The organism is Vibrio viridaestus (genome assembly GCF_003856525.1).
In the GTDB taxonomy this organism is placed as follows: Bacteria; Pseudomonadota; Gammaproteobacteria; order Enterobacterales; family Vibrionaceae; genus Vibrio; species Vibrio viridaestus.
The window spans coordinates 807,402-849,228 of sequence record NZ_RJVQ01000001.1 but is presented as its reverse complement, the minus strand read 5'-3'; the positions used below and the strand labels follow the sequence as shown (position 1 = coordinate 849,228).

The 41,827-nt window shown below is 39.7% G+C and carries 34 protein-coding genes (1 of these 34 running past the window's edge); 13 read left to right on the top strand and 21 right to left on the bottom strand.

The window, feature by feature from the left end:
• The coding region (locus EES38_RS22305; protein WP_208020392.1) for a hypothetical protein at positions 1-244 on the top strand (244 nt) is incomplete at its 5' end.
• 115 nt (positions 245-359) lie between these two features.
• Here the strand turns inward: EES38_RS22305 and EES38_RS03750 are convergent.
• From EES38_RS03750 to malE, 7 genes are all read right to left on the bottom strand, one after another.
• Entirely contained in the window at positions 360-1,172 is an 813-nt protein-coding gene (locus EES38_RS03750; protein ID WP_166434202.1) for a MalM family protein, read from the bottom strand.
• A 126-nt stretch (positions 1,173-1,298) separates the two neighbouring features.
• Positions 1,299-2,597 carry a maltoporin gene (locus EES38_RS03745; protein ID WP_124935814.1) on the bottom strand — a complete coding sequence of 433 codons (1,299 nt, stop codon included), beginning with the start codon at positions 2,595-2,597 and terminating at the stop codon, positions 1,299-1,301.
• A gap of 588 nt (positions 2,598-3,185) precedes the next feature.
• Positions 3,186-5,342, bottom strand: coding sequence for a methyl-accepting chemotaxis protein (locus EES38_RS03740; protein WP_124935813.1), 2,157 nt, complete (start codon positions 5,340-5,342; stop codon positions 3,186-3,188).
• Positions 5,343-5,436: 94 nt separating this feature from the next.
• Positions 5,437-7,518: an alpha-amylase gene (locus EES38_RS03735; protein ID WP_124935812.1), complete on the bottom strand. Its 2,082-nt coding sequence runs from the start codon at positions 7,516-7,518 to the stop codon at positions 5,437-5,439.
• A gap of 179 nt (positions 7,519-7,697) precedes the next feature.
• Positions 7,698-8,588 carry a maltose ABC transporter permease MalG gene (malG, locus tag EES38_RS03730; protein ID WP_124935811.1) on the bottom strand — a complete coding sequence of 297 codons (891 nt, stop codon included), beginning with the start codon at positions 8,586-8,588 and terminating at the stop codon, positions 7,698-7,700.
• Positions 8,589-8,599: 11 nt separating this feature from the next.
• The gene (gene malF, locus EES38_RS03725) at positions 8,600-10,150 is read right to left on the bottom strand and encodes a maltose ABC transporter permease MalF (RefSeq protein WP_243694150.1); all 1,551 of its coding nucleotides are present in this window, start codon (positions 10,148-10,150) and stop codon (positions 8,600-8,602) included.
• Between the two features lie 130 nt (positions 10,151-10,280).
• Complete coding sequence (gene malE / locus EES38_RS03720; RefSeq protein ID WP_124935809.1) at positions 10,281-11,477, bottom strand: maltose/maltodextrin ABC transporter substrate-binding protein MalE; 1,197 nt, start codon at positions 11,475-11,477, stop codon at positions 10,281-10,283.
• Between the two features lie 631 nt (positions 11,478-12,108).
• Here malE and malK point away from each other — a divergent pair.
• On the top strand, positions 12,109-13,242 hold the full coding sequence (gene malK, locus EES38_RS03715; RefSeq protein ID WP_124935808.1) for a maltose/maltodextrin ABC transporter ATP-binding protein MalK: 1,134 nt from the start codon (positions 12,109-12,111) through the stop codon (positions 13,240-13,242).
• Positions 13,243-13,531: 289 nt separating this feature from the next.
• Here malK and malQ read toward each other — a convergent pair whose 3' ends face one another.
• Both malQ and EES38_RS03705 read right to left on the bottom strand, forming a co-directional pair.
• Positions 13,532-15,703: a 4-alpha-glucanotransferase gene (malQ, locus tag EES38_RS03710; protein WP_124935807.1), complete on the bottom strand. Its 2,172-nt coding sequence runs from the start codon at positions 15,701-15,703 to the stop codon at positions 13,532-13,534.
• An 85-nt stretch (positions 15,704-15,788) separates the two neighbouring features.
• A complete protein-coding gene (locus EES38_RS03705; RefSeq protein ID WP_124935806.1) occupies positions 15,789-18,242 on the bottom strand; it encodes a glycogen/starch/alpha-glucan phosphorylase in 2,454 nt (817 codons plus the stop codon).
• A 335-nt stretch (positions 18,243-18,577) separates the two neighbouring features.
• On the opposite strand from EES38_RS03705, the gene malT reads away from it, so the two are divergent.
• Complete coding sequence (gene malT / locus EES38_RS03700; protein WP_124935859.1) at positions 18,578-21,292, top strand: HTH-type transcriptional regulator MalT; 2,715 nt, start codon at positions 18,578-18,580, stop codon at positions 21,290-21,292.
• Positions 21,293-21,830: 538 nt separating this feature from the next.
• Positions 21,831-21,989 (top strand): hypothetical protein, encoded by a 159-nt coding sequence (locus EES38_RS23145; protein ID WP_500691469.1) that lies wholly within the window; start codon positions 21,831-21,833, stop codon positions 21,987-21,989.
• A 159-nt stretch (positions 21,990-22,148) separates the two neighbouring features.
• Here the strand turns inward: EES38_RS23145 and EES38_RS22110 are convergent, their stop codons facing one another.
• Positions 22,149-22,325, bottom strand: a complete 177-nt coding sequence (locus EES38_RS22110; RefSeq protein ID WP_166434201.1) for a hypothetical protein — start codon at positions 22,323-22,325, stop codon at positions 22,149-22,151.
• An 80-nt stretch (positions 22,326-22,405) separates the two neighbouring features.
• Complete coding sequence (locus tag EES38_RS03695) at positions 22,406-22,660, bottom strand: hypothetical protein (RefSeq protein ID WP_124935805.1); 255 nt, start codon at positions 22,658-22,660, stop codon at positions 22,406-22,408.
• A 473-nt stretch (positions 22,661-23,133) separates the two neighbouring features.
• Here EES38_RS03695 and EES38_RS03690 point away from each other — a divergent pair, with 473 nt between their 5' ends.
• The 4 genes from EES38_RS03690 to cas6f are packed head-to-tail and all read left to right on the top strand — an operon-like array spanning position 23,134 to position 27,872.
• Positions 23,134-24,312 (top strand): TniQ family protein, encoded by a 1,179-nt coding sequence (locus EES38_RS03690; RefSeq protein WP_124935804.1) that lies wholly within the window; start codon positions 23,134-23,136, stop codon positions 24,310-24,312.
• Position 24,313: 1 nt separating this feature from the next.
• Positions 24,314-26,236, top strand: a complete 1,923-nt coding sequence (locus EES38_RS03685) for a type I-F CRISPR-associated protein Csy2 (RefSeq protein ID WP_124935803.1) — start codon at positions 24,314-24,316, stop codon at positions 26,234-26,236.
• Positions 26,233-27,270, top strand: a complete 1,038-nt coding sequence (csy3, locus tag EES38_RS03680; protein ID WP_124935802.1) for a type I-F CRISPR-associated protein Csy3 — start codon at positions 26,233-26,235, stop codon at positions 27,268-27,270. Before EES38_RS03685 ends, csy3 begins: the two co-directional genes overlap by 4 nt.
• A 2-nt stretch (positions 27,271-27,272) precedes the next feature.
• A complete protein-coding gene (cas6f, locus tag EES38_RS03675; protein WP_124935801.1) occupies positions 27,273-27,872 on the top strand; it encodes a type I-F CRISPR-associated endoribonuclease Cas6/Csy4 in 600 nt (199 codons plus the stop codon).
• Between the two features lie 442 nt (positions 27,873-28,314).
• Here cas6f and EES38_RS03670 read toward each other — a convergent pair whose 3' ends face one another.
• Positions 28,315-28,521: a helix-turn-helix domain-containing protein gene (locus tag EES38_RS03670; RefSeq protein ID WP_124935800.1), complete on the bottom strand. Its 207-nt coding sequence runs from the start codon at positions 28,519-28,521 to the stop codon at positions 28,315-28,317.
• Positions 28,522-28,630: 109 nt separating this feature from the next.
• On the opposite strand from EES38_RS03670, the gene EES38_RS03665 reads away from it, so the two are divergent.
• Complete coding sequence (locus EES38_RS03665; RefSeq protein WP_243694142.1) at positions 28,631-29,176, top strand: VspR family transcription factor; 546 nt, start codon at positions 28,631-28,633, stop codon at positions 29,174-29,176.
• The gene (locus tag EES38_RS03660; RefSeq protein WP_124935857.1) at positions 29,176-30,546 is read left to right on the top strand and encodes a DEAD/DEAH box helicase; all 1,371 of its coding nucleotides are present in this window, start codon (positions 29,176-29,178) and stop codon (positions 30,544-30,546) included. The genes EES38_RS03665 and EES38_RS03660 overlap by 1 nt, the downstream gene beginning before the upstream one ends.
• A gap of 48 nt (positions 30,547-30,594) precedes the next feature.
• On the opposite strand, the gene EES38_RS03655 is transcribed toward EES38_RS03660, so the two are convergent.
• The 4 genes from EES38_RS03655 to EES38_RS03640 form a co-directional block, all read right to left on the bottom strand.
• The gene (locus EES38_RS03655; RefSeq protein ID WP_124935799.1) at positions 30,595-31,584 is read right to left on the bottom strand and encodes a TniB family NTP-binding protein; all 990 of its coding nucleotides are present in this window, start codon (positions 31,582-31,584) and stop codon (positions 30,595-30,597) included.
• 11 nt (positions 31,585-31,595) lie between these two features.
• Positions 31,596-33,419, bottom strand: coding sequence for an integrase catalytic domain-containing protein (locus tag EES38_RS03650; protein WP_124935798.1), 1,824 nt, complete (start codon positions 33,417-33,419; stop codon positions 31,596-31,598).
• On the bottom strand, positions 33,412-34,104 hold the full coding sequence (locus EES38_RS03645) for a TnsA endonuclease N-terminal domain-containing protein (RefSeq protein WP_124935797.1): 693 nt from the start codon (positions 34,102-34,104) through the stop codon (positions 33,412-33,414). The genes EES38_RS03650 and EES38_RS03645 overlap by 8 nt, the downstream gene beginning before the upstream one ends.
• 147 nt (positions 34,105-34,251) lie before the next feature.
• The gene (locus EES38_RS03640; RefSeq protein WP_124935796.1) at positions 34,252-35,298 is read right to left on the bottom strand and encodes a GMP reductase; all 1,047 of its coding nucleotides are present in this window, start codon (positions 35,296-35,298) and stop codon (positions 34,252-34,254) included.
• Positions 35,299-35,676: 378 nt separating this feature from the next.
• On the opposite strand from EES38_RS03640, the gene EES38_RS03635 reads away from it, so the two are divergent.
• Both EES38_RS03635 and EES38_RS03630 read left to right on the top strand, forming a co-directional pair.
• Positions 35,677-36,216, top strand: coding sequence for a hypothetical protein (locus EES38_RS03635; RefSeq protein WP_124935795.1), 540 nt, complete (start codon positions 35,677-35,679; stop codon positions 36,214-36,216).
• 148 nt (positions 36,217-36,364) lie between these two features.
• Positions 36,365-37,360, top strand: a complete 996-nt coding sequence (locus EES38_RS03630) for a 2-hydroxyacid dehydrogenase (protein WP_124935794.1) — start codon at positions 36,365-36,367, stop codon at positions 37,358-37,360.
• On the opposite strand, the gene EES38_RS03625 is transcribed toward EES38_RS03630, so the two are convergent.
• From EES38_RS03625 to EES38_RS03610, 4 genes are all read right to left on the bottom strand, one after another.
• On the bottom strand, positions 37,349-38,821 hold the full coding sequence (locus EES38_RS03625) for an NAD(P)H-hydrate dehydratase (protein ID WP_124935793.1): 1,473 nt from the start codon (positions 38,819-38,821) through the stop codon (positions 37,349-37,351). The two genes, EES38_RS03630 and EES38_RS03625, sit on opposite strands and share 12 nt — an antisense overlap.
• Positions 38,822-38,887: 66 nt before the next feature.
• A complete protein-coding gene (locus EES38_RS03620; protein WP_124935792.1) occupies positions 38,888-39,322 on the bottom strand; it encodes a PAS domain-containing protein in 435 nt (144 codons plus the stop codon).
• A gap of 2 nt (positions 39,323-39,324) precedes the next feature.
• Positions 39,325-40,329: a response regulator gene (locus EES38_RS03615; protein WP_124935791.1), complete on the bottom strand. Its 1,005-nt coding sequence runs from the start codon at positions 40,327-40,329 to the stop codon at positions 39,325-39,327.
• 91 nt (positions 40,330-40,420) lie between these two features.
• Entirely contained in the window at positions 40,421-40,660 is a 240-nt protein-coding gene (locus EES38_RS03610; RefSeq protein WP_124935790.1) for a hypothetical protein, read from the bottom strand.
• A 442-nt stretch (positions 40,661-41,102) separates the two neighbouring features.
• Here EES38_RS03610 and EES38_RS03605 point away from each other — a divergent pair, with 442 nt between their 5' ends.
• Positions 41,103-41,312: a cold-shock protein gene (locus EES38_RS03605; RefSeq protein WP_124935789.1), complete on the top strand. Its 210-nt coding sequence runs from the start codon at positions 41,103-41,105 to the stop codon at positions 41,310-41,312.
• 56 nt (positions 41,313-41,368) lie between these two features.
• Here the strand turns inward: EES38_RS03605 and EES38_RS03600 are convergent, their stop codons facing one another.
• Positions 41,369-41,827, bottom strand: the 3' portion of a protein-coding gene (locus EES38_RS03600) for a mechanosensitive ion channel family protein (RefSeq protein WP_124935788.1). The gene runs 381 nt beyond the window's last position; the window shows 459 of its 840 coding nt (coding positions 382-840); the start codon falls outside the window, past its right edge; it ends in the stop codon at positions 41,369-41,371.

Below are 41,827 nucleotides of genomic sequence, written 5' to 3'. Positions count from 1 at the left end.
TAAGCATAACAATATCGTGTTTTCAGACCCGTATGTGAGAAGCTTAAGTATTAATGACCATGGAATCGTAACGTGCAGTTCTGTTTCAGGTAACACCCCCATCGTCGTGCCAAACTGGCAAAGTGAACACCACAGTATCCGATTTTTTACGCTCAATCTACGCCTTTTAAAAACAAATTGCTGTATCCGCAAGAAGGTACTCTTATTATCAAACTGTCTTACCTACCGCAGCACTACAACGTGAACATTGCGCTGTATCCCGAACTCTTCAACCAATTACTCAGGGCGGAATTGATCCGCCCTATTAGTTTTGGACACTGAGTTAAATCAAGTAGGCTGCTACCGCCCTCCTATACAAATTACCTACTATTGTTTACCGATTCAATAAAGGTTTCCTTAGCCCCTTCCACATTGAATTTTTTGGCTTCCTCTAACAATGAAAGTGCTTTAGCAATATTACCCGCCTCAACGGCTTTGCGAATTTCTTTTTTATAGAAACTACCAAGATTCGCACCGGACGGCACGTTATCGGTACTCTGCATCACACGGTCAGTTGCTACTTTGTTGGTATTCACCGCCAGCCGGAAATACCCGTAAGGGGCATGTTTTGCTAAGGGGTCATCAATATCCGGTTCAACCGTATGCCTTGCTCTGGCAAAAGCTTTCGCCGGATGGAGGATAGGCGTCTGCCCTTTCAGATCTTCGGAAGATGTAAAAATTAATAACCTGAGCTTTTGTCTGTTACTATCAGGTATAACAGTGAATGTCAGGATAAATTTATCGTCATCAAAAAATTTCGCCGGAACATATTTAAAATCCTTAAAAGATTTACTGATAACAATATGATTTTGTGCATTTAGCACAAAAACCTCAGGGGCATAGAACGTCATTTCTTTACTGACAAACGTTTCTAAACGAACATCAAGACTCCCTTTATCTCCGGGAAGAACAAAACCGGCGACGGGCCCCGAACTTTGGTCATTTAAAAGTAACTGACTGGATTGATCAATATTAAACTGTACCTGTCCGGGGATATCAAGTTTCGTCCAAGACAGGTCGGCAACATTCGCTGTTGCCTGGTCACTTTGTTCTGAAGCTAGCGATAAAGTTTTCGTTTCGGTACATCCGGCTATCAGCAAGGGAATCAATACCGCGGTAATCCACTTATTCATTGTCATTATTCCTATGGTGGTATTACATTAAACAATGACACCCAGATAACATGAAGGGGGTGATTCACAGGCTAACCGGGTGTCACATAGCCAGACATGCTGGCGATGCTGATACGATGAAAATACTTAGAACCAGGCTTCCACCTGAACCCCAAATTGCATGGTATCGTCGTCTTTTCCACTGTCAAAAGGCGTACTGTTACTGTCATCATCATATTTAAAGTATGTCGCATACAAACGAATCTCAGGACGGGCCCAGAAACTGGATCCTGCACACCATGCCTGAGCAACCGTTACCTTACCCAGTTTTGTTTTCGCGCCATCGTTGTCATCCACAGAGTACCCCAACTCCAGGATACTTTTGTGGTTTTCATCCCATTTATATACCGGTCTGATAACAGCAGACATGGTTTTCCAACGATCCATGGTGCCCCACATTTCTTTACCAACACCATAAACAAGCTGGTGACCGACTTCAACACTGTCACTGAAACCGGCAACACCCCAGTTAATTAAACGGTAACCGTAAGCATCGTCTTTCGCCTCTGCCCCATACCAGCTTCCATCACCATAAAACGCAAAGTTCTTTGAATACCCTTCAGTACCATACTGAAGAACTGTTTTGTTAAACCCATTATCCAAACCCTGAGTCAGCTCTGCGGTGAACATCACCCCATTTTCGGCATCTTTTGCTGCATCAGACGCAGAATCAGTAGGATTAACATAGGCATAATCAATGCCAACTTCCAGGTTCGCTTTTGACCAAAGAGGAATGCCAGCATAGCGTGCATCAAAAGTATTAACATTCAGCATTCCATCATTACCGGTATCTGGCGTATCACCGGAGCCGGAACCATTATTGAAATTGTCATTACGGTCGTTTCGTACCCAGGCCAGTGATAATTTACCTGGACCGGTTTCGATACCCTCAATACCGGCTCCGGCACCTGAAATATTCCAGTAATACATATCACTAATATGTATATCATGACGTTGATAATAACGTTTACCGGCCCACAACGTCGCTTCCGGTGCAAAATTCAGCAAACCTTTCGCTTTCACATTGTATTGACGGAAGGCAAATTCCGCATCCGAAACACACTCGTTACCGGCAGCAACACCACAATTCGTGCCGGTTCCTTCCCAGTCATTAGATCCATTTGAGCTCATTGCAAACATAGTATCGACATAAAACGTTTTCCCGCTTTCATTATAAACTTCCTTGCCGAGTTCTACTTCACCATAAGCATCACCTTCGTTGCCCAGACGACCGATTTTGTTTTTGTTATAAGTAATCTGACCCCCGCCATCAGGACTCATACCAACACCTGCACGCATGTATCCATGAAAATCGACATCAGCAAAAGCAGATGCAGAAATCAAAGCAGAAGAAACTGCCACAGCAATTACGCTTAGTTTATTCATATCGTTACTCCTAAACGATTCATTATTATTTTTCACTTCTTAGCTTTAAAATTACCGAAAAAAGTAACAATAAGCCGAGTGAGGTAAGCCAGGGAATAACCCCTGTTTTATTTTGTTTCACCGATAAATAGCTTAAGAAAAATGATTAATAATGACTTCATCCACAGAAGATTAATTAAGGGGTGAGAGATAAGGAGGAGATAATCGAACTAAAAATAATTTTGTTATCTTTGTCACTAAATTAAGGATGAGAATAAGATATCCGGACAAACTAAAAATAAAAACTGTTATTCACCTCATATTTTAATAAATTAATTTTGGTCCCAATAAAAAATTTTAAATACAGTTTCATCGAGGTTACTTTCAATAATGCATTGAACTATTTAAATATAACCAAAAAAAATTTCCCCACAATAAGGATAATACCCAAATTACTTTACGAAATCTGAGTATAATATTTAATTGTACGGTACTGAAATTAATGAATTTTTAGCTAACTAAACGTTTATACCCAAGCGACCTGAAGATGCGATATTCAGTGAGATTTGTCTGCGCTTGAAACAAGGCTCTAATTTGAAAGCAAATGTATTATAACCGGAATTTTTTCACTAAACCGGCCAGTTCAGAAGATTCCTTCGTCAATAATTCTGCGGCACTGGCACATAACTCCGAATTACTCCTGTTACCATGAGTCACACTGTCAATCTGGTTAATACCTTGGGATACCAGCTCCGCACCAACCGACTGCTCCGTTGACGCCTGTGCAATTTTTTCCATCAATGTCGAAACTGAACTAACGTTATTAACGATATCTTGTAGTGATTGTGTTGCTTTGTCTGTCAGCTCAATGCCCCGTTTTGTTCTTGTGGCAGAGTTTTTAATTAGTGTCGATGTTTCCTGAACAGCATTAGCACATCGTACCGCAAGATTTCGTACTTCTTCAGCGACAACGGTAAATCCCCGGCCAGCTTCACCGGCCCGGGCGGCTTCTATGGCAGCGTTCAATGCCAGCAAATTCGTCTGCTCTGCAATACCTTCGATTGAACTAATAATCGTATTAATATCATTACCTGAAGACTCAATTTCCACCATAGCACCGCTTAGTTCATTCATAATCTCGCTTGCGGTAACAGCATAAGTATTACTTACGCCAGAAAGATGACTGACATGACGGGCATCTTCAGAACTGCTTCGGATTTGTTGAGCAATATGACTGATCGTTGAATTTATTTCAGTTACAGACGAAGCCGACGTTGTCGCGCCACTGGCCAGAGTCTGGCTTAAACCTGATATTTGGGCAGCATTTTCTGCAATCACTCCTGACCGGGTTGAAATATGCTGTATCAATTCACTGAGCTTCTCTACCATTTTCTTCAGTGCAAGTCCCAGTTGATCTTGTTCGGATGCCAGCTCAATATCAATCGTCAAATCACCCTGAGCTACCGTTTCGGCTGCTTTAACCTGTTTTTGAAGTGAAATAGCCATCTCATCCAACGCTTCAGATAGTTGCCCTATTTCGTCCGATGACACGTGGCCCAACCTTGAGTCAAACCGGCCTTTGGAAACCATTTGCGCCATTTTGACAGAAGACAATATCGGCCGGGACAATTTATCCGAGAAATAGAGGATACCCAGTAAGGCAACGATGGTCATCGATACGCCAATCGCTATCTGGTTCAGAATATGCTTAACGGCCTGCCCGGCCAATTCTTCATTTAACTGGTATAAGTTATTCAGAACCAACGCTTTACTGACTTCCAGCGTAATGAACCAGCGAACGCCGGAATCACCAAATGAAATAGGCACTAATACCCGGTAAAAATGAGAATTTTCATCATCTATACGTGCGTCATTACTCAGCCATGAGTAAAGGTTTTGAAACGTTTTGTCATTGTATATCTGTCTGACTGATTGCCCGATATTTTTCGCATTTTGGCTATCAGCAACCACCAAACCTTTATCGGTCGAGATAACCACATGACTTTTCCCGTTATAAATGCCCTGAGAAGCTTTTACTGCCAGATTTTGAACGTAATCTAAGTTAAAATCCGTACCGGCAACACCAACGAATTTTCCTTTTACAAAAATAGGCACAGACATACTGGCAAGCCATAACCGTTTACCCTGAAACTGATAAGGTATCGGGGCAGTAACCACTTCTTTACCGGTTTTTTGAGGAATCTGATACCAGGCATTTTTCATCAGCCCATTGACATATTTTCCAGAAGAGTCATATCCGTTCAGTGGATGTATAATAGGGTGTCCCTTCTGGTTTCTGGTTATATATGGAACATAACGACCACTTTTATCGCTATCGTTCCGACCAGATTCGATATCCGCATCATTACCGTCAAATGCATTGGGCTCCCAACCACTATAAGTACCATGAAGGTGTGAGTTATTATTTAGGACTGCTTCCAGGAGATTATTAATTACCTTCCGGTTTAAAACATGAAAAAAGTCATTAGCATAATATGATTTTATCGCTGAAATAGACGTTGAGACCGACTTCGCTGATTCTAACCCTTTTTCAATCTGGAGGTTAATCGACTTTGCTGACTCGATTGCTTTATATTGTAATTTGTCTAGGACTTCTCTCTTAATTATTTCAGACGAACGCTTTGATACTGTTTTCTGAGAAATGTTGGATGAATATACATTATATCCAACCAAAACGATTGAAGTAATAATTAAACAAAAACCTGCGGTAAGTGCTATTTTAGTTCTTATTGATTTTATTTTCATGGCAAGATTACTCTTTTTAAACCAGACCTGACATTAATTTCCGAATCGTCTGTCAACAACTCAGAGAATTAATGAAAATAAAATATAAAATGGATTATTTTTGATAATGGCCAAAGTAAGCTACAACGACTTTGTCTTTTCCTGATGTTCTTGAAAACACATAAGCGCCTTTGTTGGGTAAATTCAGATGAATACCGCTCCCGACGGAAGGGTGGCGATGTCTGAACTGGCCTAATGTGCGCCAAAAGTGTAAAAGAGACTGTCTTTTTTCGTCCAGATTCCAAACCATATCTGACCGGGTTCCCTGTTGGAAATCATCTTTAGGATAAGGTCCGATATCTCGTGCCACTTCATCACCATAAAACACCTGAACGGCACCCGGACTCAGCAGAAGCGCTGCTGCTACTCCTTTCTGCATATCAAAATTCAGATACCGGCTGAAGAACAACTCAGTGTCATGAGAAGAAATGTAACTCACCGGATTCAGCTTGTTTTTCTCATGAAGCGAATCTGAATAAAACCGATAAATATCGTCCATATAACTCAGACAAGCCGCGCCTTTCGCAACACTGTGCTGAAAATCAAAATTAAGCAACGCATCGAAGCCATTGTTATAATCCGGACTTTTTGACGGTCCCATCCCCCAGACTTCGCCCATCATCCAAAAAGGACGGGTTACGTTATCATGACGGGCCTGATGAAATTGCCGTAATTTAACGGTTGCTGCAGATTTCAGCCGTTTCCAGACATCGCCATTGACATGTTTAACCGTATCGACCCTAAATCCATCTATACCGAACCTCTTAACCCAGTCACTCTGCCACTCAATTAAATAATCGGACACGGTATACCCTTTTTTAGTCACAACCCTGGTTCCGGGATTATGTAAAAGCCACTCAGGTGGCGTAACGTGTTTTTCCGATTCAGTGAGAAAATCCGGCAGGCCGGATAAAGAAAGAGTTTGAGCCGTTGACCCCGACTGAGGATAGCCTGGCAAACTAGCTCTGACCCAGTCTCCGCCCCACCACTGTGACCAGTTCTTACTTTTATAATCAATCAGTTGATTGAAAGTGTGCCAATTCTCTCCGTTTTTTGGTTGCCAGTCTCCCCACCGCTCAGGTAACAGGGAGGTATCCGGAACGACTCTGACTTTTTCTTCCTGTAAATCCGATAATGTGGCATAGCCCGCGTGGTTCAGAACTACATCCAACAACACTTTTATTCCCCGTTTATGGACTTCATCAACCATTGTTTTTAATGTTGTTTCCGTTCCTAAATTCGCATCAATTTTAGTAAAGTCCCTGGCCCAGTAACCGTGGTAGCCATAAAACGGAAATGAACCTCGTTTCCCTCCTCCGACAAAGCCGTGGATTTGTTCAACGATGGATGATAACCATATCGCATCCGTCCCCAGACTTTTAATATAATCAAGGTGGTTAATGACGCCCTGAAGATCTCCGCCATGAAATGTTCCTATTTCGTCTTTCCCATCAGAATGTCGTCCATAAGCATGGTCGTTGCTCTTATCACCGTTAGCGAACCGGTCTATCAAGACAAAATAAATGTTCGCATTTCGCCAAACCAATGAATGATGCTCCTCTCGAGATTCATCGACAGCACGATCGGCAGGTTCGAGAAGAACCAAACCATGGCTCTCAGGGGAAGGAGTAACCAAAACGTGTCTGTCTTTAACTGTTACAACCTGATGACTAAACGCATCGCGTAGCACCGTTCCATCGGCAAACATATTACCCAAATCAATGCGGACCGGTTTGTTGGTATATACCGGGCATTGCACATCAGGCAAAGGACGGGTAAAACGGGCTTTATCCGTTGTGACAGGTTGCCTTTTTACTTTAATTGTGTGGTTGTGTTCATCGTAGATGAATGCATACTCCCCGGGAAAACGGATCTTAGCGTGAAACAACCCAGGGGTATTGCATCCAACATATAATGGCGTGTTAAATTCGAATTTCTGTCTGGTTGGTGGAGGGCATTGTCCATCCTGCTCAAGAACTTGAATTTGGTAGTTTTGTTTTTTTAGATGAATAATTAAGGGTTCACGTTTTTGCAGCTCTCGCATCTGATGTGTATCACCGGCAGTCACCGTCAGTGTTGCTGCCTGTACCTGAGTTGCTAAGCATGCAAGACATAGGTAAGAAGGTATCTTTTTCATAAGCAAATCACGTTATTATCAATTATAGTTTTTAGATAAAATACTCAACTATCGGAATGGTTGCATCCTCCTCAGAGGTACGCCCCCAGATAATTTCTGCAGTAACAGATAAAAAAACGCTGCTTTAAATGCAGCGCAAAGTAATGAAAAACAAACGGACAAAAAATACCAACTCGCGTTTACCCTTTTACACCACCAGCGGTCAGCCCTCCGACAAGCCAGCGCTGGGCCAGTAAAAAAACAACGGTAATTGGCAAGGCAGATAAAACAGCAGCAGCAGCAAAATCACCCCATAAGTAATTTTGAGGGTACAAATACTGCTGCATCCCAACGGCCAGCGTGTATTTGTTAATATCAGATAAAAGAAGTGAAGCTACCGGTACTTCTCCGACGACCATAATAAATGACAATATAAACACTACCGCCAGAATTGGCACAGATAATGGCAGTAATACCAGACGAAATGCCTGCCAGGGCGTTGCGCCATCGAGTGCAGCAGCTTCTTCCAATGAATTATCAATCGTTTCGAAATACCCTTTAATCGTCCATACATGCAATGCAATGCCACCCAAATAGGAAAAGATAAGTCCACCATGTGTATTCAGTCCGAGAAATGGCACATATTGCCCTAATTTGTCGAACAATGCATAAATTGCCACCAAGGCCAGTACTGCCGGAAACATCTGGAAAATCATCATGGCTTTTAAAATAATGCTTTTCCCACCGAATTTAAGCCGGGCAAACGCATAGGCAGATGTAGTAGACAAGGCCACGATCAATACCGATGCAATCGATGCCACTTTTATCGAATTCCATAACCAAGTCAGAACCGGAAATGGAGGTGGGGTCACCGTACCATCGGCATTAACAACCGGAAAACCAAATGCTAGTTTCCAATGCTCCAGAGAAGGGTGTTCTGGAATAAGGCTTCCTGTTGAGAAATTACCTTCACGGAAAGATATCGCAACAATCATTAACAGGGGGAAAATAATCAGGGTTAAAAATGCCCATAATCCCAGATGAGCCGCCCACACGCGATACTTCAAATTTTTTCCTTGGACCATAGCCATAGTGGTTCTCCTCAGTCTTGTTCTAAACGGGCAAAGCGAAGGTTTATCAGAGCCAGAGCCCCTACCAATAAGAAAATCAATGTCGCGATAGCACTGGCTAATCCGAAATCACGGCCTCCACTGCCTTCAAATGCAATTCGATAGGTATAACTCACCAGTAAATCGGTATATCCTGCTGGTTCAGTGGTTCCTATCATATTCGGTCCTCCGGACGTTAACAGATAGATCATGACAAAATTATTGAAGTTAAAAGCAAAACTAGCAATCAATAATGGCGTCAATGGTTTAATCATCAGTGGCACAGTTATTTTTGTAAAGTTGTAAAACGGCCCGGCACCATCAATGGCTGACGCTTCATATAAGTCATTGGGAATGGCTTTTAATAAACCCATGCATAAAATCATCATATAAGGAAATCCCAGCCAGGTATTAACCGTAATAACCATTATCCGGGCCATCAGTGGATCTGAAAACCAACCAGGTTTAATTCCGAACAAAGCACTCAGAACCATATTGATTTCACCAAAACTCTGATTAAATAACCCCTTAAAGATTAATATTGATATAAAAGCAGGAACCGCATACGGCAGGATAAGCAACACCCGGTAAATAGCACGTCCTCTTAATTCTTCCCACTGAACAACACTGGCCAGCACCAGCCCGATGATTAGGGTTAAAACTACTGTGGCAGCAGAAAACACGATGGTCCATATGAAAATACTGATAAATGGTTCTTTGATTCCATCATCTTTCCAGACACGTTCAAAATTCCGTGTTCCGATCTTAACAATAAATCCCGGTGATACTGGATCGCCGAAAAACTGACCATCAGCATTAACAGGTTGGTAAAAGCCCGTTTTCATGTTTGGTTTAAGTAATTGATTTAATTTATTATTAATTAATGTGGCACCATCTTTTTTAAGCGTATACAGCGGCATAATGGCTGAAAATTTCCTCAAGCCATTCATTCTTATCGTTTCTTTCTCCGACTTAACTAAATCCAGTTTTCCAAGAACATGGCGGTAAAGAATGATCGATTTTAAAGGCTCTTTTTTCATACCATTCAGAGAATCTAATTTGGATAAAGGTAAAGTATCTGAAACTTTATCGAAGAAAAAAACCGGCGTTGACAGGTAGTTATCATTATCACGAACTACGATCCGATATCCATTTTGATATTGGTAAAGATCAAAGGAATAATCTTTTCCACTTTGAAATGTTTGCTCAAGTAATACCGACTGGACTCTTGGTAAGGTCAACTGGTTCTTAGCGCTATAGTTCGTAAAAGAAAGTCCGACAGTATACATAAGGGGGAATAGAATAAATAAAATCATCCCTGCCAGACCTGGATAAATATAGCGATGCACATAGGTTTTCACACTTCCGAAAATGTACAATGCAAGAGCGGTCATGACTATAGTCAATAGTGCAAATGCAATTTCTCCCCGAGAATACATCAAAATAGATGCATACCCGTTAAGAATGCCGATAGCGATCAGCACAATCCATTTTATCACTTTCATTTTATTCTTAAGGAAGGAGCCAAAAGAATTATTGTCCATTCTCTGAGCTAACTGCATAAAATATCAGTCCTAATTTATCTTTGTAAAATCAATACCAATTTTTTGTTTCAGGTCACTTCACCCATTTGGAAAAGCAAAAAGAAGCAACCTGAAACGATTCTCTTATAAATTAATGAGCAATCTGTTTTTTCGCGTCTGAGAATGCTGAGTCAACAGACTGACGGCCATCAACCACATTGATAATTGCATTTTTAACAGAACTCCAAAATGCATTCATCTGTGGAATATTTGGCATGATTTCACCATGAAGCGCGTTAGCCATTGTTGCTGCAATTCTTGGATCTTGTGCAAGTTGTTTTTGGAAAGATTTTAATGCGACTGCACCAAGAGGCTTATCATCATTGACTTCTTTTAACCCCTGATCTGTCAGTAAATAGTTTTCAATAAATTCAACAGCCAGATCTTTATTTGGAGATGCAGTGCTAATACCGGCTGATAAGACACCAACAAACGGTTTCGAGGATTGACCGTTAAATTTCGGCAATACTGTTACGCCATAATGAATTCCTGACTTTTCAATGTTTCCCCAACTCCAGGGACCATTGATTGTCATAGCAACCTGACCCTTATTAAAGGAAGATTCGGATACGGCATAATCCATATCAGGCGAAATAACGCCTTTGTCTACCAGTCCTTTCAGGAAAGTTGCTGCTTTTTTTACACCAGAGTTATCGACTCCGATATTTTTTTCATCGTAGCCTGTCTGTTTAGAATATTTGAATGCGTATCCCCCATCAGCCGCTAGTAGAGGCCAGGTAAAATATGGTTCTTTCAAATTCCACATAATGGCTTTTTTATTTTGTTTTTTGAGTTTGGCGTCAATTTTTGCAATATCTTCCCAGTTTTTGGGTGGATTAGGCACTAAATCTTTATTGTAGATTAAGGAAAGAGACTCAACAGCGATCGGATACCCAATGTATTTGCCTTTATATTTGACAGCATCCCATGCAAAATCAACCATTTTACTTTTTAAAGCCTTAGAAGGATGAATCTCAGTAAGCAACCCTGCCTCGGCATAACCACCAAAGCGGTCATGCGCCCAGAAAACGATATCCGGACCATCGCCGGTTGATGCCGTTTGAGGGAATTTATCCTGTAATCCATCCGGATGAAGAACAGTAACCGGGACTCCTGTTTCTTCTTCAAATTTCTTACCAACTTCAGCTAAGCCATTATATCCCTTATCACCATTAATCCAGATTGTGAGCTGACCTTCTTGAATTTTTGCATTTGCCGAACTGACAGCACTTATTACGCCAAGAGCAACCATTGTGCATAACGAGATGGTTTTTAAAGGTTTCTTCATTTTAGTATCCTTATTTTTAAAATAATTACATACCTAGGGCTAGTCCGAAACGGATCGGAAATCCATCTGACATGCTGTTAAAGAGAACGCTTTTCAGTTCAGAAGGGGAATTTAACTAATTAACTTACATCCTTGGTTTAGGCAAACAAAGCATCTTCATAAAACAACATGCCCCTATAATGGAAAATAATTTCCATTTCCTCCTCATCCTTATATCTACGCCCCTACAGTAAAAAATCATTTTCGTGATATTCATCAACATTAATGTCAGTATATCCGTTCACTTATTGTTTTTTATACAAGGTAACATTTAAAATCACAGAAAATGCCACTGTATATTTCATCATTAAATGATTTATAACCATGATATTACTCTCATTATTTGTACTCATACTTAACTATCCCCCCAGAAAATAACCAGAAAGGAGGATGCATATTTCATCCATTCTTTTCATAATCATATTATTAAGAAATGGCACATTCTTTATTTTCAGTTGCTATTAAATTTACCACGTAGAAAAATTGATTTATATTTATTCATTTTATCATTTCATTTTATATATTAATGTAAGAATCATTCGAATAAGATAAAAATCACAAAAATTAATTTAAAGAATAGAGGACCTGCTGCATGGCAAATGTCACATTGAAAAATGTATGTAAAGCTTACGGTGACCAAATGATTTCTGAAAATATCAACTTAGAGATCAAAGATGGCGAATTTGTTGTCTTCGTCGGACCATCAGGATGCGGCAAATCAACTCTACTTCGTTGCATTGCAGGTTTAGAGGATATTACATCTGGTGATCTTTATATTGGAGAACAGCGGATGAATGACATCGAACCATCAAAGAGAGGTGTGGGAATGGTGTTCCAGTCTTACGCTTTATATCCTCATTTAAATCTCTATGACAATATGTCTTTCGGACTCAAATTGGCAAAAGCAGATAAAAAAGAAATTCATAAAAGAGTCACAGAAGCGGCCGAAATCCTTCAGCTCGGACATTTACTGGAACGTCAGCCTAAAGCACTGTCTGGTGGCCAAAGACAACGTGTTGCAATAGGACGGACGTTAGTATCACGACCTAACGTATTTTTGCTCGATGAGCCCCTATCCAACCTCGATGCTGCATTAAGAGTAAATATGCGTAGCGAAATTACTAAATTGCAAAGGCAACTGGGCTGCACAATGATTTATGTAACCCATGATCAAGTTGAGGCAATGACAATGGCAGACAAAATTGTTGTTCTCGATGGAGGTTCCATTTCTCAGGTCGGACAGCCGCTAGAGCTTTACCACTACCCCAAAAACCGTTTTGTTGCTGGCTTTATAGGTTCTCCCAAAATGAATTTTATGTCTGTTCATATTGAAGAAGTAGAGGAAGAAAAAGTCATGGTGCAATTATCTAACGGATCTGCATTTTGGATCCCAGTAAAAGGGGAAAAAATTACCAAAGGTTCCCGAATGTCTCTGGGTATCAGACCGGAACACCTGATTAGTGCTGACAGCTCATCTGTGACTATTTCGGGAAAAGTACAGATTGTAGAAAAATTAGGTAACGAGACTCAGGTTTACCTTACTTTGGATAATGCCGATGCGAATGTGATCTACCGGGCTGCGGATACACTGGACGTCAACCCAGGCGAACATTACTCAATAGGTATAGAACCTAACCGGTGCCATTTATTTCACAGCAGTGGTGAAGCCTGTCGTCGTCTTTATCCGGAAAATGGTATTGATTTCGATTCAGTTGAATACGAATAACCGAGAGTCCCTCCTTGTTAAAATGAAAACCAATTAATACACTAGCGATATTCGGGTCAAATTATTGAATTTTAATCCCTGACCCGCTTTTTACCCATCCAGTATCGATTACCTTTAACCTCTTTATTATCTAGATAGATATCAACCATCCATTAACCCCATTGCCTCTCTCTGAGAATTGATTTTATGGTAGTCGGTTGGCCACAGCACCACACTATTGAGGTACTATCAACTGATAAAAAATCATCGCTGTGTTAACAAACGATGATTTTTAGAAATGAAAACAAGATTATAATTTGAGGTTTGCTCGAACTTTATTGACTCTTTCTGTCAGGTGACATACAGAAGGGATATAGAAAATATCTTCGATATCCGCACATAATTTTCTTCGCCAGTTAGGGTATTGATCAACCGTCCCGGGCACATTTACCGGATCACTCATATTTAGCCAATCTTCAATCTGCATACTAAAAAATTCTGAATTACATGACGCTGCATAAGTCTGAATAAATTCACTTAAATTTGGGGACATAGACACACTACCAGACTCATCAGTATCCGATAAGACCGCTTCGGAATCGCTGTCTCTCAACAGGTTTAAAAGTCCTTTTCTGATTCGCTCACGATCATTCAGCAATCTCTTAAAAAGTCCTGCATCCGGGTACAACCCGAGCTTTTGGCCCAAATACAAATCGCAGCCTTCCCAGAAACCACTCAATGTTGGCATATCGTGTGTGCATAATGTCGCCATTGATTGTGATGGATAATTTGCCGGCAGGCGATACACTCCGTTTTTATTTCTTTCAAAAAAGAATACTTTATAGGAATAAATACCATACTCAGCCAAAATGCTCGTCATTTCAGCGGGGACAGTTCCCAAATCTTCACCAATAATAGTGCACTGATTTCTGTGTGATTCCAAAGCAAGTATCCCCAGTAATTCCTCAATACGGTAGGTTACATATGCACCTTCTTTTGCCTTATTACCTTCCGGTATCCACCATAAACGCAATAGCCCAAGTACATGATCAATTCTCAATGCTCCACAATGTTTCATATTTGCCCGAAGGAGTTCAATAAATGGCTTATACCTGTTTTCTCTTAATTTCTGGGGAGAAAATGGCGGTAACCCCCAATTTTGCCCTAATGGACCTAATATATCCGGAGGCGCACCAATACTGGCTTCCTTGACCAAAATCTGTTCATCAACCCAGGTATCGACTCCATATTTACTAACACCAACAGCCAAGTCACAGTAAACACCAATTGCCATGCCTTTATCTTTGGCCATTTCCTGAACTTCATGAAATTGGTTATCCGCAATCCATTGTAAGTACATATTGAACCGAATGGAATCATCGTTCTCTTGGGCAAACCGGAACACTTCATCACTATGGCAATTCTGAAACTCCGGAGGAAAAGAAGCCCATCCCAGAGCATCATGTTTTTTCAACGATACACACAATACATCAAATAAGGCCATGTTTCTCAAACTCTCACCGCCCTGATCAACGAATTGAAGAAACACTTTAGCCCGGTCGGTATTATTCTCTAAATGACGCGATTTAAATTCTTTGTATAATAGAGATAACACTGTCAATTTGGTCGAAAGAACTTCGGTATAATCGACCCACTTTAAATCTCTCAAAGCTTGCAGCCGACTCTGAAATTCCATTTCTCCAACCAGTGCCTGTGCCTGATGGCTCAATACAAACTCAGGTACCGAGAAAACGTCAATGTATAATATGTTTAGCCAATAGCGGGAAGAAGGGCTGTAAGGACTTGCGTTTTCCGGCCTGGAGGGAAATAAAGCATGCATAGGGTTAACGCCCACATAATCGGCCCCCTTTTCAGCGGCTTCAACAACTAACTGCTTTAAGTCACCGAAATCACCAATTCCCCAGTTTGCTCTGCTCTTAATCGAATATAACTGAGTACTGATCCCCCACAATTTTTTACCGCCGAGTAATTCCGGTTGCTTATAGCACGACAAAGGCGTAACAATAATCATGCCTGAAGAAACATCTTGACGGTTACGATCCGAAATGAAGAGCTGATGATATCCATGAGGTAATTTTTGAATACGTATGATCACAGTACCATCCGTACTGCGGTTATCATATAAAATATCGGAGATAATACGACCTTCGACCCTATCACCTTGTTCTGTATTTAGGTGCCAAGTAAAATCAATCAGGGATTGTTTACCCAAAGCAATTTTTATATTTACTGGGTTATCGCTTCCTTTCACGACTGTCACAGGGTCCACAGAAACGGGGGCGCATTGGTCGGTCATTGAATGAATAAGACCTGAGTCGGTCGTAGTATCATGCCCCATGATGGTTAATAACTGACATAATGTTTCATCTGATACTGAAAGTTTTTTTCCCCATGCATCAACATAGCTGTTTAAAATACCGGCCTTTTCAGCAACCTGGTGTAGCACTGATTTTGTTATCATTTTTCGCTCCAAAGGCATTAACTATCTAAGAACTAAACAATCATTTCATAGCCGGGAAAAAGTTCCGGCTATGAAAAAGGCTAAATCAGCGGTTAACCGCCTTTAAATGCCAAATGTTCTCAACATAATCCCGGATAGAACGATCTGAGCTGAATTTACCAACGAGTGCCGTATTAAGAATCGCTTTCTGTGCCCACCCTGCCTTGTCTTTATATTGCTCTTCAGCTTTTTGCTGCATCTCAATATACGATGAAAAATCAGCTAAACACAAATAAGGGTCTCCACCAGATAGTAATGTATCGTATACTGGTTTTAAACGAGTTGGGTATCCGGGGGTGAATGTATCCGAATTCAGTAAATCCAGACATGCTTTAAGTAATGGATCGGATTGATAGTATTTTTCAGGCTGATAATCTGTTTTTAATAATGCGTTCACTTCATTGACATTTAGCCCAAAGATAAAGATATTTTCGTCACCGACTTCTTCCCTAATTTCAACATTTGCGCCATCCATTGTGCCAATGGTTAATGCTCCATTTAGAGCCAGCTTCATATTACCAGTCCCTGACGCTTCCTTGCCCGCAGTAGATATTTGCTCGGAAATATCGGCTGCAGGAATAATGATCTCAGCAAGACTAACCCGGTAGTCCGGAATAAATACTACTTTAAGTTTATCATTAACTCTTGGGTCCTGATTAATCGTATCGGCCACCTGATTAATTGCAAAAATAATCTCTTTTGCTAACTTATATCCTGGAGCTGCTTTTGCTGCAAAAAAGACAACTCGTGGATACATATCAAATTCTGGGTCATTAAGTATTCGATAATACAAAGAGATGATGTGTAAAAGGTTCAGATGCTGCCTTTTGTATTCATGCAACCGTTTGATTTGAACGTCAAATATAGCATCCGGGTTAATCTGCAGACCTAAGTGCGACTTTACCCACTCAGTCAAACGTAATTTATTTGTCTTCTTGATCGCCATATAATCAGACTGGAATCGGATATCATTAGCAAATGGAACTAAATCAGATAAATTTTCCAAATTTTTCTGCCATGTGTTGCCAATTTTATCCGTAATTAAATTAGCCAGTTTGGGATTACAATAGGTTAACCACCGACGGGGACTGATACCGTTAGTGACATTTTTTATATGTCCAGGATAAAGTGTATTGAAATCAGCAAACAACTCGGTTTTAAGCAATTCCGTATGCATTGCCGCCACACCATTAACGGCGTAAGTACCAGCCATACATAGATTCGCCATTCGGACAAGCGGCTCATTATCAGAAGAAATAACCGCCATAGCATTCTGCTTCTCTTTATCTCCTGGCCAAAGCTGATTTACTTCTTTTAGAAGATGATGGTTAATTTCGATAATCAATTCCATGTGACGAGGTAGCAACTTCTCAATCAATGCCTGGCCCCATGTTTCCAAAGCTTCAGGCATCAACGTATGATTGGTATAAGCAAATACTTTTCTGCAAATGCACCAAGCTTTATCCCAAGTAATATCTCTCTCATCTATTAAAATTCTCATTAATTCAGGAATAGAAATGGTTGGGTGAGTATCATTTAGCTGTATCGTTTCATAATCTGGCAAAGATTCCAAGGAATGGCCGGCGCTCTCATGCCGCCGTAAAATATCAGCAACTGAGGCAGCACTATGGAAATATTGCTGCATTAGTCTTAGTTCTTTACCTTTTTCGTGATTATCATTGGGATAAAGAACCTTCGTCAGACGACTTGCTTCAATCGCATCCAACTCTGCATCAACGTAGAGGCCATCATTAAATTTTTCTAGAGAAAATGGCTCTGGAGCCTTGCACTCCCAAAGTCGAAGCGCATAAACCGTATCACTTTTATAGCCAACGATAGGTATATCCCATGCAACCGCTTTAACTGTCATAGACGGCTTCCATACCCGCTTAATGCATCCTTCGGTTTTTTTAGAAACTACATGCCCGAAGAATCCAACAGTCTGATTGAACTCAGGTCTATGTCGTTCCCATGGGTATCCTTCTTCGCATTTCCATCGGTCAGGACTTTCAAACTGGCACATATTAATGATTGATTGTCTAAAAAGCCCGTATTCGTAATGTAAACCATACCCAACAGTTGGAAACTCCTGCGCAGCACAAGAGTCCATAAAACATGCCGCCAGTCGTCCAAGTCCTCCGTTACCAAGTGAAGGATCGCGCTCTTCTTCCAGAAGATATGACAGGTTCTGTCCAAGCTCATCCATAGCACGACTCACCTGCGAATATAATCCCATATTGATGAGGTTATTCCCGGTCAAACGGCCAATCAAAAATTCTAATGACAAATAATTAAGGCTTTTTGAATTTTTTATACGATCATCGTGCTCAGTATTTACTAAATTAAGAATTGATATATCTGACAAGGCTCTTACCATGGATAAGTACCATTCTTTGGGTGTCGCCATATCTAAACTACTTGCATACGTTGAATTCAGGTGAAGCTTTACTTTTTCCTTAAAAGCTTCCGAATCAAAGTTACTAATTTGTGATCCTTTCATTACTTTCTCACCATTTATTAATTCACCATGCTTATCCTGCACAGCTTTAAGCAATGAAACATCATCCTGTTGAATTGAATTGTTAGTAGGAGCAGATGGGGCGTAGAGTATATTAAAATGGAAGTATAATTGAAATAAGGCTTAGGGAAACACTAGTTATTACATTTATCAATAAATGTCAATACCATATAAAAATTTATAAGATAGAATGCAAATATAAACAATTTAATCACCCTGTTAATGAGACATCTGACAAAATTATAAATTATCACATTGAAATTGAGGGGGACTAAGTAGCACAATTAATTAATTAATATGAAAATAGTAGTCTCATGATGCTTATTCCGTCTAAACTAACTCGCCCGAGTCGCTTATATAATGCTATATCTAGGCCTAAGGTTCTTAGTGTATTAACGTCGAATACTAATTATAAATTGGCTTTATTTCATTCTCCGGCTGGTTATGGTAAAACAACGATGGTCTCCCAATGGCTTGAAACAGTTTCATCTGTAGGTTGGTACAATATTGATAGCGAAGATAATGATTTTTTTCATTTTATCAATTACCTAATCCAGGCTATTAATATTGCAACAGACAATGGGTGCCCCAACAGCGTTACCCTTGCCGAACGTAATCAATACTCATCTATATCATCTCTATTTTCTGAGCTGTTTAACGAAATAAATGATGTTTCACAAGATTGCTATGTAGTTCTCGATGACTATCATTTGATAGATGAAGAACAAATCCATGAAACTGTTAAGTTTTTTATTAGACATATGCCCCAAAATATCAGGATAGTTGTCACCAGTCGGTCCACCCCACCACTTGGTATTGCAAACCTCCGCATTCGAGGTTCACTTGTAGAAATCGATAGTGAGATTCTGGCCTTTGATGAAGATGAAACAAGACGTTTTTTTGGTCAGATCATTACGGAACAATTGGACCCGGAAACCATTCGAGAACTCAGAACTTATGTTGAAGGATGGCCAGCTGTCCTTCAGCTTATAGCTTTACAAACAAAGCATTTAAATCGTTCTCTAGCTCAGTCTAAACAGTCTGTATTACAGTTTAATCATGACCACCTTTGGGAATACCTGATTGAAGAAGTATTTGCTTATATTGATAAAGATACCCAGCTATTTCTACTGGAATGTTCTGTTTTAGAAACATTTAATGAAGTTCTAGTTTCGGAACTGACTCAGAGGAACGATGCATTCAATCTGATAGAGACGTTGAATCGCTACGGGCTTTTTGTACATCAGTTAGAAGGTGAAAACAATTGGTACCGTTTCCATCATTTGTTTGCAGAATTTCTTATTCATGAACGCCACTTAAAGATACCAGAAAGAGAATCTGAACTTCAATCCCTGGCAGCAAGAGCATGGCTAAAATTTAATTTACCCAGCCAGGCCTTAAAACACGCTCAAAAAGCCCAAAATAACGATTTAATTTGTCAACTATTGTTGAGCAGTGGTTGGACTATGTACAATCAAGGTGACCTCGCCGCACTAGAATCAATAATCAACTCGCTGGACAAAAATCATTTATATTCACATACAAAGATTCCTCTCATCCAGGCCTGGCTAGCTCAGAGCCAACACCGCTACACTGTCGTAGAGGATATGTTAAATGTAGCGGAAGTTGAAATGAAACAAAGAAATGTATTAATAAATACCTATGAGCAAGGAGAGATAAATACGCTTCATGCACAAGTAGCGATTAATAAAAATGCTCCAGATCAAGCACTTGAACTAGCAGAGTTAGCTCTTAGTCAGCTTGAAAACACCGATTTTAGAAATAGAATTATTGCTACTTCTATCGTAGGCGAGGTCAATCATGTTCGGGGAAATCTAGACCGTTCACTATCGTTAATGCAGCAAACTGAGAGACTAGCTAGGCAACACCAAATCTATCACCAAGAATTATGGTCACTACTCCAACAAAGCGAAATTTTACATGCCCAAGGGTATGTTCAGGTTGCATTTGAATTGCATGAATCAGCATTCAAACTGATTGACGACCAAAAACTTCATCAAGTACCACTTCATGAATTTTTATTAAGACTACATGCTCAGATTTTATGGTGTTGGAATTCTTTGGAAGAAGCCGAAAGGCTAGCCTATAAGGGCATTCAGGTCCTTGGTAATGTTGACAAAAGTAAACATCTACATAGTTATTCCATCTTGGCCAGAATCTCTATTTGCAGAGGAGAAAAAGATAAATCAGCAAAATTTATCAGCCAGATTGAAAAACTATTGCATCAATCGACGTATCATATCGATTGGACAGCCAACGCTAATTTTTCCCGCTTATTGTACTGGCATAATTGTAATGATATCACTTCCATCTCGGAATGGTTAGTCAATGCTTACAAACCCGCCAAAGCCACCAATCACTTCTTACAACTGCAATGGCGAAATATCATTAGAGCTCAAATTTATACTAACCAGCTAATAAATGCTCAGGAAAGTTTGGAATTTCTTCAAAAAGAAGCAAAACGATTAAATCTTGTTACTGATATTAATAGAAATTTAGTTATAGAATCACTTCTGGAAAATATAAAAAATAAACATGAACGAGCAGAAGAATTATTACAGAAAGCGCTAATTATGACAAATCAAACTGGCATGGTGGGTGATTTTCTAGTTGATGGTGAATATATCTTACCAGTACTCGAGAGGGTCATACAAAAAAATGTTCTATCAGATCTAGAAAAACACCACGCAAGTTATATTTTAAAGGAGATATCACGCAAACAAAGAAGTCGTTCTACTCACTTTGATGAAGAATTTATAGATAAGTTAATCAATCACCCTAGGGTTCCACAATTAGTGCGAACAAGCCCTTTGACACAGAGGGAATGGCAAGTACTAGGGCTTATTTACTCCGGATTAAGCAATGAGCAAATAGCACTAACACTAAATGTAGCAGGAACAACTATAAAGACTCACATCAGAAATTTATACCAAAAACTCAATCTAGAAAGTCGCAAAGACGCGATAAAAATAGCCGAAGACCTAATGCGATTAGTGGATTGTTATAATTAGTGATTTTCATTAATCTATAGGAAATAATAAGCCCACATTGAATATGGTGTATAATTGTCTGGTACTTTATCTATAAAATTCTTCAATTGAAATATGATCACATTTGAAATCATTATAGAAAATGATGCAAAGCTGACAGAAAAACAATACTAAAAAATTTAATATACTCTTAAATGTTCAATTTCAGTAGAAATAGACACACGATAAATGTTTAAATAATAATAGAGTTTTCGATTTTAGCATTTATATTTACTCTAATTCTATCGATAATCTTCTCTGACAATTTAATCACATTAAAGTGACCAAGCCTTATAAACTAATCATAGTAGTATGGCTACTATATATGACATGCATGCAAAATATGGTTTTTATCAATATATATTCAAAAGATAAACATCAATCATAACGCCTCTAATACTATAGTATAATCCATAAATTAAAATATAAAGGATGAGGTAATTTATGCTTATTTTATTTACTATTAACTTTCAATAACTTCTCATCTTTCTAATAGAAAAATAAGATTGGTTGGTGGCATATGCACGATAAGGATATGATTAAATTCTATAAAAAATCAATAAAAATAGCTTTAAATAATGGTAATATATATAAAGCTCATGCATTATTAGTTGAAGCAAAAACGTTAGAAATACCATTTATACAAGAATATTTTATGAAAATAATCAATAAGATATAAATATAAAAGTATAATTTCAACCTCTGAGTTATTGAATTATAGCTTTTTCTCTCTTGTCAACTAGGCTTTTATGGATTAACGACTTAAGCCATTTATGTCATAGTTTCACTGAACATAGACCTAATGAAGATAAGCGTTTTCTGTTGCGATCTCTAGCAGTTATAATGTATCTTCTGACATATCAAAAGATGCCTTGTTCACTAAAATCGAAGGGCTGACCTGCTTTTGAATGTTAGAAATATTACTGATCGACATACGTAATTTAGCAATAGAAACGCGAAGTTCTCGAATAGCTACAGGAGCTCGCTCTGTAATCACAATCTTCGCTTCATCCATCAAGTATTCTACTTGAATTCGAAGTATTTCTTCTACAGAACGAACATAGAGTTCTCTATCTTGAATCTGTTTTTAATTTCCTACGTCAAAGAATATTTCAGGTGCCACTGAGCGGTTGATCTGAGCAAAATTTCTCGCCACCTTTCAATCTCACAATCAATAATACGAATTGCTACAACGATAGCCGTTGTACAGTCGAGGAGATTGTTGTCAATAATCAAACGACCTTGAACGATAAATGACCTCAGTTCATCTGTCGCGTGTATAGCTTCAACTAATGATTTGCTCGTATTGTTGCTAAGCGTGAGATGCGTAGTACCCATACTTTTACTCATGGAAATAACTTTTCTACTTAATCTATGTTTAAATCGTTTAAAAATCGAACCGAATTGAAAATCTATTTTCGAAGGCAAAATGCAATATGATTTATCTAGAAAAACTGGGCAGTCAATGCATCATTTTAATGAGCTTCGTGGCACGGCGGGTTAAGGAGAGCAAATTTTCCGCCAAACTCTGAGTCGCTCTACATGCTCCTCTCTGATACTCGCATCAGCATATCCACAATTTAAATGTATAAATTACTAGAGGGACACTTAACCAGTTAGCCGTGTTGTCATTTCAGAAACGTATGAAAATAAATTTTGATTTTGTAATAAAATTTACTCCACGCTATGCATAATAAATATTCAATAAATCTTGATGTTATGACTATCAGAAATTAGCAAACTCTTCTTTCACTAGCTACGTCACAATATCCTGAAAGCTAACCTGATATTTTTTATACGGTTAAGTGCTTCAAGGATGAATAATGTTTCTACAAAGACCAAAAACACATCAAGATGAATCACTGGAAAGTTTTTTCATACGAGTAGCCAATAAGAATGGTTATGACGATATCGCTAAGTTTTTGTCGGCAGTAAAACGATACCTTGTTGATAAAGACCCTAGGAAGTTTGATACATTTCCATCTGATGTATGTTTAATCAACCCTTATTCATCAAAAAATCACTCCACGGCCAGAACTCACGCACTACACCACCTTAGTCAACTAACGTTTAATGAACCTCAAAATATTCTCGGGCTCGCAATCAACCGTTCACAAATTAAGTACTCCTCTTCATCCAGTGTTATTAGAGGAGCCGAGTTATTTCCACGTTCACTTCTTCGCACTCAACATGTTCCTTGCTGCCCTCAATGTTTACAAGAAAATGGTTATGCCAGTTATCTATGGCACTTTTCGGGAATCGATTACTGCCCCCTTCACAGAGAAAAGTTAGTTTATACCTGTCAGTGCGGCCGAGAATATGACTATCGAAAAGATGGGTTAGCTGGGGTTTGTCCGAAATGCGGCGAAATTTTAGGTTCCACCGAGTCTTCAAAAATAGGACCAGGAATATCCGTTTCACAATGGTTATCAGGTCAATCCTCAGAAGGCCTTCCTGACTTACCGGCAAGTTATCGTTGGGGATTAGTACATTGGTGGACTCAAATTCATAACGAGCTTTTTGATACTGATACATTCTTAAAATTTTGGCAAAACTGGCCACATAGCTTTCATGACAAAATTAAAAACACAATCGAGTTCAATATTGAATACACAATCGTTAACAACGAACGATTACGACTAAAAGATTTATTGGGATCACTGTTACTTCATTCATTTAAACTTCCAAGCCATAACCTTCGATATAACCTGATTCTAAAAGAAATATTTTCCTATCTAGACATTCACTTATGGGAAGACAATGGATTTCTTGCCAATCTAAAAATGAATGCTTTTGACGTAGCTATTTTGCTTAATACCACCACAGATGAAATTGCTTCAATGGTAGAGCAACGACTATTGCTCCCTAAACACAATATCAAAAATAGTGTTCCATTAAACAATTCCCATTACTTATTTCATTTAGGTGATGTGTATTGCTTATGGTTGAGCGAGTTTCAAACGGACGAATTCAATCGCTCATTTTACGTTTCGCGGTGGTGATATGAATACATTAAGCAATCTATTAGCAGAATATAAAGATAGTGATGAACTGACTCTCATTCTTAGAAAGGCATTTCGCCCTTTAACACCCCACATTGATATTACCGATTCGCCACTCGAAGCGTTAACTGTTCTGGTCAATCTCACTGATAAAGTTGAAAAACAGAAAGACCTTCTCGATCAACTCCGCTGTAAAGAAAAAATAAGGGATGAGAAGTGGTGGCGATATTCGCTGAAAACAACACAGTATCGACATAGCCACAACGTTAAATTTCCGGATATTCGGGCATCAGGCATTATTAGAGCAAAACCAATAGGTGAACTGCCCCGTTATCTATTTTCTTCAAGTAAGCTCGAACCATTAAATTGGTCCTATTCTCAGGATTCAAAATACGTCAACTTGGCTATCTTCCTAACCAGTGAATTCATCTGGGAAAACAATATTTGCTGTTTGGCAAACGTTTTGAAAAATCCAGAACATTCATTATGGTCATCACTAAAAAAGCTGGGATGTTATGAAAAACAGAAAAAGGTAGCAATCAAGCAACTAAAAGCCATTCCTCACCATCTTATCGATGTCAAATTAGCATCAAACTACTTAAAACAAATTTCAGTTTCTGATGGAAAAGGTTCCTACATAACCCTATCTCCTGTTTCTTCCCAATCAGTACAAAGTCATTGCTATCAAGCTATTGAAGGAAAATATAAGTTTACCGCACTTATGCATTGTAGTCGTGCAACCAGTATGGGACTACTCCCCATGTCCTGTGGTGGCACATTCAGATTGATAGAATCTATGCCCTTTATTGGTAGACAAAAACACCATTATTTGAATACTAGAACACAATGGTTAACAAAAGAGTATATAAATGCCTTAGATCAGTTCTGGCATCAAAAAGATTGGTTAATTCCTTCCAACCAGAGAAGAAAATTCCAAAACAGTCTAAAAAGCTCAATGACTAATATGCTGAAACTCTGGTTAACAAATGAGAAGGAATATCAACCTGACAATTCTGCAGAAAAACTAGCTGAAAAGTTTAATGCAGACTTAGCTTTAACATCCTCAGCAAGTCGATTTGCCTACAATCCAAACCTGACTAAAACGTTTATCCAACTGTTTTTTAAGCTTATCGAAGAAGAAGCACCTTCGACAAGTTCTATTAAAAACGATCAACAAGGAATATTTCTGGTTTTACCAAACTTACGTGTTACTGGTGCTAACGCAATGAACACCCCCGCTAGTATCGGACTACCATCAATGATGGGCATGTGGGGATTTCTCCATGCATTTGAACGCAAAATGCAAACGCACAACACAGCTTTTGAAATGGATAGTTTTGCAGTTTGCGTTCACAGCGGACATATTGAAAACAGGGGCTTGACCAAAGAACATACTTTAAAGACCAATGGTAAAATTGATCCCCCTGCAACCCGAGATGACTGGCAGTTCGATGGAAATATCACTTTCATCATACGGTTAAAAAACGTGATTTCAGTTACCAAGACCGATATAGCAAGAATGTTGCCCAAACGACTTGCTAGAGGAACCACGAGATTCACGATTGATGGAATAGACGGCTTTAAATGCTACTCTCATTTTAAAGAAGCGGTTACATCAATCTCAGCAGAACAAGGAAAATGGTTGTCACTCGAGCCATTGACAGAATTAAATGATATTAACTGCATCCTTGACGCGCTCAAGACTGACAGCGAACTTTCGACTAACTGTGTTGGCTACCATTTACTCGAGAAGCCATCCGATAAACCAGACTCACTTCGCAGCTATCCACATGCCTTTGCTGAAACAATCCTAGGGTTAATTAAATCGATTTCCATAAGTAAAATTACTGACTGGGAAACACTGTTCTGGCAGTACCGTTACACAAGTAATGGGCCATTAGTCATACCAAGGAGCATAGAATGAAATTACCAATCCAATTAGCATATCAACGTTCTATCTCGCCCTCAGATGTTGTATTCTTTTCTATCTGGCCAGACGGAGCCAAAAAACCATTACGGCTTCATACTCGTATTGTTCTCGGAATGAAAGAAGGTACTTCTTTTGCTTATGACGACAAAGGTAAAATAAAGCCTAAAGTAAATCCGAATACTCTTGCCGAAGGAAACCCTCACAAGATCGATTATTGTTCGGTACCTTATGGCGCAGAAAAAATTCAATGCGAATTCTCAGTCTCATTCTCCTCAGAAGTTCAAACACCATACAAATGCTCGGATCCGATCGTAAGGAAAACATTGAACCTATTAGTTGATTTATACGGACAAAAAATTGGCTGGAATGAGTTATTAACTCGTTATCTAGTCAATATCTTCAGTGGAAAATGGCTATGGGGCAATACGCGTCATGCTTATTCAACTACTATCAAAGCGACTCCATGGCCATGGGAAAATGGCGCTGTGATATTTAATGATATTCGTAAGAATTTTAGTGATAGAAGTGCCTTTGAAAGGCTCGAGTATTGGCAAGCTCTTGTTGAGCAAGCATCCCATGCCGTCACCGAACCCAATGGATTATTTATTTTAGAGCTAAAAGCATCAATAGAGCTCCCTACAAACTCAGCTTTGAAACCAAGCCAAGTATTTAAAGAAGCCACTTCCGGAGAAAAAAATAGGGCTTATCAAACAACTGAAATCGAGGGTATAGAATCTCCGATGATTGGCTGCTACAAAGCGGGAGCGGCTATTACAACGATTGACGATTGGTATCCTGGTGCAGAAAGACCAGTCCGTATAGGTCATTATGGCGTTGATAGGCAAAATTCAACAAGTTACCGACATCCTGATACCCATAAGGATTTTTTCTCGCTAATTAAGAGAGCGGATGAATTTGTTGAGTTACTATCCGGTAGTGATGATCTCTCTCAGGAAACCATTAATGACCTCCACTTCGTAGTAGCTAATTTAATTAAAGGTGGTTTGTATCAACAAAAGGGAAATTAAATATGGATTGGTATTATAAAACAGTAACATTTCTTCCCAAACATCGCAGCAATGAAGCCTTGGTTGCAAAATGCCTCAAGACACTTCATGGATTTAATTACCATTATAATACCCGGGGTATTGGCGTTTCTTTTCCTCTTTGGAGTCAAGAAACCATAGGTGAAAAAATCACATTCGTCAGTCAAAACAAAATGGAGTTGGATTACTTATTATCTCAACAGTACTTTAAGGAAATGGTAAACTTAAATTACTTCCACATTTCCTCCACAAAGCTCGTCCCAAAAACGTGTGAATATGTTGCTTTCAGACGGAATCAAAAAATTGATGATTCAACCCCAAATGGACAAGCCAGAATACAAAGACGCTGCCAAAAAAGGGCAATAGAAAGAGGTGAAACCTATGATCCAACAACACGGGATATATCATCTGAACATATTTTTGAACACTACCATTCCATTGAGAGTAAAAGCACACGAAAAGGTCAAAATTTCCGTCTAAACATACAGATGATAAACGCTGGCTCTGAATCAAATTCAGCAATTTTCACCAGTTATGGCTTATCTAGTAAAGATAATAATTGGCAACAAGTCCCTTTAATTTAACCTTTCTATTTTAGTTATATTTAATTATTTGATTTATATAGAAATTTAACATGTATTAATAAATAAGGGTAATATTAATTTTTTAACTTAACTAATTGTAATTATTGGACTAACATTGCTTTAGTAACAGTGTACTACCGCATAGGTAGCTGATTATTATCTGAAGTAAATCCATTTTACTTTCATTTAGTGTACTACCGCATAGGTAGCTGATTATCGGATGATATTCAAACGCTTCTTGTATTTTTTGTGTACTACCACATAGGTAGAATCTATCTAAAAATCTTATCCACTGTAGTAAAGTAAATTCCCACCTAATGGAGATTTACTTTATTAATCTATGAGGATTATAATCCTCATTACTACTGAAAATGTAGCTGATTACAAACGAACCACATTTACTCGAGTTCGAGATCACTTACTGCCGAACAGGTAGATTTCTTTAAGGAAGTAATTCCCTGACATCACACCCAAGGACTTCGGCTATTTTATAAGCCTTTTCAAGCGTGATGTTTACTTCACCCCGCTCAATCCGCCCAATATAGCTACGATCTATATCCGCTGAAAGCGCTAACTTGTCCTGAGAAATACCCTTATCTTTGCGCATACATCGAATATTGTGTCCGAATCTTTTCGCTAAGTCTTTCATTTCAACCGTACATTAAAAAGAAAGACTATCCGTTCTTGATGCATTTATTACCACGGATTATAATCCGCAATTAATTTTAATGTACTTATCAATAGCCGAGAGTGTAGACGTGTCGCATCCTTTTAATATTCATCCAGACATAATTGATGTTCTTACCCAACTTAATTTGAATGAATTCAAAATATCGCAAATTCGTGACCTACTTTTAACGACCAAAATGCAGAATAAAAGTAAAGACACTGTTCGCTTATTTGTATCGAGGCACCTAAATGATATGGAAAGACAAGGTCTTCTACTTAGCAGTGGAGTTCGTCGTAAGAAAGTATTCCGAATAACTAAATTATATGAACAGCTGGGTAAAGCCACCAATATCGCTGTAGATAACAAGACTAGAGTTGAGCCTATTGAAAGGACAATACCGGAGGGAAAATCTTACCTATCTGAACTTGTAAAAATAAAAAGTAGACTCAATGCTGAACTAACCATACTTATCGCTGAAATGGACGAATATCGTTCGATAATGACACAATTTCCACAAACGCAAACGAAAGTACAGAAACTACATGAAGAATCGACGCAACAATCCGCCACTCTCACAGGAAAGATAACTGCAATTACTAAAACAATAGAGCTCCTTAAACAGGAGGCGGCATGATGCTTCGCGTATGGCAATATGAATGTATTAATCAGGCTGTAGAAAAATACCAGTCAGGCAATAAGCATTTCCTCACCCAGGCAACACCAGGGGCAGGAAAGACCATGATGGCGGCTCACTTAAGTAAACGGCTAATCAATAATGATATGATCGATCTGATCATCTGTTTTTCACCCTCGGTAAATGTTGCTAATGGCTTTACGACAACTTTTGCACATGTTTTACAGTGTTCGTTTAATGGTAAATTAGGATCACTAGGAACGTCATTAACGTATCAAGCGATTCAGTACTTAGATGACTCATTTTGGGAAACCATCTCAAAATATCGTGTTCTAGCGATATTTGACGAAATACACCATTGTTCAGGTGAAACACTTGCTGAAGCAAATTCATGGGGTGAGCAGATAATTCTAAAGGTCCAAAATGCAGTTACGTGCACTTTGGCTCTAACAGGCACTCCTTGGCGGTCCGATAGTTTGCCCATATCCTTAAGTTCGTACAGTGACCCAGAAGGACGAATCATCTGTGACTATCAATATACTCTAAAGCAAGCTATCACTGATAAAGTCTGTAGAAAACCAAAACTGGTGCTAGTAGATAATGAAAGACTTCAGTTTACAGATGTGGATGAGAGCAAATATTACTCATCAATTCAAGCGTTATTCAAAGAACAAAAAATTAGTTACTCCAGTATATTACAAGATAATGATGCTTTAGCTCATATCTTGAAATTAGCAGTAGATAGGTTACATTCAATTCGAACAATTAATTCAAATGCTGCAGGCTTGGTTGTTGCAGCATCAATAGCGCATGCTCGACAAATACAAACAATTTTGAGTGAACAATTACAACAATCCAGTATCTTGGTTTCTTATCAAGATCCAAATGCTCAAGGCATCATCGAAAAGTTCAAAAATGAAAACGCCCCATGGATTATTAGCATAGGAATGATCAGCGAAGGTACGGATATACCCAGACTGCAAGTGTGCTGTCATTTAAGCAATGTACGTACTGAATTGTACTTTCGCCAGGTTTTAGGGCGAATTCTTAGAATAACTGATAGTAGAAATCAAGAAGCTTGGTTATACACATTCGCAGAAGAAAGTTTGGTGAAATTCGCCGAAGAAATTGAGCAGGATATTCCGAAGTCTTGTTTATATGTTAAACCCAGAGAACTCAGTGAAAATGAACCTTCACCCCCACTAAGAACCAACGAAATACCATCTTCAAGTGCTTCCACTGTTCAGGGGGAAGTAGCATGGTCAATGGGTTCCGGTGAGTTGAACTATCAAGAAAATTTCTCATTGTATAGCTCATTTACTTTGGGACATTTTAGGGAACGGGTGATTGAGGCGTTTTCCACTTTATGAATTTGAGTGTGGCATACCCTCCAACCCACAGGATATATTTATTTTACCTTATTCAAACATATTACCATCCTTGCGTCTTTGTTTTTTGGGTTTAACGTTATGATAATAATCCTCCCACCCAATATCCTTTGGTGGCGGCCGCAACATAGCTTCCGTTACCTTAACACCCTCATCAAAAGGATTTTTCCAGGAAATAGGTTTATTACCCGAGGTCAACTTCGATGCAAAAACAAAATCTTCTTCGGTGATCGTCGCATGCTGACTATCAATTGCTTCAATAGATGCTTGATAAATGAGGTCTCTCAATGAGCGCATATTTCCTTGAGAAAATGCATACAATTTTTTCTGCAAACTTTCGTTAGCTAAGCCAGCCTTCTTTTCAAAAGGTAAAGCCTTATCAAGGTACTCCAAAAAAGTTTTGAATAGACCTTCGCCGCTCTGGTAACTGAAAGGTCTCAGTTCGAACTGAATGGAAAATCGTCCATGAAGTTGCGAGTTAGCTTGTAGTACAACCTTTGAATATGGCATACCGAAAAGAACGATTGGACATTTCGTTTTGTTGAGTATCATTTTTAGCCAGTTTCCTACTTGCGTGAGAACCCGATTTGACCTTTCTTCTACTAAATGCTGGAACTCATCGATAATAATCAACTTCACGCCAACCACCGGGATTAAATCAATCAGTTTTTTTGTTAATCTGACTAAGTCTGTTTCATAAAGCGCTAGCGGGTCCCCCATTTCAACCAACAATTCCCTTGCAACATCTACCGGTTTCGCATTGTCAGGCAACTCTATATGCAACACTGGAATTATATCGCCTCCGACTTCGGAATCGCGTCTGTTTTGATTTAAATATTTTTTGATAATGCTCGTTTTACCGACACCCGAAGCACCATAGACCATCATGCAAGTAGGCTCAGAATCGAAGTCTGATAAATCTCTACATCTATCCATGTAGCATAAGATTTTCGTAACACTCGGCGTTGATACAAATGCTTTTTTAGCTCTTGAGATGCGTGCTTCTCGAGTTTCATTCATCTGATGATTTCTCAAACATAATCAATATCCCAATCTTCATTATCAACAATTACAATTTCGTCTTCATGTTTCTGGGATGGGACAGGATTGGCATCGCTGATGGACTTTGCTCTTGCGCTATTCTCTTGATGTCTAGCACCACGCCTCCGAGCTCTGATTTTCTTAGTCTTAACAATTGAACGGTCAACAATTTCTTCAAGTTTTATCTCTGAATCAATTTCCTTGTCTTCATCATATTCTGCTGAATTTAACTCTGCTTGATACTTAATATTGTATTTATGTTGCCAGAGAGACACTCTACTTGCATTTTCGTAGTCTATCGCGTTAACCATGAAGTACTCGTTCAAGTCTTCATCTAACACCCAAATGACCGCCATACACTCCGGATTATATTTGAACTGAACTTTATGATTTCCTTTCTTACCCCTATACTCAGCTAAACGTTCACTACTGTATGTCAGTTCTTTATAAACAGTTACACCAGCTTTGGTTAGTTGTTTGTGATCAACAATAGCGAATTTAAAGTCCAACTCATCTTTAGATCCAGTAAACTCTTCAGGCTCCCATTCTTGACAGCCCCTTTTCCATGCTACATTCGGACAATTAGTACCTCTCTGGTTAGATTTTTTATGATAAATATCGACTAACCAAATTAAGTAAATTTCTTTAATTTCATCCAATGTAAGAGTAGCTTCGCCCACTGAATCGTAACCCTCTCTCTGAAGATATTGGCTGAAAGCTTTCCCTGGTAAATCGTCTAGCAGAGAAGTATTGATAGTACCGTAGTTGCGTTCAACATGCGGTTTATTGTCGGGCGTTTCGACTCTGTTTTGATGTACATTGATCAACAGTGATTCACATGCTTTATCAAAAGCTTTAGACAAAAACTCTTTACCATTATCAGTTACGAGTAAGTCAGGGATTCCATAGCACAACCATTCATTTTTGACAGAGGGATATGACGACAACAATGAGTCTTTCCGCTGTATTGCATTTTTTAAAGCCAATGAGACAGAAACATAACTCGGTGGCTCAAATCCTAGATAAAAGCCAACCACAGCTTTGCTGTAGCAATCGATCAACTGTGTAAGGTAAGGTCTTCCAAGAGGAATTCGGTGCTTTTCATGTACAACGAACAAGTCCAAAACCGTATGATCTACCTCGACCCTTTCAAGGACATAAGACGTAAGAATTTTTTTACCCATCCGACGAAATTCTCTTTTGGCTACTCGCTCCCCTTTTTTTGCAGCTAAAACTTCAAACGGAGTCTTCTTTTTGACTCTTTTCCTTAGAGACTCATACTTCGGATACTTATGTTTAGTTCCGTGTTTAAGATTATACTGTCGAATTTTCCTACGAACACGGCGATGAGCAGAACTAATATTGATTTTTCTACCGGAGATGACCCCCTCGACAGCTTGTTCCATCAACATATCAACAACTTTTAGAACTTTGGAGTCTCTATTACCTCTGGCTTTGAAGTCAGGAGCTAGACATGTAGGATTGTAATCTGACTGGCTAAAACTTAACCACCATCGATAAATAGTAATAGCACTGGGGATTTTTTTATCGTTGAGTCTTGGTAATTCGACTCGATGCGGTTCAATGGTCTTGGCGGTAATCTTGTCACACACTTTTCCTAAATGCCTAAGAACCTTTAACCGATAAGAAATTTCATTCGCAACCTTATCTGGAAATGCTGTCAAATCAGTATATGTGGTATCTTTGGCTAAAACATCATTTGGAGATCTATCTATATCGACAGCCTCTTTTTGATGAGCAGCAACATCTAGTTTTGCCTTCCTATTAAAATTACTAAATGATTTCTTAGGCATAAGAAATTAATTCAAATTCAGATTGAAGAGATATAGGAAAGTCCAAATCTGTTTCAAGCAAATTTCGTGATAACAAATTACACAGTGCTGGCATAATTCCTTTCCTTGCTATGCCAACCTTTTGAACCAAATATTTTAACGGCTGTGGGCCATTACTCCTCAGAGTATTTAATAATAAACTTTGTGTATCAGTTAAGCGGTCTCGTGAGGCATACCTATGCATCAACTTGAGATTTTTTAACAACGTTTTGTTGCCTCTTATCTGCTTCTCTTCGATCAATTCCAATTCCAAACCCAATTTCTCAGCAGCTTGTTGCTTTGCGTTCCACTCATCGAGAAAATCGGGGGAAGATGCTATATCATCGGGCTTTATTTCGTACAGAACATATTCACCCGTATCAAATTGCACAAGGAAATCAGTCACATACGCATGCCATTTACCCTTATAATAATATGAATATCTAATGGGCTGAGAACAAAACCGAATAATATCTTTTTCAAAATCGAAGTGATAGCAAGCATCACACTCTAAAGCAGATTCAACTGTAATCCGCTTTCCCATTTTTGCACTTGCAAAGCGATGAATGTTCTTTCCTCGAGACTTAGTTAAATTTCGAGCAGGCGTAGCAAATGCACTTTCAAGTGCAATCAGGGTGGCAGTAGAAGGGGAAGGTATAGAAGACATAATATTGCCTCTTCACTATTTTGTCGTAAACTTACATAAGTCTAGACGATGAAGAGGCAATATCAAATTATGGTTGTACCAAATATCAATTTATGGTTGTAAATATCAATTTATGGTTGTTTCAACAACAAGATAAAAATTCCCCGTCTACTTATCCTTGCCGTAGACTTGGTTTTCCTGCTCGCGAACGCGGATAAATGTGGTGCGTTTTGTCAGCTCGCGTAGCTCAGAAGCCCCGACATACGTACATGTGGAACGAACACCACCCATAATATCTTGAATAGTATTTTCTACGCTTCCACGGTACGGCAACAACACTGTTTTACCTTCGGCTGCGCGATATTTCGCGACACCGCCGGAGTGTTTATCCATAGCAGACTGGGACGACATGCCGTAGAACTTAACGAAAGTTTCACCGCCTTCGACAACAAGCTCACCACCAGATTCTTTATGGCCAGCAAGCATTCCACCCAACATAACGAAGTCTGCACCACCACCAAATGCTTTAGATACATCACCAGGGCAAGTACAACCTCCATCACCAATGATTCTGCCGCCCATACCGTGGGCCGCATCCGCACACTCAATGATTGCAGAGAGTTGTGGATATCCGACCCCAGTTTTAACTCGTGTCGTACATACCGATCCGGGTCCGATACCGACTTTGACGATATCAGCTCCGGCAAGGATAAGCTCTTCAACCATATCACCCGTAACAACATTACCAGCAGAAATTACTTTGTCTGGGAAGGCTTCCCTAACTTTGGCTACATACTCAACAAGGTGTTCAGAATATCCATTGGCAATATCAATGCAGATAAAGGTCAGCGCATCATTCATTGCCATAATAGACTGAGTTTTTGCGAAATCGGCGTCTGACGTACCTGTCGATACCATCATATGTTTGAGTACATTTTTGCTCGCAGAAGTGACATACGCTTGCCATTGTTCAACAGTATAATGCTTGTGTACTGCAGTCATCACATCATGTTGGGCTAGAGCAGAGGCCATTTCAAAGCTTCCAACGGAATCCATATTGGCAGCAATAATAGGTACTCCAGACCATTGACGACCGCTATTCTTAAAGGTAAACTCGCGGGTTAAATTAACTTGAGAACGGCTTTTGAGGGTTGAACGTTTCGGGCGAAACAGCACATCTTTAAAACCTAACTTAAGTTCTTGTTCGATACGCATACTGCATAATCCTTAGCTTTCCATCTTTCATATGGTTTGTGTGATATGTGAAGAATAGGTTGGCAGACCTTGACTTCAAATTTCGGACACAAAAAAACCGGAGCGTTGGCAGACGCTCCGGTTTTCAGCATTATAGGGTGTGATTTATTTTCAGCAAGACTGATATTTGAAATTTTTTTGTGATACCATTTGGTAGTATATACCCGCTAAAAACCTTTCACCCAAAGCATTAATTGAAAAATAAAGCATTAAAAATCAACATCTTATAAAAAACACCCATCCCAACAGTATATATTTTCACCACCTCTAGTATTCCTTTGCTAAGCTTAAAGAACCCCCTTTTAAACCCAAGCAGAACTCATGTTCACGGAGAGCTTGATGCGCTACATTTTTGTGTTGTTTTTAATGACTGCATACACAAACGTTGCCTTCGGTGCTGACGATAGAGGTTTTTTTTATCGCAGTTCTAGCCTCTCTACGATCGCAAGCCAACCACATCTCAATGACAGTGAGCAGTTGAATAGCAGTATTGGATATAACTGGAAAGTGTTGCCTAATCTTGGGTTTGATATCGGTTATATTGAAACAATCAACCACTCAGGAACAGCAGAGAATCCTGAGAATTACCATGGCATGTTTGGGGCGGCCCTCATTCAACAACGATTGAAACATTACGCTACCGTCTATGCCAGAGGGGGGCTAAACTGGATTCAGGAAAAAAATGGCAGCAATGCACCTGTCTCATTTAGTATGATTGATTCAGAACAATCGACGATAACGCCTTTTTTAAGCATTGGGGCAAATATTCCCTCTCCTATTCAGAGAAACCTAGAACTAAATGTGGAACTCTCCTACCAAAACTTGCAATTGGACGAACCTGACACCATTTTTTTAATGGGTGCCAAATACCGCTTTTAACGGACTCAACTTGGTGTTTAGCAATTTAAGATACATTTCCTTAAGTGATTAATTTCCAACATATATTCACTCACAATATTTGGGGTTTATTTTTATTTACAGGAAGTGTATCTATACAAACAAATTATTCTATTTTTAGGAGACGGTAATGATTAATGTCGCCTTTTTTAGCGCTAAATCTTACGACATCGCTTCATTTAACCACGTAGTGGATCAGAACCAAATCGATATTCAGTATCACGATTTTCGTCTAACTGAAACCACTGCGCAAATGGCTAAGGGTTGCTCTGTTGTATGCGCATTTGTAAACGACGATTTAAGTGAAAAAGTATTAACACAACTTTATAGCGGCGGCACTCGCTTGATAACAATGCGCTGTGCTGGATTTGACCGTGTCGATTTAGACGCCGCTAAAAAACTTGGAATGCAGGTAACTCGAGTACCAGCTTACTCTCCAGAGTCAGTGGCGGAGCACGCCGTAGGCTTGATGATGACGTTAAACAGACGTTTCCATAAAGCATATCAGCGTACACGCGATGCCAATTTTAATCTTGAAGGTTTGGTTGGCTTCAATTTTTATGGTCGTACAGCGGGAATCATAGGCACGGGTAAAATTGGTGTCGCGACCATGAGGATCCTCAAAGGACTGGGAATGGAACTGCTCTGTTTCGATCCTTATGAGAATCCAATAGCAAAAGAGCTGGGTGCGCAATATGTTAGCTTACATGAGTTATTCCAACGCAGTGACGTCATCACACTACATTGCCCAATGTCTAAAGAGAACTATCACTTATTGAATCAAAAGGCATTCGAACAGATGAAAGATGGCGTCATGATCATCAATACCAGTCGGGGTGAACTGGTTGATTCTGTAGCCGCTATAGAAGCCTTAAAACAAGGTCGAATTGGATCACTGGGCTTGGACGTTTATGAAGATGAGAAAGAGCTCTTCTTCCAAGATAAGTCCAATGATGTCATTGTCGACGATGTGTTTAGACGCCTATCGGCATGCCATAACGTACTCTTCACTGGTCATCAGGCGTTTTTGACCGAAGACGCTCTGCACAATATTGCGTCTACAACTCAGGAAAACATCCGCTGTTTTCATGAAGGCACGAAAAGCGGTAATGAGTTAGTTGACTAAACTGCGTAGATGAGGGAATAAGTCACTCGCGACTAATCCTCTTTCGCCGTAAGTCTTTGCGTTCTGGTCTGCCGCCAAACTGTGGGCCAGGACGCCAAGTTTAGTGGCTTCCAGCAAGTTATGACCTTGCGCGATAAATGCGGTTACAACTCCAGTCAGCACATCACCCATCCCGGCAGTTGCCATTCCTGGATTACCCGCACAACAAACGAAGGTCTGCTCTCCGTCACAGATCAATGTGCCAGCTCCCTTCAATACCACTACACCACCAAATTTGTGTTGCAGATCCTCAACGGCTTGGTAGCGGTCACGCTCCACATCCGCAACAGAGCAGCCAAGTAACTTAGCCGCCTCACCCGGATGAGGTGTAATGACTCGTTGTGCGTCATAAGTAGGCTGAGAAGCGAGAAAATACAACCCATCCGCATCAACCACTTTGGGTAATTCTGTATCGCTCACTCGGTTATATAATATTTGTGCCTGACTGTCTCGTCCCAAACCAGGCCCGATTGCCACAACGTTACACCAGTCGAGTCGATTGGCGATCACATCATTTTCATTCCAACCCGATGCCATTACTTCTGGCTGGGATACGATGATAGGCATCACATTATTGGGATGCGAAATAGTCGCGATCATGCCGATACCGGATTTAAGTGCGGCTGTTGATGCAAGGACTGAAGCCCCAGCCATACCAGCTCCACCGCCGATGATCACGCCCTTACCATGAGACCCTTTATGCGAGGATTGTGCGCGCTTACCTAACTCAGTCTTAAGCGAATTATTGTCGAGTACCCATGCGCTTGGAATATGCAAAGCGTCAAAAGTTTCTTCTACGCCTAAGCCAGCAAAGTGCAATTGACCAACATAGTCTCTGGCCTGCCCCGTTACCAGTCCTTGTTTGGCGCCGATAAATGTTACTGTATGTTCAGCTCTAATAGCCGTTCCTAAGACAACGCCAGTATCACTGCTTAATCCGGACGGGATATCAATTGCAATAACAGGCAATCGACTATCATTAATCAGATTAATAATCACTGCAGCGTTTTCACGCACATCGCCTGTTAATCCGGTACCCAAAATACCATCAATCACCACGTCAACGGTGTCGGGAATGAGACTATTTGGCGACTCAACCTGTCCACCACCTTGTACCCAATGCTCATAGGCTATCTGAGCATCACCAGTTAATTTTTTCGGTTCACCGAGCTGCCACACGGTCACATGAATTCCGACTGACTTCGCCAAATTAGCTACGATATAACCATCGCCACCGTTATTGCCGGAACCACAACAAACTAACCAATGTTCAGTACCTGGGTATTGGGCTATACCAATCGCAAACACCGCTTGCCCAGCTCTCTCCATTAGATAATACATTCGTAGCTCGTTGGCTTTTGCAGCCAACTTTTCTCCTGAGCGAACTTGTTCTGCGGTATATAGACGACGCGGCATAACCATAACAACAGCCTCACAACATTAAAGAGAGTAAAGAGTGGATGAGTTAACAGACCCATCCAAAATAATTTAGGAACGCAATGAAACCAGTGCTTCGGCAGTCGCGTCCTGAATAGAAAGGAAAATAGAGTTAATCTTCCCAGTCGGTGTACGCATTGGGTTCAACGTAACGTTCTGGTACATAAAGTCAGCCTGTTGAGTAACAGGACGGACGTTTCTACATTTAAAAAGATAAGGGCGTTGCTGCCAGGTAATAAAGCTACGACAACCCAAATCATAGACAGGTTTTGTTTTTAATTTAAACCATTCAGCATGGATTTCAGGAAATATCTCGAACAATGATTTATCAATAACATCGTGCGATTGCTTACCGCTATGATGGGTCATAAATCCATTCCAAACTTGAATATTGTAATCGCGATCAATCACAATCAATCCAAGATCGACATTCTGTACCATATCCACCATCCAGTGGAACTGTTCAAACTCTGCAGGAAGATTCATAACTAAAAGTCCTCCATAAGATACGAAAGCTTATTATCAAGAAGTGGTAAGGATTCATCGACGAACATAAACAGTAAATCACAGCGAATCGACGTCCCCTCAATGTTATAACTCACTTCAAATGTCATTGTCTTACTAAAAGAGCCAGCAGTACTTTCGATGACGGAATCGATAGATATATGTTGCCCTAATAGTACGGGGGAACTTTGGAAAAAGCGGACCTCTGCCTGCTCTCCCAAACCATTTAAAAATGACCCGACCAGAATATTCGATACGTCCATCAGAAGTTCAAGTTCTTCCAGTTCTTCACTATCGACCGGAACTTTCATTAATTTCTTGAGATCACTTACGCTGGAGTCACTCAGCAGTACCAGCGCTTCTCCGGCAATGCCTTCTCCACTAAAGCCCTGACAAACGCCTGAGACCTGAGAGTTTTCAGCGAGGTCACGAAGCGCCATATGTAACTCGCTGACTTCAAATATATTGACGTTCGGCAGAGGTAACTCAACAAACACATCGAAGTGTCGTGCTAATGCATCTGCCGCTCGGCCCATTGATACGTTAGCGACTTCCAGATAGATATCTCTACGTTTTACAATGGGGAGTTCAAAGGAAACCGGCGTTACTACCTTGGGCTGTGTCGGCGGTTCAATTATGTCTCGTAGCACTTGTTTAACAGTTTCGGCGTTCATCGGTTTTTGAATGAACGCTTTGGCACCGAGAGACATGACCCGCTCTTTCGCTTTGGGTTGAATATCGCCCGATACAACAACGACGGAGATATCCATACCTTGTTTTTTTATCTCCTCCAAAGTACCAAAACCATCCAGTTCAGGCATGGTAAGGTCGAGAAACATCAATTTGAATTGTTTTGCTTTTAACTGCTCTAGAGCATCAAGGCCGTGTACCGCAAAAGCAACATCAGCATTGAGACTTGGAGGAAGCGATCTCGCCATTTGTTTTCTGGCAAGTGACGAGTCATCACAAATAAGCACGGGAAGAGACATTCAATCACCCTTTGAAAAATCGAAAAGCTACTGACTATGGTCTCACATTTACGTCATTTTTTGTATAAGCAGAAAATAATTTCTAAAAAAGTCAGTAAGTTGGCCATATGGTCAGAATACCGAAACGCATAATCACAGCCAAAAAGAGTAAAGCAACACCCAAACGATAGAAGCGATATTCGTTAACTGTCATCGGAATTCTTTTAAACAGCATTAATGTTACACCTCTCCAGTCATGACTTCGTCTTCCATACTGCCAAACACTGACTAAAGTCAGAACGACACCTAAAACCAGAACACTTTTTTCCGCGATAATGAGAGCTAAATACATATTTATGACTCAACACCCTGATGAACATAGGCAAAGCGTAATAACTAGCCGAGGTAAATGCTCTAAAACTATAGTCTAATTTGATCAGAGTTGCGCACTCGCGCACGGTGAGAATATCGAATTTCGAGGAAACCAGAGTGGGGTAACAATTCACCAAGTTATTTGATCTTCAACCAAATTTTTCCTGAAACAATGAAATTTTTCAAAAAGTAACAATTTAAATTCGATATTTTGACTTTACTCGACCACTTTAATAAAAGATTCATTGACAAGAAATATCAATAATCTACTATGAGATTAGCTAGAAAGAAGTTCTTTGTATACAAATGCGTTTCGTTGGAATACTTGTTACTCCCCCGGTCGTGTGTACGCAATAGCAATCTACTTTTCCACGCTAGAAGCGCCGATATCGGCTTAATAAAATTTTGATAGGATATGTACTATGTCTAATACCGTAACAGGTACCGTAAAATGGTTCAACGAAACTAAAGGCTTCGGTTTCATTCAACAAGAAAACGGTCCAGACGTTTTCGCTCACTTCAGCGCAATCCAAGGTGACGGTTTCCGTACTCTTGCTGAGGGTCAAAAAGTTGAATTCGTTATCGCTCAAGGCCAAAAAGGTCCTCAAGCTGAAAACATCAAAGTACTTTAATTCTAATTAAGTACTAAAAGAATTTTAATAGCCAGCTTTAAGCTGGCTATTTTCATTTATGCCTGCGCAAAACGCTCTTCATAAAGTTCCATAAAGTCTTTTCGAATGTCCTGTTCGATCGTCAACGCCTTATCCGTTGGACAAAACAGCATGATATGAACGGTCTGCTCGCCATTGATGTTACTCTGAACTGAAATTTGTGCTTCTGGTCCGGGCAAGTCGACACCAACGTGCTTTTCAATCATGCCATTGTATCGTTTAGCAACATCAATGAAATGAGCGAAATGTTGATCGATCCGCTCATGCAAAAGTGGGAACAACGGGTAAAGGTTGACGAAGTCTCTTACGACGATATCAAACCCATGATAGACATATCGCTTCATGAAATTTAAGTTCTTTACTGGGAACGTAAAAAACATACTATTTGGCAACGTGGCGGTCTTACCTGTGTAATCGTACTTACCACGTGTTAGGTCAATTTCCTGAATAACTGTCGCCATCATATTGTATTCGAT

Coding starts and splice junctions, on each gene's coding strand:
- EES38_RS03750 (WP_166434202.1), bottom strand. CDS start 1,172: ATGAATAAGTGGATTACCGCGGTATTGATTCCCTTGCTGATAGCCGGA.
- EES38_RS03745 (WP_124935814.1), bottom strand. CDS start 2,597: ATGAATAAACTAAGCGTAATTGCTGTGGCAGTTTCTTCTGCTTTGATT.
- EES38_RS03740 (WP_124935813.1), bottom strand. CDS start 5,342: ATGAAAATAAAATCAATAAGAACTAAAATAGCACTTACCGCAGGTTTT.
- EES38_RS03735 (WP_124935812.1), bottom strand. CDS start 7,518: ATGAAAAAGATACCTTCTTACCTATGTCTTGCATGCTTAGCAACTCAG.
- malG (WP_124935811.1), bottom strand. CDS start 8,588: ATGGCTATGGTCCAAGGAAAAAATTTGAAGTATCGCGTGTGGGCGGCT.
- malF (WP_243694150.1), bottom strand. CDS start 10,150: ATGGACAATAATTCTTTTGGCTCCTTCCTTAAGAATAAAATGAAAGTG.
- malE (WP_124935809.1), bottom strand. CDS start 11,477: ATGAAGAAACCTTTAAAAACCATCTCGTTATGCACAATGGTTGCTCTT.
- malK (WP_124935808.1), top strand. CDS start 12,109: ATGGCAAATGTCACATTGAAAAATGTATGTAAAGCTTACGGTGACCAA.
- malQ (WP_124935807.1), bottom strand. CDS start 15,703: ATGATAACAAAATCAGTGCTACACCAGGTTGCTGAAAAGGCCGGTATT.
- EES38_RS03705 (WP_124935806.1), bottom strand. CDS start 18,242: ATGAAAGGATCACAAATTAGTAACTTTGATTCGGAAGCTTTTAAGGAA.
- malT (WP_124935859.1), top strand. CDS start 18,578: ATGCTTATTCCGTCTAAACTAACTCGCCCGAGTCGCTTATATAATGCT.
- EES38_RS23145 (WP_500691469.1), top strand. CDS start 21,831: ATGCACGATAAGGATATGATTAAATTCTATAAAAAATCAATAAAAATA.
- EES38_RS22110 (WP_166434201.1), bottom strand. CDS start 22,325: ATGGATGAAGCGAAGATTGTGATTACAGAGCGAGCTCCTGTAGCTATT.
- EES38_RS03695 (WP_124935805.1), bottom strand. CDS start 22,660: ATGAGTAAAAGTATGGGTACTACGCATCTCACGCTTAGCAACAATACG.
- EES38_RS03690 (WP_124935804.1), top strand. CDS start 23,134: ATGTTTCTACAAAGACCAAAAACACATCAAGATGAATCACTGGAAAGT.
- EES38_RS03685 (WP_124935803.1), top strand. CDS start 24,314: ATGAATACATTAAGCAATCTATTAGCAGAATATAAAGATAGTGATGAA.
- csy3 (WP_124935802.1), top strand. CDS start 26,233: ATGAAATTACCAATCCAATTAGCATATCAACGTTCTATCTCGCCCTCA.
- cas6f (WP_124935801.1), top strand. CDS start 27,273: ATGGATTGGTATTATAAAACAGTAACATTTCTTCCCAAACATCGCAGC.
- EES38_RS03670 (WP_124935800.1), bottom strand. CDS start 28,521: ATGAAAGACTTAGCGAAAAGATTCGGACACAATATTCGATGTATGCGC.
- EES38_RS03660 (WP_124935857.1), top strand. CDS start 29,176: ATGCTTCGCGTATGGCAATATGAATGTATTAATCAGGCTGTAGAAAAA.
- EES38_RS03655 (WP_124935799.1), bottom strand. CDS start 31,584: ATGAATGAAACTCGAGAAGCACGCATCTCAAGAGCTAAAAAAGCATTT.
- EES38_RS03650 (WP_124935798.1), bottom strand. CDS start 33,419: ATGCCTAAGAAATCATTTAGTAATTTTAATAGGAAGGCAAAACTAGAT.
- EES38_RS03645 (WP_124935797.1), bottom strand. CDS start 34,104: ATGTCTTCTATACCTTCCCCTTCTACTGCCACCCTGATTGCACTTGAA.
- EES38_RS03640 (WP_124935796.1), bottom strand. CDS start 35,298: ATGCGTATCGAACAAGAACTTAAGTTAGGTTTTAAAGATGTGCTGTTT.
- EES38_RS03635 (WP_124935795.1), top strand. CDS start 35,677: ATGCGCTACATTTTTGTGTTGTTTTTAATGACTGCATACACAAACGTT.
- EES38_RS03630 (WP_124935794.1), top strand. CDS start 36,365: ATGATTAATGTCGCCTTTTTTAGCGCTAAATCTTACGACATCGCTTCA.
- EES38_RS03625 (WP_124935793.1), bottom strand. CDS start 38,821: ATGGTTATGCCGCGTCGTCTATATACCGCAGAACAAGTTCGCTCAGGA.
- EES38_RS03620 (WP_124935792.1), bottom strand. CDS start 39,322: ATGAATCTTCCTGCAGAGTTTGAACAGTTCCACTGGATGGTGGATATG.
- EES38_RS03615 (WP_124935791.1), bottom strand. CDS start 40,329: ATGTCTCTTCCCGTGCTTATTTGTGATGACTCGTCACTTGCCAGAAAA.
- EES38_RS03610 (WP_124935790.1), bottom strand. CDS start 40,660: ATGTATTTAGCTCTCATTATCGCGGAAAAAAGTGTTCTGGTTTTAGGT.
- EES38_RS03605 (WP_124935789.1), top strand. CDS start 41,103: ATGTCTAATACCGTAACAGGTACCGTAAAATGGTTCAACGAAACTAAA.